General features: G+C 36.3%; 52 protein-coding genes and 1 pseudogene (1 of these 53 only partly in view). 20 read left to right on the top strand and 33 right to left on the bottom strand.

Annotated elements, in window-relative coordinates:
• The 4 genes from B5V89_RS09420 to B5V89_RS09435 all read left to right on the top strand — a co-directional run.
• A protein-coding gene (locus B5V89_RS09420) for a Cof-type HAD-IIB family hydrolase (RefSeq protein WP_108071637.1) crosses the window boundary here: on the top strand, positions 1-787 show its 3' portion. The gene continues 8 nt to the left of window position 1, outside the view; the window shows 787 of its 795 coding nt (coding positions 9-795); the start codon falls outside the window, past its left edge; it ends in the stop codon at positions 785-787.
• A gap of 37 nt (positions 788-824) precedes the next feature.
• Positions 825-1,943 carry an NAD(P)/FAD-dependent oxidoreductase gene (locus B5V89_RS09425; RefSeq protein ID WP_108071639.1) on the top strand — a complete coding sequence of 373 codons (1,119 nt, stop codon included), beginning with the start codon at positions 825-827 and terminating at the stop codon, positions 1,941-1,943.
• A gap of 88 nt (positions 1,944-2,031) precedes the next feature.
• A complete protein-coding gene (locus tag B5V89_RS09430) occupies positions 2,032-3,381 on the top strand; it encodes a sodium-dependent transporter (protein ID WP_108071641.1) in 1,350 nt (449 codons plus the stop codon).
• Positions 3,382-3,492: 111 nt separating this feature from the next.
• Positions 3,493-3,714 (top strand): hypothetical protein, encoded by a 222-nt coding sequence (locus B5V89_RS09435; RefSeq protein ID WP_108071643.1) that lies wholly within the window; start codon positions 3,493-3,495, stop codon positions 3,712-3,714.
• Between the two features lie 84 nt (positions 3,715-3,798).
• Here the strand turns inward: B5V89_RS09435 and B5V89_RS09440 are convergent, their stop codons facing one another.
• Positions 3,799-4,665, bottom strand: a complete 867-nt coding sequence (locus B5V89_RS09440) for a polysaccharide deacetylase family protein (protein WP_373454627.1) — start codon at positions 4,663-4,665, stop codon at positions 3,799-3,801.
• Positions 4,666-4,952: 287 nt separating this feature from the next.
• Here B5V89_RS09440 and B5V89_RS09445 point away from each other — a divergent pair, with 287 nt between their 5' ends.
• The 4 genes from B5V89_RS09445 to desA all read left to right on the top strand — a co-directional run bounded on the left by B5V89_RS09445 (position 4,953) and on the right by desA (position 7,408).
• Entirely contained in the window at positions 4,953-5,291 is a 339-nt protein-coding gene (locus tag B5V89_RS09445) for a PadR family transcriptional regulator (RefSeq protein ID WP_066229535.1), read from the top strand.
• Positions 5,279-5,677 (top strand): permease prefix domain 1-containing protein, encoded by a 399-nt coding sequence (locus tag B5V89_RS09450; RefSeq protein WP_066229538.1) that lies wholly within the window; start codon positions 5,279-5,281, stop codon positions 5,675-5,677. The genes B5V89_RS09445 and B5V89_RS09450 overlap by 13 nt, the downstream gene beginning before the upstream one ends.
• A 13-nt stretch (positions 5,678-5,690) precedes the next feature.
• Positions 5,691-6,170, top strand: coding sequence for a hypothetical protein (locus tag B5V89_RS09455; protein WP_244913477.1), 480 nt, complete (start codon positions 5,691-5,693; stop codon positions 6,168-6,170).
• A gap of 227 nt (positions 6,171-6,397) precedes the next feature.
• The gene (gene desA, locus B5V89_RS09460) at positions 6,398-7,408 is read left to right on the top strand and encodes a Delta(5) desaturase DesA (RefSeq protein WP_107920260.1); all 1,011 of its coding nucleotides are present in this window, start codon (positions 6,398-6,400) and stop codon (positions 7,406-7,408) included.
• A gap of 152 nt (positions 7,409-7,560) precedes the next feature.
• Here the strand turns inward: desA and ilvA are convergent, their stop codons facing one another.
• Positions 7,561-8,829: a threonine ammonia-lyase IlvA gene (ilvA, locus tag B5V89_RS09465; RefSeq protein ID WP_066229547.1), complete on the bottom strand. Its 1,269-nt coding sequence runs from the start codon at positions 8,827-8,829 to the stop codon at positions 7,561-7,563.
• Positions 8,830-9,162: 333 nt separating this feature from the next.
• On the opposite strand from ilvA, the gene B5V89_RS09470 reads away from it, so the two are divergent.
• Together B5V89_RS09470 and B5V89_RS09475 are read left to right on the top strand one after the other, a co-directional pair.
• The gene (locus B5V89_RS09470) at positions 9,163-9,246 is read left to right on the top strand and encodes a YjcZ family sporulation protein (protein ID WP_162492896.1); all 84 of its coding nucleotides are present in this window, start codon (positions 9,163-9,165) and stop codon (positions 9,244-9,246) included.
• A gap of 175 nt (positions 9,247-9,421) precedes the next feature.
• Complete coding sequence (locus tag B5V89_RS09475; RefSeq protein WP_084347529.1) at positions 9,422-9,622, top strand: hypothetical protein; 201 nt, start codon at positions 9,422-9,424, stop codon at positions 9,620-9,622.
• 212 nt (positions 9,623-9,834) lie between these two features.
• Here B5V89_RS09475 and B5V89_RS09480 read toward each other — a convergent pair whose 3' ends face one another.
• From B5V89_RS09480 to B5V89_RS09515, 8 genes and pseudogenes are all read right to left on the bottom strand, one after another.
• Complete coding sequence (locus tag B5V89_RS09480; RefSeq protein ID WP_108071647.1) at positions 9,835-10,209, bottom strand: nucleotide excision repair endonuclease; 375 nt, start codon at positions 10,207-10,209, stop codon at positions 9,835-9,837.
• Between the two features lie 96 nt (positions 10,210-10,305).
• Positions 10,306-10,440: pseudogene (locus B5V89_RS09485) on the bottom strand (D-ribose ABC transporter substrate-binding protein); the annotation flags it as partial.
• Complete coding sequence (rbsK, locus tag B5V89_RS09490; protein WP_108071648.1) at positions 10,440-11,324, bottom strand: ribokinase; 885 nt, start codon at positions 11,322-11,324, stop codon at positions 10,440-10,442. The pseudogene B5V89_RS09485 and the gene rbsK, both read right to left, overlap by 1 nt.
• Positions 11,317-12,306, bottom strand: coding sequence for a LacI family DNA-binding transcriptional regulator (locus B5V89_RS09495; protein WP_108071650.1), 990 nt, complete (start codon positions 12,304-12,306; stop codon positions 11,317-11,319). Before B5V89_RS09495 ends, rbsK begins: the two co-directional genes overlap by 8 nt.
• Positions 12,307-12,479: 173 nt before the next feature.
• Entirely contained in the window at positions 12,480-13,175 is a 696-nt protein-coding gene (locus B5V89_RS09500; RefSeq protein WP_108071652.1) for a copper homeostasis protein CutC, read from the bottom strand.
• Positions 13,176-13,550: 375 nt separating this feature from the next.
• Positions 13,551-13,649, bottom strand: a complete 99-nt coding sequence (locus tag B5V89_RS09505) for a putative holin-like toxin (RefSeq protein WP_084347531.1) — start codon at positions 13,647-13,649, stop codon at positions 13,551-13,553.
• 294 nt (positions 13,650-13,943) lie between these two features.
• On the bottom strand, positions 13,944-14,534 hold the full coding sequence (locus tag B5V89_RS09510; RefSeq protein WP_108071654.1) for a TetR/AcrR family transcriptional regulator: 591 nt from the start codon (positions 14,532-14,534) through the stop codon (positions 13,944-13,946).
• 27 nt (positions 14,535-14,561) lie between these two features.
• Entirely contained in the window at positions 14,562-15,476 is a 915-nt protein-coding gene (locus tag B5V89_RS09515) for an SDR family oxidoreductase (protein WP_108071656.1), read from the bottom strand.
• Between the two features lie 294 nt (positions 15,477-15,770).
• Between B5V89_RS09515 and B5V89_RS09520 the strand changes: the two genes are divergently transcribed.
• Positions 15,771-16,325, top strand: coding sequence for a sigma-70 family RNA polymerase sigma factor (locus B5V89_RS09520; protein ID WP_108071658.1), 555 nt, complete (start codon positions 15,771-15,773; stop codon positions 16,323-16,325).
• Complete coding sequence (locus tag B5V89_RS09525; protein ID WP_108071660.1) at positions 16,295-17,662, top strand: DUF4179 domain-containing protein; 1,368 nt, start codon at positions 16,295-16,297, stop codon at positions 17,660-17,662. The genes B5V89_RS09520 and B5V89_RS09525 overlap by 31 nt, the downstream gene beginning before the upstream one ends.
• 57 nt (positions 17,663-17,719) lie before the next feature.
• Here the strand turns inward: B5V89_RS09525 and B5V89_RS09530 are convergent, their stop codons facing one another.
• The 4 genes from B5V89_RS09530 to B5V89_RS09545 all read right to left on the bottom strand — a co-directional run bounded on the left by B5V89_RS09530 (position 17,720) and on the right by B5V89_RS09545 (position 23,019).
• Entirely contained in the window at positions 17,720-18,991 is a 1,272-nt protein-coding gene (locus B5V89_RS09530) for an MFS transporter (RefSeq protein ID WP_108071662.1), read from the bottom strand.
• A gap of 227 nt (positions 18,992-19,218) precedes the next feature.
• Positions 19,219-19,692 (bottom strand): hypothetical protein, encoded by a 474-nt coding sequence (locus tag B5V89_RS09535; protein WP_066229567.1) that lies wholly within the window; start codon positions 19,690-19,692, stop codon positions 19,219-19,221.
• Positions 19,693-19,827: 135 nt separating this feature from the next.
• Positions 19,828-21,738, bottom strand: coding sequence for an outer membrane protein assembly factor BamB family protein (locus B5V89_RS09540; RefSeq protein ID WP_066229569.1), 1,911 nt, complete (start codon positions 21,736-21,738; stop codon positions 19,828-19,830).
• Between the two features lie 360 nt (positions 21,739-22,098).
• Positions 22,099-23,019: an MBL fold metallo-hydrolase gene (locus B5V89_RS09545; protein WP_108071664.1), complete on the bottom strand. Its 921-nt coding sequence runs from the start codon at positions 23,017-23,019 to the stop codon at positions 22,099-22,101.
• Between the two features lie 248 nt (positions 23,020-23,267).
• Here B5V89_RS09545 and B5V89_RS09550 point away from each other — a divergent pair, with 248 nt between their 5' ends.
• From B5V89_RS09550 to B5V89_RS09565, 4 genes are all read left to right on the top strand, one after another.
• The gene (locus B5V89_RS09550; RefSeq protein WP_108071666.1) at positions 23,268-23,729 is read left to right on the top strand and encodes a flavodoxin; all 462 of its coding nucleotides are present in this window, start codon (positions 23,268-23,270) and stop codon (positions 23,727-23,729) included.
• Positions 23,730-23,756: 27 nt separating this feature from the next.
• Positions 23,757-24,197, top strand: coding sequence for a YtoQ family protein (locus tag B5V89_RS09555; RefSeq protein ID WP_066229580.1), 441 nt, complete (start codon positions 23,757-23,759; stop codon positions 24,195-24,197).
• A gap of 47 nt (positions 24,198-24,244) precedes the next feature.
• Positions 24,245-25,411 carry a pyridoxal phosphate-dependent aminotransferase gene (locus B5V89_RS09560; RefSeq protein ID WP_108071668.1) on the top strand — a complete coding sequence of 389 codons (1,167 nt, stop codon included), beginning with the start codon at positions 24,245-24,247 and terminating at the stop codon, positions 25,409-25,411.
• Between the two features lie 137 nt (positions 25,412-25,548).
• A complete protein-coding gene (locus B5V89_RS09565) occupies positions 25,549-25,839 on the top strand; it encodes a hypothetical protein (RefSeq protein ID WP_066229585.1) in 291 nt (96 codons plus the stop codon).
• A 431-nt stretch (positions 25,840-26,270) separates the two neighbouring features.
• Here the strand turns inward: B5V89_RS09565 and B5V89_RS09570 are convergent, their stop codons facing one another.
• Both B5V89_RS09570 and B5V89_RS09575 read right to left on the bottom strand, forming a co-directional pair.
• Positions 26,271-26,819, bottom strand: coding sequence for a GNAT family N-acetyltransferase (locus B5V89_RS09570; RefSeq protein WP_108071670.1), 549 nt, complete (start codon positions 26,817-26,819; stop codon positions 26,271-26,273).
• A 121-nt stretch (positions 26,820-26,940) separates the two neighbouring features.
• Positions 26,941-27,189, bottom strand: coding sequence for a hypothetical protein (locus B5V89_RS09575; protein WP_066229591.1), 249 nt, complete (start codon positions 27,187-27,189; stop codon positions 26,941-26,943).
• A gap of 172 nt (positions 27,190-27,361) precedes the next feature.
• Between B5V89_RS09575 and B5V89_RS09580 the strand changes: the two genes are divergently transcribed.
• The gene (locus B5V89_RS09580) at positions 27,362-28,186 is read left to right on the top strand and encodes an aldo/keto reductase (RefSeq protein ID WP_066229594.1); all 825 of its coding nucleotides are present in this window, start codon (positions 27,362-27,364) and stop codon (positions 28,184-28,186) included.
• 109 nt (positions 28,187-28,295) lie between these two features.
• Here the strand turns inward: B5V89_RS09580 and B5V89_RS09585 are convergent, their stop codons facing one another.
• The 8 genes from B5V89_RS09585 to B5V89_RS09620 all read right to left on the bottom strand — a co-directional run bounded on the left by B5V89_RS09585 (position 28,296) and on the right by B5V89_RS09620 (position 36,901).
• Positions 28,296-29,264 (bottom strand): sugar phosphate isomerase/epimerase family protein, encoded by a 969-nt coding sequence (locus B5V89_RS09585; RefSeq protein WP_108071671.1) that lies wholly within the window; start codon positions 29,262-29,264, stop codon positions 28,296-28,298.
• A 21-nt stretch (positions 29,265-29,285) separates the two neighbouring features.
• A complete protein-coding gene (locus B5V89_RS09590) occupies positions 29,286-30,323 on the bottom strand; it encodes a Gfo/Idh/MocA family protein (RefSeq protein ID WP_108071673.1) in 1,038 nt (345 codons plus the stop codon).
• Positions 30,324-30,398: 75 nt separating this feature from the next.
• The gene (locus B5V89_RS09595; RefSeq protein WP_108071675.1) at positions 30,399-31,430 is read right to left on the bottom strand and encodes a Gfo/Idh/MocA family protein; all 1,032 of its coding nucleotides are present in this window, start codon (positions 31,428-31,430) and stop codon (positions 30,399-30,401) included.
• Positions 31,431-31,471: 41 nt separating this feature from the next.
• On the bottom strand, positions 31,472-32,194 hold the full coding sequence (locus B5V89_RS09600; protein ID WP_108071677.1) for a ThuA domain-containing protein: 723 nt from the start codon (positions 32,192-32,194) through the stop codon (positions 31,472-31,474).
• Positions 32,195-32,249: 55 nt separating this feature from the next.
• Positions 32,250-33,077, bottom strand: a complete 828-nt coding sequence (locus B5V89_RS09605; RefSeq protein ID WP_107921260.1) for a carbohydrate ABC transporter permease — start codon at positions 33,075-33,077, stop codon at positions 32,250-32,252.
• Positions 33,078-33,104: 27 nt separating this feature from the next.
• Positions 33,105-34,370 carry a carbohydrate ABC transporter permease gene (locus tag B5V89_RS09610; protein WP_425319828.1) on the bottom strand — a complete coding sequence of 422 codons (1,266 nt, stop codon included), beginning with the start codon at positions 34,368-34,370 and terminating at the stop codon, positions 33,105-33,107.
• 193 nt (positions 34,371-34,563) lie between these two features.
• A complete protein-coding gene (locus tag B5V89_RS09615; RefSeq protein WP_108071681.1) occupies positions 34,564-35,868 on the bottom strand; it encodes an ABC transporter substrate-binding protein in 1,305 nt (434 codons plus the stop codon).
• 34 nt (positions 35,869-35,902) lie between these two features.
• Entirely contained in the window at positions 35,903-36,901 is a 999-nt protein-coding gene (locus B5V89_RS09620; RefSeq protein ID WP_108071683.1) for a LacI family DNA-binding transcriptional regulator, read from the bottom strand.
• Positions 36,902-37,195: 294 nt separating this feature from the next.
• Here B5V89_RS09620 and B5V89_RS09625 point away from each other — a divergent pair, with 294 nt between their 5' ends.
• On the top strand, positions 37,196-38,314 hold the full coding sequence (locus tag B5V89_RS09625; protein ID WP_108071685.1) for a CAP domain-containing protein: 1,119 nt from the start codon (positions 37,196-37,198) through the stop codon (positions 38,312-38,314).
• Between the two features lie 53 nt (positions 38,315-38,367).
• Here the strand turns inward: B5V89_RS09625 and cydS are convergent, their stop codons facing one another.
• Genes cydS through B5V89_RS09635 form a run of 3 tightly spaced genes read right to left on the bottom strand, consistent with a single transcriptional unit; the run spans position 38,368 to position 40,871 of the window.
• Positions 38,368-38,490: a cytochrome bd oxidase small subunit CydS family protein gene (gene cydS, locus B5V89_RS20605; protein WP_258223506.1), complete on the bottom strand. Its 123-nt coding sequence runs from the start codon at positions 38,488-38,490 to the stop codon at positions 38,368-38,370.
• A gap of 12 nt (positions 38,491-38,502) precedes the next feature.
• Positions 38,503-39,528, bottom strand: a complete 1,026-nt coding sequence (locus B5V89_RS09630) for a cytochrome d ubiquinol oxidase subunit II (protein WP_066229200.1) — start codon at positions 39,526-39,528, stop codon at positions 38,503-38,505.
• The gene (locus B5V89_RS09635) at positions 39,525-40,871 is read right to left on the bottom strand and encodes a cytochrome ubiquinol oxidase subunit I (protein WP_066229199.1); all 1,347 of its coding nucleotides are present in this window, start codon (positions 40,869-40,871) and stop codon (positions 39,525-39,527) included. Before B5V89_RS09635 ends, B5V89_RS09630 begins: the two co-directional genes overlap by 4 nt.
• Positions 40,872-41,350: 479 nt before the next feature.
• Here B5V89_RS09635 and rlmD point away from each other — a divergent pair, with 479 nt between their 5' ends.
• Positions 41,351-42,748 (top strand): 23S rRNA (uracil(1939)-C(5))-methyltransferase RlmD, encoded by a 1,398-nt coding sequence (gene rlmD / locus B5V89_RS09640; protein ID WP_066229197.1) that lies wholly within the window; start codon positions 41,351-41,353, stop codon positions 42,746-42,748.
• 47 nt (positions 42,749-42,795) lie between these two features.
• Here the strand turns inward: rlmD and B5V89_RS09645 are convergent, their stop codons facing one another.
• The 3 genes from B5V89_RS09645 to B5V89_RS09655 all read right to left on the bottom strand — a co-directional run bounded on the left by B5V89_RS09645 (position 42,796) and on the right by B5V89_RS09655 (position 44,377).
• Positions 42,796-43,353, bottom strand: a complete 558-nt coding sequence (locus tag B5V89_RS09645) for a nitroreductase family protein (protein WP_108071687.1) — start codon at positions 43,351-43,353, stop codon at positions 42,796-42,798.
• Between the two features lie 262 nt (positions 43,354-43,615).
• On the bottom strand, positions 43,616-44,098 hold the full coding sequence (locus B5V89_RS09650; protein WP_084347507.1) for a glutathione peroxidase: 483 nt from the start codon (positions 44,096-44,098) through the stop codon (positions 43,616-43,618).
• 90 nt (positions 44,099-44,188) lie between these two features.
• Positions 44,189-44,377, bottom strand: a complete 189-nt coding sequence (locus B5V89_RS09655; RefSeq protein ID WP_108071689.1) for a hypothetical protein — start codon at positions 44,375-44,377, stop codon at positions 44,189-44,191.
• Positions 44,378-44,548: 171 nt separating this feature from the next.
• Here B5V89_RS09655 and B5V89_RS09660 point away from each other — a divergent pair, with 171 nt between their 5' ends.
• Complete coding sequence (locus tag B5V89_RS09660) at positions 44,549-45,040, top strand: NUDIX hydrolase (protein ID WP_107919787.1); 492 nt, start codon at positions 44,549-44,551, stop codon at positions 45,038-45,040.
• A 71-nt stretch (positions 45,041-45,111) separates the two neighbouring features.
• On the opposite strand, the gene B5V89_RS09665 is transcribed toward B5V89_RS09660, so the two are convergent.
• The 3 genes from B5V89_RS09665 to B5V89_RS09675 form a co-directional block, all read right to left on the bottom strand.
• Positions 45,112-45,906 carry an SDR family NAD(P)-dependent oxidoreductase gene (locus tag B5V89_RS09665; RefSeq protein ID WP_108071691.1) on the bottom strand — a complete coding sequence of 265 codons (795 nt, stop codon included), beginning with the start codon at positions 45,904-45,906 and terminating at the stop codon, positions 45,112-45,114.
• Between the two features lie 20 nt (positions 45,907-45,926).
• Complete coding sequence (locus B5V89_RS09670) at positions 45,927-46,940, bottom strand: AraC family transcriptional regulator (RefSeq protein WP_108071693.1); 1,014 nt, start codon at positions 46,938-46,940, stop codon at positions 45,927-45,929.
• A 366-nt stretch (positions 46,941-47,306) separates the two neighbouring features.
• Positions 47,307-47,888, bottom strand: coding sequence for an LOG family protein (locus B5V89_RS09675; RefSeq protein WP_108071695.1), 582 nt, complete (start codon positions 47,886-47,888; stop codon positions 47,307-47,309).
• Positions 47,889-48,009: the final 121 nt, after the last annotated feature.

A 48,009-nucleotide genomic window follows, 5' to 3' on the forward strand; every position in this document is an offset into this window, starting at 1 on the left:
TTACAAAATTATTTTTTTAGATATTGATGGAACAGTGTTAAGACCAGATGATCAAATTGAGGACTCAACGAAAACAGCGATTGCCAAAGCTCAACAAAAGGGTATCGAGGTATTTCTTGCAACTGGGCGTCCGTTACATGAGATTTCGGATATTGCAAAAGAATTACATATTGATTCGTACATTGGTTATAACGGCGCATATGCAATACATAAAGGAAAAGACGTATTGATAGAACCAATGAAAACGAGTACCGTTAAACGCTTTTTATCGATTGCCAATGAACAAGGAAACGAAATGGTTATGTATACGAATAAAAAAAATCTTTTCACTTCAATGGAAGATCCTGAAGTAAAGAAGTTTATGAAAATCTTTCATATGAGTAAAAACGAGCTATATTCTTCAGAAAATCTTGATCCAATACTTGGAATCACATTAATAAAGTTGAATGAAAATGATCCCCCTTTTTATGAAAAAGTAGATAATTTACATTTGTCACGTGTAAATGTAAATGGATTAAATAATTGTTTTGATGTCATTCAAGATACGGTTAATAAAGGATTTGCTGTTACTCAAATACTGGAATATTTGAATATAGACAAGAAATATGCGATCGCCTTTGGTGATGGAATGAATGATAAAGAAATGTTATCGGTTGTTGGTGAAGGTTTTGCAATGGGAAATGCTGATCCGAATCTTTTTGCCTATGCAAAACATAGAACGACTGAAGTGACTAATTCGGGAATATACAATGGGTTAAAAACACTTGGTTTACTAAGTGAAAAATAATTAAAAGCGAAAAGTTTAAAAGAAAAGGAATAGTAAAATGGAGAAAATTGTCGTAGTTGGCGCAGGAATTTTAGGTGCTTCAACCGCTTACCACTTAGCTAAAGCGGGCGCTGAAGTAGTTGTCATTGATAACAACGATGAAGGTCAGGCAACAGATGCTGCCGCTGGCATAGTTTGTCCTTGGCTTTCCCAGCGGAGAAATAAGGCATGGTATAAGCTTGCTAAAGGTGGAGCAAAATACTATCCTACCTTAATTGCGAGTTTAGAGAGAGATGGAGAAACTAATACTGGTTATGCACGAGTTGGGGCTATTAGTATCCACACAGACACAGAAAAATTATCTGCGATGGAAAAGCGTGCGATAAAAAGAAAAGTAGATGCTCCAGAAATCGGTGAAATAACAGTACTTAATCATGAGCAAACAAAAGCATTATTCCCTCCTCTTGCTGACGGCTACAGTTCCGTTCATGTTAGTGGCGCTGCAAGGGTCAATGGACGAGCATTACGTTCAGCATTGCTAAGAGGGGCCACTAAACATAGGGCAGTAATTATATCCGGCAATGCTAGTTTACTATGTAAAGAGAAAGAAGTTACGGGAGTTATTGTCGATAAAAAAGAAATTACTGCAAATAAAGTGATCGTCACAGCAGGAGCATGGGCAAATCAAATCATCGAAACACTTGGTATACAGTTTCAAGTTACTTCACAAAAAGCACAAATCATGCATCTACAAATTCCTAATGAAAGTACAAGTAATTGGCCGGTCGTGATCCCTCCTTCTGATCAATACATACTTTCTTTCGAAGATCAACGAATTGTTATCGGGGCAACCCATGAAAATAATGTAGGGTTTGATACACGTGTTACTGCCGGAGGGTGTTATGAGATTTTAAATAAAGCATTACAAATTGCACCTGGGCTTGCAGATTGTTCAATACTGGAAACACGGGTCGGTTTTCGACCATTCACCCCCGACTTTTTACCTGTCATTGGACCTCTTCCTGGGTTTTCCGGAATTCTCGTTGCCAACGGTCTCGGTGCATCCGGTTTAACGATGGGTCCTTTTATTGGTTTGCAATTAGCTAAGCTAGCACTTAGTAAGGAACTAGATATTGAACTTAGTGATTATGATGTGGCAAGTGCGGTTTGCAAATAGCCTATCCTATCTTAAGGATAACTAGTAAACGTTTTTCATATATATTTCAAGGGATGGTATTGCATATTCAATAAGAAAGGAGTTTCAAATGACTCAAGAAAAACAACAATGGTCTTCAAAACTTGGTTTTATTTTATCCTCTGCTGGTGCTGCGATAGGATTAGGTGCGATATGGAAATTTCCTTATGTAACTGGAATGAGTGGGGGCGGAGCTTTTTTTCTTATCTTTGTTATTTTTACATTAATTATTGGACTCCCCCTTCTTATTTCTGAATTCATCATTGGACGTGGATCAGGTAAAGAAGCAATTAGTGCGTATAAAGTGCTGGCACCTGGAAGCCCATGGAAATGGGTTGGCAGAATCGGTGTCCTTGGCTGTTTCTTATTATTATCGTTTTATAGTGTTGTCGGTGGCTGGATCATCATTTATAGTGGATTATCTATTCCGGGGAAGATTATTGAAGAAGGAACGAAGTACCCAGATCTCTTTGGATTGATTACAAGTAGTCCACTAATTTCTATTGGTGGATTAGCTCTCTTTATTTTAATTAATGTTTTCGTCATTTCGAACGGAATCCAGAATGGAATAGAGAGAGCAAATAAATATATGATGCCTATCCTTTTTATCTTTTTTATTGTCCTTGTCGTTCGATCAGTCACATTAGACGGGGCATTGGAAGGAATTCGCTTTTTTTTAAATCCTGATTTTTCAAAAATAACAGGTGAAGCTGTTCTATATGCACTTGGTCAATCTTTTTTCTCATTAGCTGTTGGATTCTCCTGTATGGTCACATATAGCTCATATTTAAAAAAGGATGTAAGTATACCAGCATCAGCTACTTCCGTTGTATGGATGAATATTTTTGTCTCTTTACTTGCTGGTCTAGCCATTTTTCCGGTTGTTTTCGCTTTTGGATTAGAGCCGACTGAAGGACCGGGCCTACTATTCATCGTATTGCCAACAGTGTTTTCACAAATGCCATTCGGCCAACTATTTTTATGTTTGTTTTTAATTTTATTTTTATTTGCAACCTTAACGTCATCATTTAGCTTATTAGAAATCATTGTTGCAGCCTTTACTTCAAATGGAAAACATTCAAGGAATAAAGTTTCATGGATTTCCGGTTTAATTGTATTCCTTGCTGGCATACCTGCCGCACTATCTTTCGGTCCATTGAAGAATAGTAAATTATTCGATAAAACCGTCTTCGATGCTACTGATTATCTTGTAAGTAATATTTTGCTACCGATTGGTAGTATGCTCATTGCTTTATTTATCATTTATCGAATGGATCGCTCGCTTGTTAAACAAGAATTTTCATTAGGTAATTCTCTTTCTTCAAGATGGTACGAATCATGGAGAATACTGATGAAATGGGTTGTTCCTATAACCATTATTCTTGTATTTTTAAGTTTAATTGGCTTTTTTGGAGATTAATTTAATGACAATTGTAACTGGACTTTCTGTTAGGAAGTCCGTTTTTTTTGTATATTTAAAAAGGAAACTTAACTCCGATGGCGAATATAATTTGTTAAGGGGGTTGATGTGATGCATACAAATAAAGTATTAGAAATACGTTGTACCAATCCAAATTGTAAAACTTGGTTTCCTTCACCATTCACACATGGGAATTTAAACGGATTTAATGTAAACGTTTTCAAAAGGTTGAAAGCTCAATGCCTAATTTGTGGAAAAATGGTGTCAGGCACCATTAAAAATGTCCGCATTCGAACTGTTAGTGATAATCTTCGATTCGATAAAACCTCATAAATGAAACGAGGCAGTCTCTCATTAAGTAGTTTTGAGAGGCTGCCTTTTTTGTTTTTATCATTATCAAATTCTATAGATTTAATTTTAATGGTTGCCGTTCTCCACTAATTGACCAAACCATTGAGTGGACATCCCAGGCGTAATACGAATACGATGAAGTGTATACATCCCCTGCTCACTAGACGCCGCTCCCGGTTCAGTTGTCACCCCCATTTTATACCCTGACTGTTCTGCATACGTTTTTGTTACTTCATTATAGCGACCTACAGGATAACAGATAATACTTGTTTCTTGGTCCAATAATTGATCAAATAATTGTTTCGAACGAGTTAGATCATCTAATTGTTGTGAGTCTGATAAACGAGGTAATTCTAAGTGATTAAATGTATGGCTTTCGATCGATATACCATTTTGATTCATTTCTTTCATTTGCGCTTCAGTTAAGTGATTTTTTTTATCAATGTATTTTCCAATCATAAAAATTGTTGCTTTGAATCCATATTCTTTTAAGATCGGATATGCATCTATGTAGTTGTCCTCGTATCCATCATCAAACGTAATAAAAACCGTTTTTTCGCTTGGTTTTTTATTTTCGGTTAATACGATGTATGCCTCTTCCGGTGTCAGTGTGTAGTATCCATTATCATGTAGCCACTTCATATGTTTTCTAAATTCATCCGGCGGCACACGTAAACTATTTCCTGAAGAAATACTATGATACATAAGGATAGGGATACGTGCTGGTGCATCAACATCAATCCATGTCGATGTATCAATTTCTTGAGAATTAATCGTTTCAGGAATTTCCATTTCCTCGACTTCCGGCTTTTCACTTGTTACCGGTGTTGGCTTGTCAACCCTCTTTGGTTTTTCCGCTTCCGCCTTCATTGTACAACCAGATAAAACGACAATTAGTAACATAAAGACAAATAACATGCTATATTTCTTCATAATTCTCCTACTTTCTCACTATCTACCAATCTATTATACATGAAAGTGATTTTTGTGGAATAAAAAGTGAGCAGAAATTACTAACCATTCTAAAATATTAAGTTTTAATAGACATAGTTTTTCAAGAATTAGCCTCAATTATTCCTAATGTCAACAGTTATAAATTAACAGTATTTAATATTTAAAATTTTATTTTCAATTTTTTTATATTTTACTTTGACAGATAGAGTAATTTACTGTAGTATTACTCTATCAGGTAGAATAATCGTTGTTACGGAAGGTGAATTATGATTAGAAGTGACATTATCCGTGGACATTTAGATTCGATCATCCTCTGTTTGATTTTAGAAAAAGATCAATACGGTTATGAAATATCTAAACAAATCAGTCTACGTACCGAAAATCGATTTCAAATTAAAGAAGCGACCCTTTACGCGGTATTTCAAAGATTAGAGAAGAGAGAACTAATTGAATCGTACACAGGTACGATTACTCATGGAGGAAAAAGGAAATATTACCGAATTACGACGTTAGGAAAAGCATTTTTAAAGGAAACAGTAAAAGAGTGGCAGGAAACAAAGGAAATTGTCGATCTATTTTTGGAGGGATTACAGTGCGAAAAATAAAAGACCATGTGGATGAGTTATTCAAAAAAATTCCTGATAGTGAACAAAAAGAACTCGTCAAACAGGAAATTTTGGATAACCTCGAAGAAAAGGTATACGATCTTATGGCACAAGGTAAAGAAGAGGAGGATGCGGTTAATAAAGCCATTATTGAGTTTGGCGATATTGATGAAATTGAAAAGGAACTAGGCATCAATAAACCAGTAAAGAAAAATATGTCCAAATTAGACCTTGGTTTTTCGATTTGGGGAAGCATCCTGATCATTGCTTTATTTATTTTTATCAATTTTTACTATACTCCAAATACGATTTGGTTTGTCTATCCTACATTCGGTGTCCTTTGGTGGCCGTTAAGTATGTTCTATAGATGGTTACGTCAAAAATAAGGGAGACAAAAACATGCGCAAACAGGATGTGATTTTTGCTTGGTTAGGAAGTATCATTAGTATTTTATTTTTCATCATTGTTAATTTCTTAACCAGTCCTAATTACCTTTGGTTCATTTATCCTTCTTTCTTTCTATTGCTTTGGCCGTTAAGTTTGCAATCTTTTAAATATGGAAACTATAAAGTCCACTCAGTAATTGTAAGCACTATAATTATTTTGTTTTTACTGGCAATAAATGTTTTTCACAGTCCTGAACATCCGTGGATATTATATGTATGGTATCCAATTATTTGGTGGCCGCTTCTTATGTTTTTAGAAAAGAAAAGAACTACAGTCTCATTAGGAATTGTGGCAAGTATCGTTACAATTGTTTACTATTCATTTTTAAACATAATAATATCGCATGGTTACCCGTGGGCTATTTATCCAATCTTTGCCGTCTTTTGGTGGCCTATGGCATTATACTACACAAAAAAAGAAAGACTATTTTAAATTTTCTATCTCCGGGAGTGTATTAATCATTTTATTTTTTGTAATAGTAAATATGGTTTCCTCCCCGCATGAAATATGGGCTGTTTATCCGATATTTGTAACATTATGGTGGCCATTAAGTATGTATTATTACTATTATCGTTATCGCTTAAAGTAAAAGTTAAATTATTGTCTGATAAAAAGTGAAGCAAAGAACCTAAAATCATTTTATTAAGGAAGGTGTTTCTATGGGAAAGCATTCAAAAAATAGTCTACGTGATTGGAAGAAAAAATTAGCGTCATTTGAACGGCCGAGATTATCGACCAGTGTTGGGCAGGTTGTTACATCGGTTGGTCCGTTCCTTATTTTGTGGGTGCTAGCATATTTTAGTCTAAATATATCCTTTTGGCTGACACTTTTATGTGCTATTCCAGCGGCTGGATTTTTAGTTCGGACATTTATCATTTTTCATGATTGCACACATTATTCCTTTTTCAAAAATCGCAGAGCGAATGAAATTGTTGGAATAATTACAGGTTTGTTTACATTTTGTTCATACGAACAATGGAAACATAGTCATTCCCTCCATCATGCAACAAATGGACATTTGGATAAACGTGGTGACGGAGATGTATGGACAATGACATTACAGGAATATGCGGGAGCTTCAGTTCTTAAACGGGTATGGTATCGCATCTATAGAAATCCATTCATTATGTTCATCATTGGACCGTTATATCTCTTTTTAATCTCGTATCGATTTAATAGAAAAAAAGCTACGAAAAAAGAAAAAAGACATGTGTGGATGACAAATATTGTTTTACTTTTTGTTGTGCTAGTTCTTGGATTTACACTAGGATGGAAAGCTTTTTTATTAGTGGAATTACCTATATTTTATATTGCTTCCTTTGGAGGCGTTTGGTTATTCTATGTACAGCATCAATTTGAGGATGGATACTTCGAAAGTGGTGAAAACTGGGACTATGTTGAAGCAGCCCTTAAAGGAAGCTCCTATTATAAACTTCCGAAACTTTTACAATGGTTCTCAGGGAATATTGGATTTCACCATGTGCACCATCTAAATTCTCGTGTACCAAATTATTATCTTGAAAAAGCCCATAAAAGTGATCCAAGTCTTCAAGATGTACCGACATTAACGTTATGGACAAGTTTGAAGTCCCTTACCTTTAAACTATGGGATGAAAAATCCAAAAGATTCATCGGAAACCGCGAAATCCACCGCTTTATTCGCGGATAACATTTAATATATTAATAAATTAGTAGGCTGACCAATTTGTAAAAAACAAATCGGTCAGCCTACTTTTTTCATAATATTACTTCAAAATCCTCGAAAAAGTCCTTCTGTGGAAGACAAATGTCCAAACTCGGTGCCTGACACCTAAGTAACACCTAAATTAGTAGATGGAAAAGGCTGCTGTCTTTGTTTAGTTCGGTGAATGGGAAGCCTTTTTTCTTCATTCGTTCGATGAGGGATTGGTAGTCTTGGCTTCGTTTTAATTCGATGCCGACGAGTCCTGGGCCGCTTTCTTTATTGTTCTTTTTCGTGTATTCGAATGTTGTTATATCATCGTCCGGTCCTAGAACATTATCTAAAAATTCCCGCAGTGCTCCTGCCCTTTGTGGAAAGTCCACGATAAAGTAATAGAGTAAGCCTTCATGAATGAGCGATTTTTCTTTGATTTCTTGCATTCTGCCAATATCGTTATTTCCTCCACTAATGACACAAACGATGGATTTCCCTTTGATTTGCTCTTTATAATAATCAAGTGCGGCAATTGGCAGTGCCCCTGCTGGTTCGGCTACGATCGCATGTTCATTATATAATTCTAAAATGGATGTACAAACCTTCCCTTCCGGAACAGGAATAATATCATCTACTAATCGATTACAGATTTCAAAGGTTTTTTGACCTACACACTTTACCGCGGCACCATCAACAAATTTATCGATATGGGAAAGTGTATGTACAGACCCATTTTGGATGGATGCCTTCATGCTTGAAGCCCCACTAGGTTCCACTCCAATCAGCTTTGTTAAAGGAGTGACACTTTTTATGTATGTACTAATTCCGGACATTAATCCTCCCCCGCCGATACTGGCGAAAACATAATCAGGTGCTTCTTCCACATCATTTAAAATTTCGACAGCAACCGTTCCTTGACCGGCAATGACATTTTCGTCATCAAAAGGATGAATAAATACCCTTCCTTCTCGATCCGCACATTCATAGGCACTTGCTGATGAATCATCAAATGTATCCCCGGTAAGAACCACTTCAACAAATTCTCGACCAAACATTTTCACTTGGTCAATTTTTTGTTTAGGAGTCGTTTGCGGCATAAAAATTTTTCCATGTATACCTAAATCACGACATGTATAGGCTACTCCTTGGGCATGATTCCCAGCACTTGCGCAAATCACGCCTTTTTCCCGCGCAACATTTTCAATCGATTTGATCTTATAATAGGCACCTCTAAGTTTAAATGAACGAACAAATTGTAAGTCTTCTCTTTTTAAGTACACATTACATTGATACTTTTCTGATAATCGTTCATTTTTTTGTAATGGTGTATGCGCCACAATATCTTTTAGCTGTTGATACGCAATGAGAATGTCTTCCACTTGTACTGTTTTTGCTTTCACCATTTCTTGACTCATCCTTTTACCTTCCTTCTGCAGAATTTTCCTATAATTTTTACATTATAGCACTTTAAATCAAGAAATTAAATAAAAATTATCTAAATATTCAGATGAAAACGTTATCATTTTGTGGGATTTAAATACAGCGTTAAAAAATGCTTGCCTTAATAATTTGTTTACTGATTTACGGGATTCTAGTTAAGGGATAAATCACTTAGACAATTGTTGATTTTCTATTATTTTACACATTTGTCCACTCGAAACTGTTCTAATTTACATAATGTAAAAGTGGATAACTTAAATATGATCCAATTTATTCAGAAGGAGGTGTTAAGTATGGACGGAGCCAGAATGGGATTTGCTTTGATCGTAGTGTTGTTTATTCTTCTTATCATTGTGGGTACTTCTTATATGGGAGGTGGTTATGGTTATTAATAACCGCAGATACCAAAGGTGAGTAATAGAGATAACCCGGATTTTGATAAAGCAGTTTTAGTTATAAGGAATATTTGATATATCGCTTTTATGAAATGTTTTTTTGTTAAATATTTTTTATCTATTTAAGTATTATAGTTGTCATAAATATTTTATTTACATCGGAGGTGATTACATGTCTTTTCATGGTAGACCCATTCATTGTCCTCCAAGATATGTGGTACGAGATTTTTACACTCCAAGGATCGTTCCATATATTCATCCCGTCGTGCATATAAATCGCCAAAATATAGTGAATGTTCCACGTCACATTTATCGACCAGTAACAAGAAATGTAGTTGTTGATCCAGGATACCCTAGACGTTGTTGTTGGTAATTTTAAAGGTTAAAATATTTTATACCTTTTGATAATATTTCCTCATTTGTTAATCTAGAATAACAAATATATTAAGCCTTCCAGGAAAAAATGTTTATTAAGAAGCAAACCTACTAACAAATAAAGCCACTACTTTTAAGGTGGCTTTATTTGTTTACATAATATCTAGAAAGGATTTTAGGTTTTTTTAATATCTCACTATCTTCTCAATATTATTTATAAAAAACTTTATCTATATTATATTTTGCTTGTTCTTTATTAATAATATACGTTTCATATATTTCACGTTCCATTGGATCTTCGACATAGATAACCGCGATTTTTTGTACTTCATCTCGATGTTTTTTAATCGCAGATACATTATCATCAAAATGCTTCGTTACCCTTTGACGGAGCTTTCTAGCTTTTCCAACAAATAAAAGTTCGTCTTTACTATTATAAAAAAGGATAATTCCACCTTTTTCTCTTGAAATTTGTCGAAAGTCTGTAAATCCATATTCACTACTTATTTTATGATCTTTTACATCCTCTAGTGGTTTCTTTTTCGTAATAATTACATCAGGTTTAGGTATATCGATTTTTATCATTAATTTCACTTCCCATTTTAAATTGAATATTCATTATAGCATAAGTAAATATGAAAAACCCCCATGTCGATGGATAAGAGGACATGAGGGCAGATTTTATTTTTTTGTAACTAGCTTCAGTGGGGCCGGAATATTCTTTTCAACTCTCTTCCCTTGCAAAACATCAGCAGCTGCGTTTACGGCAAGTTTGCCGATTAGTTCTTGTTGTTGGGCAACGGTTGCATTTAATTTCATTTCTTAAGACATCCTTCCACTTCAGCTCTTGAAGGCATTCCACCTTGCGCACCAAATTTCGTCACCGAAAGCGAAGCGGCTCGATTAGCAAACCGAACACTTTCTTCAATCGATTGTCCTTCAGCCAATGCAACAGCAAAAGCTGCATTAAATGTATCCCCTGCCCCGGTTGTATCAACGGTTTCAACTTCAAACGTCGGAATGAGCACCTCTTTTTCACCGTTATGATAGCGAACACCTCGGATGCCTTCAGTTATGAATAATTTATTAGGATATTTTTTAAAAACATCCCCAATCTTTAAACCTTTAAATAGTATGGATGCTTCATGCTCATTCGGAGTTAAATAAGCCACTTTTTCGATTACAGATGGACTTATCACCCTTGCCGGTGCCGGATTCAACAAAAGTGGAACATTTAACTCTTTACATATATCAGCAACAAATTCTACTGTTTCTTCGGGAATTTCTTGTTGAATTAACACAATTTTCGCATTTTCAATAATATTTCTGGCTTGATTGACATACTCAGGAGTTACATAATTATTCGCCCCTTTAACAACAATAATGCTGTTATCACCTTCAGCAAGTGTTATATGTGCTGTACCACTCTCAACACCCGTAACCGGTTCCACACAATCGATAATTACTTCATTTTCTTTAAAATTATCAAGTATTACTTTCCCGAAGTTATCATCACCTACACAGCCAATCATATAAACTTGAGCTCCTAAACGACTTGCTGCAACTGCCTGATTCGCCCCTTTTCCACCTGGAACCGTTTTAAATGATTCCCCAATAATCGTTTCACCAGCTTTCGGTCGTCTCTCCGCTGAAACGACCAAATCGATTGATGAACTACCAATAACGACAATTTTAGACATCTTGATCAACCTTTCTCGTTGTACTTCTTTCGATAAACGTAACTGGTAATTGAATATTTTGTTCTTCATCTTTTTTGTTCTTTATCTGTTTAATCAATAGTTTTGCTGCTTCTTTCCCCATTTCATAGGCGGGTTGTCTAATCGTTGATAACGGAGGGAATAACAATGCACTATGCGGAATATCATCAAAACCGATAATTTGTATGTCTTCAGGTATCGATCTTCCTGAACGTAATGATTCATGTAAAACCGCAGTTGCCACAATGTCATTACTAGCAATAACCCCATCGGTATCTCCATATTTTTCAAACATCTCTTTCGCCCACTTTTCGGCGTCATTAAAAGAAAAGGAAGACGTTGACATTACATAAAAGTTCACATCAGAAGAACTTAGCACTTCAAGTGCTCCCTGAAAACGATCTCTGGCAGTCTGCAAATGGGACGGACCTTTAATTAATGTTATTCGTTTGCTACCTCTTTTAATCATTTCCCTTGCAGCGATTCGTCCTCCCTCCATACCATCTGCATATACGGACGGAAGGCTCGTAGATGTTCGATCTAGAAAGACAACCGGAATCGACAAATCATCATATGTCGATTTACTTAAGTTATTTGTCATAGATATTAGACCAATAACATTATTCTGTTGAAATGTTTGGATATAATCTTTTTCTTTTTCGGTATCTTCATCCGTATTTCCAAATATTAGACGAAAATCGTGCAATCTCATTTCATCCTCTACACCACGAGCTAATAACGGAAAAAAAGGATTTGTAATATCAGGTAATAAAAGTCCGATAAGTTTTGATTTTCGTTTAAATAATGAACGTGCTACCTCATTCGGACTGTAATTTAATTTTTCAATCGCTGCATTAACAGCCTTTCTTGTATCCTCACGCACGTAACCGGTTTCATTTAACACTCTAGAAACCGTAGCAACTGATACACCAGCTGCTTTCGCAACTTCACGAATTGTTGCCAGTTCGCTTCACCCCTTTTTATGTAACCGTTTCCACGTACAGAATATCACACTCAAATTTAAATAACAAGGAATTTTTTTCAATTCATACGAACAATTGCTTCAATGAATGTCAGTTAAACTTTTTCTAATAAAACAAAAAACCTACTTTTCAAAAAAGTAGGTTCAACATTCGTTTATTTTCTCTTAGAATATGTTTCAGCAATCTTTATAACTTCGTGAATTTTTTCTGGGTCAATATCTTGATAAAAACTATCTTGAAAACGAACTCCAGTGCCAAAATGAATTTCCGAAACGTGAACATCATCTAAAAGTTGAGTAATATTACTTGGTTTCAACCCTGAACCAGCCAAAATTTCCACTCTATTTGATTTTTCAACTAATTGTTGGAGTTGATTAGTGGCTTCGATCGCTTTAGCTTTCCCACCAGATGTTAATATCCTAGATATTTCCTCGTGTTGATCAATAATACTTAATGCTTCAAATTGATCGTGAACTTCATCAAAAGCTCGATGAAAAGTAATATCTAATCCCTTTGATGCGGAAATTAAATAGTTTAAGGCATGCTCGTCAACATGCTTATCTTCCGTAATAGCTCCAAAAACGACTCCCGCTGCACCCAAGTCTCTACAAATTTTAATATCTTGTGCCATCATTTTCAGTTCATCCTCGGTATAACAAAAGCTTCGGCTATGCGGTCGAATCATAACATTAACGGGAATTGTAACGGACTGACATACACTTTCAATTAACCCATAACTAGGTGTAAGTCCACCTTCTAATACCCCTGTAATTAATTCAATTCGATGAGCTCCTGCTTGTTCAGCAATTATTGAATCATGCTTCGAATCCGTAATTACTTCGATGATCATTTTATAACCTCCTCGGTGTAAGAACTGTCTTCAATTATTTATAAATCTGTTGTTTGTTATGTTTATTGCGTTTTGCTAACTTTACTATTGTAAACATAAAAATAATTATAGTAAACCGTACAAAGACTGTGCTTACCAACGATTGAAAGAGCAAATAACGATAATTTGGTAATTTATATAACAACTTAAATTGGGGATAAATCATAGCAGAATACATTTGATTCACTCGTATAATTTGTATATACTGAAGATAACAGAAAATAATAAAAAGGAACATTGGTTGCACCCAATGTTCCTAACACAGTAAACTGCAAGAAGTGCAGTGGCCCTAGATGGATAACCCACCCCTTGACTCACGGCCTTGAGCAGGGTGGGTTATTTCCGTTTAATAAGAGAAATAACAACTGCAATCACTGCAACGATTAATGATCCGAAAGTGATCATAAGTGAAATGGCTTCGTATACTGTGATCATCAGCAATCACCTCCTTCACGAGGAAGTGACCACTGCCCACCCTGCAAACTATGTCTTCTTTATTATAGCACATACGTTCGTATTTTATATCATTTTTTGATAAATCCTACAATTTTACTAGGAGCCAAAAAGAAAACTGCTTTAATTTAAAAACTCGGTTTCTTAACGTATGTGAATTCGATTTTATATTATTTTTTTGAAATGTTCTTTTTCTTTTTTTGTTTCTAAATAAATTAAGAACCAGATAAAATCTGTCAATCCGTATTTACAAAAAGTATTCATATTTAACAATTTCTATTGTAAAATCTTCATGATGAGTTCAATCGAATGTGGATTATTTAAAGACGATGATGGAATATCTTGAAGCATTAATCCGGTAATAACAGAAAAAAAGAGGTATAAAAGCTCATCAGGATCTCCTTCACAAAATTGACCTATTTGTTGTCCTTTAACGAAAAGAGGGATCAACTCATCGATAATATTTTTGGTAGAATATTTTTTCAAAAGGATCGTAACGTCATTTGGGACATTCGGTGAAATATTTGCCTGTTGGAGAATGAGAAAATAATTTTTATGATTTTCCTCGAGCATTCTTCTAGTTAACAGTCTCATTTGTTCGATTGGCGTACTTGAATATGAATGTATATTCTTGATTGTGGTGTGTGCTTCTTCAACTGCTTCTTGAACAAGTTCAGTCAAAAGGACGTCCTTTGATTGAAAATAGCGGTAAGTTAAGCCTTGACTAATACCTGCTTCTGCAGCAATCATACTCATTTTTGTTCCAGTCAGCCCATGTTGTGCAAATACTTTCAATGCCGCTTTCTTTATTTGAGATTTTCTTTCTTCATGAGCAGGATCTATTTTTTGACCATCTACTAATGACAACCGTATTCACTCTCCAATATAATTAATCTAACTAATCAGTTTAAGAGAATGTTGCACTTGATCCTCGCTTATTTTCCACAATTTCTTAGCAGAATCAATATTTTGCGCTTGAACAGATGGTGTTGCCACTTCCATATCCGCATAATAAAGACCACTATGATCGATTACCTCATCTGAATCGGCGAGCCATACTAATGTTTCAGCACCTTTTTCAGGCGTTCGTAAAAACATCTTCATCACTGCCATCGTACTGCGAGCTAACCATCCATTATTTTGATTAAAATTGGTGGCTACTAATCCGGGATCGAAGCAATAAGAAGAGACGTTGGTTCCCTTAAGTTTTCTTGCTAATTCTAAAGTAAATAAAATATTTGCAAGCTTTGTTTCTCCATAACGCAAAGTTGGACCACCGAAGAATTTCTTTGGAGATTTATAGAGTTGTTCCGCACTTAAATCATCGAAATTTATACCCATTTTGGCCATTTTATGAACATGTGAAGCCGTTGTAATAATACGAGCATGTTCATTTTCTTTCATTCTCTCGATTAATAAGGAAGTTAGTAAAAAAGGAGCTAAATAGTTTACCGCCCAAGTCATTTCAATTCCATCCTCAGTAAGCTGACGTATTTCAAATAATGCTCCGGCATTGTTAATTAGAATATCTATTTTAGGACATTTCGTTAGAATTTCCGCTGCTGCTTTTCGTATCGATTGCTGAGAAGCCATATCTGCAAGAAATACATCAATGTTTTTCTTATGACCGAATGATTGTTTTAATTCGTCCGCCACCTTATTTGCTTTTTCTTGATTACGCGCAATGATTCCTATATTTGCACCACGGGATGCTAGCTCTTTAACAGCCGCCAAACCAATCCCACTCGTAGCTCCAGTAATTAAAACATATTTATCTTTTACAGACCAAGTTGAATTATCCAATATCATTTACCCCTTCCTAAATGAACTTTTGAATGAACGGTTCATTTACCTATTATTTTACTTTGAAAATACCGAAGGGTTTACATATACTTATCATCTTTTTCTTCTCTTTTTTAACAATATTAGTGGAAATCCGACCTCATTAGCTAAGTCAATAAATATTAGTTTAGTTTGTAAGAATTAGTTTTCAACAAGTGCTACACTTAACATACTCCATATTCACCTCATTTAAAAAAATATTTATTTTTTTGCAACCCAATGATCCAAAACACTATCTAATAGGTGAAAGGAGGATGAAGGATGGATGAAATAAAGCGAATTAAAAAGGCGCGTAAAGGTGACAGTAAAGCTTTTGAAGAGCTTATTGGCAAATATGAAGAGCAATTATATCGTACCGCCTACATCTACGTACATAACAAAGAGGATGCACTTGATGTTGTTCAAGAAACCGTTTATAAAGCTTACTTGTCATTAGATAAATTAAAAGAACCGAGCTATTTTAAAACATGGTTAATGCGCATTTTGATCAATAATGCCTATGAATTATTACGTACGAGACAAAAAGTAGTAAAAATCAACGAAGAAAGCAAATTTGCCGCTGAATCCATAACTAAGCCGATACAGTCTGAGCAAAATATCGATTTACAAGTAGCAATTCAACAATTAGAGGTAAATTATCAAAAGGTGATTCTCCTCTATTATTACCACGACCTCCCTATACGGCAAATTGCTTGGCATATGGAGGTACCCGAGGGAACTGTGAAATCGTATTTACACCGTGCCAGGAAATCATTAAAGAAATTATTAGAAGGAAGTGATGATTCATGGATAAACAGTGGATTAATGACGAAATGAAGAAGATTGATGTGCCACATAATGAAGTTCGATCGGTAATCAAGAGTGGAATATTAAAAGCTCAAAGAGAAAAAACCACTAAACCGAAAATGAAACAATTCGTAATTCCATTGATTGCTTCTTCTTTAATAGTTGGTTTTTTCGGTTCAGGATTTGTTTTTCCACAAATGGGACGTGTTCTGGCAGATGTACCAATCATGGGGAAAATTTATTCTTCCTTTCATGATTCAGTTGGTGAAAATCTAACAACTAGTAAACTGGTAACCCAATTAAATCAACAAGCGGTCAGCAATGGTCTAGGTGTAACCGTCAACGGCGTGTATTATGATGGTGGGAGAATTAGTGTAACTTTTAAGGTCGATCACTTTCGACCAAAATCAAATGATTTTTGGTATGATGTAAAAATTGCGGACGGCAGTTATAAGTGGGATCTGGGAGCTCAGTACGGTGGAAAAGTTACATCAGATGGGTGTGTTGGTCAGATCCTTATTGATTATCCAGACAAAGATCTTCCGCAACATATGACGTTGCCGCTCACTTTTACATCCTTTAATGAGGTAAAAGGAAAATGGAGATTTGATATTCCAATTCAACAATTGGCTAACAAAAAGGTGAATATTGGGGAGTCTATACAAAGTATTGATAATGAACAAAAAATAAATTTCGAAACAATTACGATCGGAAAAGGATCGGCAGTTTTAGACTATAAAGCCATCTATTCACTTTCCGGCAAAGACGACATGGCGCGGATTGATAAAGTTATAGATGATAAAGGCAATGAAATCCCAGTATTAAGTTCAGGGATCGAATTCGGCAGAAAAAAAGTTAATAACAGGATTGAATCCGAGGAACGCTCGACTATTGGTAAAATAACTGAAAACACAAAGTTTCTAAAAATTTATCCTTATATTAGATTTTCTGAATCTTATACTACCCACCCGCTAAATGAAAACGGGTTTGAAATGAAAAGTAATCGTGGTAATGCAACATTGAAGGTTCATCGAATTCAACAAAATAAAAGAAAATTAACTATGCAATACTCACTAGATCATATAGATACAAAAAAATTAAGTTATGATTTAGAAAATTTCGGTGAAAATATGAAGCTTATTGATTCTTCAGAAATTGGCAAGGATCGACCGGCAATGGGACACTTTGTTAAAGGAAGTACAATCAAAGTGTTGGACAGTGATAATCTACAATTCCAAGCAACATTTAAATTGGATGGAAAATATGGGATAGATAATTTCAACATGGAAAACTATTCATTAGCAGTGCCATTTTCTATGTTATTACCTGAAAAAAGATTACCGCCAATAACAGTGAAATTAAAATAGATAAGCATAATACAAAGATTTAGGAACATAGGCAATCTCCTATGTTCCTTTAATATGTTACACAGTTAATTCTCGAGATTGGTTCACCTCTTGATTCTTTTCCTTAATCATCATCCCACCAACTAGCCCAAAAAGTGAAAAGACAACTGGAATAATAAAGCCATAGTGATATCCTATAGAACCCGCGTGAAAATAATCTAATACTTTTCCAAAAATACTCGGTAATAGGACAGCACTTAAAAATCCTCCGGTATTTGCAAATCCTGAAACGACACCAACCTCCTTGATTGGAAATGATTGGCGAACGACTGCAAAAGTTAAAGCACTTGCACCATTACCATATCCTATGATTAAAAAAAGGATGATAACCAGGTAGTATGGTGGCTTACCTCCACATAAGAAAAAAGTAACCCAACTGCACAACGTAAAAATATGAACGACTAAATATGGTCGCTTTATCATATTCAAACGATTCGTAACCCAGCCTGTTAAAGGGGCACCAATAATCGCACCGATTAATCCAATCATAATTAATTGACTAGCGCCTGATCGTGTCATTCCATACATGTTCATCCCAAATGGAACTGCCCAAGATCCAATAAAACCTACATACGTTCCGACAACACCAAAATGGCATAAAAAGGTTGCCCATGCTTGACGACTGGAAAACAGTCGTCTTAGAATAACAATCGTTTTATCACCTTTTTTACTGGAATGATCAATAGAACGATTCACGTTTATCGGTGTAATATTCATTTGTATCGGTTTTTTTATTAGAACAATATAAAGAAGAATCCCAAAAAGACATAAAAGGCATCCTATGATAAGAAATGGGGCTCTCCAGCCGATGAGATCAATAGAAGCGGAAAATGGAACAGTTGCCATTAAAAATCCTAGGCTCCCACTCATTCCTGCAAATCCTAGTAATTGTACGAATTCATTTGCTTTAAACCATTGACTTAAAATAAGTACTAAATTAACCCAAATCGCTGCATCACCTATACCAACTAACAATCTTGCAAAAAGTAAAAACCCCTCGTTTGGTGCGATACTATATATTAAGGTACCTATACCATTAAGAAGTGTTCCGAAAATAAGAAAATAATTAGGGCCAAAACGATCGGACAAAATTCCAATCGGTATTTGTAGACCTGAGTAAGCTAAAAACTGAATACTCGTTAATAATCCTATAACTGCAGCTGAAACATGAAACTCCTTCATTAATTGCTCTGAAATTAAACCAGGAGCGGTACGTTGACTCACTATAAGAAAATAGGAGAACAATACTACACCAAAAACGACCCATCTATAACTGCTCTGTTTCTTCAATGACCTCTTCTCCTATTTACATTTTTTTATCATTATACTCCTATTTTTAAAGGAAAGAAGAAGAAAATTTTATGAAGGCGTTTACATTATAAAAAGGAAAGAGATTCTCTAGTAATCCATACAGATACAAGGAAAAATACGTAAAACAGCCCTTCCTAGCCAAGAAGCGCTGTTTTACATAAAATTTCTACTATGCTTTTAGGGCATTCAAACCAATGTTAGCTATTTTAGTATTCAGCATTATTCAAAATAAAGTCAATCGCCCATTCACCATTTTGATTAAAAATCCCATCAGTCTTAAATGTTACATGAGGTTTTTCCGGTCTGTATTGATGAAGTTGGGCTTCTATCGTCCCTTTATATTCGTTTTTACCTACTTTTTTAAAAGTATCGGAAGTTTCACGAACTAACGTGTGTGCCACCCATATATGCGGACTTGCCATTAGGCTCTTGGCGTTTGGATTTACTTGAATATCCGATTTTGAATGTATCGTATAATACAGCCTAATGTTTTGACCGTGGTTTACGATGGAATATCCATTGATTGTCAGCTTAATTCCGTTAACTTCTGCCGAACCTAAGCCTTGATTTGACATGGATTCGGCACTAGTCAAGGTTGGAGAAGCAAAGCCAATGAGCAAGCAAATTAATAAGGCGACACCACCACTGAATCGCATGGTATTTTTCGATAGGTTCCTCATTTTACACCATCCTTATTTATCGTTTATAGGTTTCACCACTGAAAATAAAACTATATGAGCCCGAATGAAGAAATCGGGCTCGGATTGCTTCAGAAATTGACCGCTTTTATGAAGAAATTCACTTTCTCCGAAACATTATTTCTTTTTCGATAACCATTCTGCTAGTGCTTCTGCTTCGGCACCTTTAGCCAGTCCTGCTGGCATGCGATCGCCGCCGTTTAAGATTTGATTCAATATTTCTTCTTTTGACATTGTTTTACCTACATGTTGAAGGTTTGGAGCTGTTGCGCCTTGAAGATTATCTCCATGACAGGATATACAACTTTTTTTGTAAACCTCTTCTGGTTTGACAACTACGTCGGCTTGCCCTTGTAATTTTGCATTCTTATTAGTGGTCGCAATTTTTTCCTTACCGCCAAGTCCATAAACGACAACTCTCGTTCCGCCCGTAATCACCGCAACATATTGCTTGCCGTCAACCATATAAATGGAAGGCGCCATTTTAATTGCTTTTCCGCCACTTTTCATGCTCCATAATACTTTACCTTTTTTAATATCGAGAGCATTCACTGCTCCGTCCATTTCCCCGTAAAAAGCGAGACCGGTAGCGGTACTTGTGAATCCGCCATACATCGGATCGTCAGTATTGATTTGATATACTTTTTTCCCGGTATTAACGTCTATAGCAGTAATGTTACCGGATGGAATAATATTTTTTGGTAAAGGGAGTATCTTCGTTCCAGGAAAGGTATTGTTATCTTTGGCAATCTCTTTCCGATCTTTCGCTGATAACATTACATTCGGGCTATTAATACCCGGAATAAGCACATAGTTGGTTTCAGGATCATAAGTCTCAGGAGCGTAACTCTCTCCACCTGGTGTACCCGGCCATTGAAGTTGAACTTTATTCGGGTCACTTGATGGTTTCGAATGTTTAATTTTCACAAACGGTACACCATCGTAAATGGTTTTTCCAGTTTTGGCATCCCATGCATACCATTTTCCATTCTTGCCGCCTTCAACCACAATCTTTTGTTTTTTCCCGCCGACCTTGGCATTGAGAACCATCGGTGTCGCGGCAGCATCGTAGTCCCATACATCGTGATCAACTTGGGAGGATGCCCACTTAAATTTTCCTGTTTTACTATCCAAAGCGACAATGGAATCCGTATATGGATTTTTCCCTTTTCTGTCTTCATCGTAAAAGTCAGGAGCTGGATTTCCTACAGCAAAATACATCATATCTGTATCCGGATCGAATGACATCGGTGTCCATACGGAACCTCCACCAGTATATTTACCTTTCACCCATCCCTTTCCTCTTTCTGGAATGGTCCAAAACGGTTCCTTCCATAGCGGTTCAAGGGTATCTGCTTTAAACGCCCAAACGAAGCCTCGTGTACCATTATCACCGCCGCTGCTTCCAACGTAAACGTTGCCATCATAATACATTGGGGCTGAGGATTCGTAGTATCTATTCTCTAACTTAATGGTAGGTTCATAATCCCAAAAGTTGACCATTTTCTTCAGTTTACCTGTTTTCGCATCAAGTTTGGCCAGCCGATTGTCTATCATTAAGACATATACATTTCCTTCGGCTACAGCGACACCTCTACTTGCGACATTGGATTGCCATGGCAAGCTATTAATATGATCAAGTACCTCCTTAGGAGGTGTCCATGCCCATAGTTTCTTTCCGCTTTTGGCATCGATTGCAAACACATGATTTTTGGCACTAGTCACATACATGACCCCGTTTTGTACGATAGGAAAATCCTCTTGTAAATTCGGAACATCCTTATTCCATTCTAAAATATCCTGTTGCCAAACAATCCCCATTTTTTTTACATTATCTTTTGTAATCTCTTTATAGGGCACATGACGAGTATGTTGAAGGTCATAACCCCAATTAGGGAATCCGGTATCCTTAACTTGATTTGCCTGATTGTTATCGGATTTATTGGTCCCGTTATTATTCGATTGACAGCCGACAAGAACCATTCCGGCCAACAAAACAGAACCTGCTGCCTTTAAATAACGTTTCACGAAAATACCTCCTCATGCTGTGAAATCTTAAAATAGAGTGAATAACTAATGATGAAATATTTCAGTTTGTTCCCTCCTCGTAAAAACAATCTTATTTTGATAAGAACAAAGATATATTGTCCTGAAAATACCTAAATTATACAATCTGTGAAAAATCGACCTCTTCAGCAAAAAAAGTAATCGTATTATCTTGTTTATTACCAGATAATCACCACTGTGGAACCTCCAATATCCAGTACTTTTCATACTTCGACGGATAGTCGTGTCTGTTTTTTTCTTGTACAACAAAAAAAGTGACATGTGAACGTTCACATATCACTTTTTTGTATGAGATTGATAAATGTCTTATTTAATGTTTGTTTAATCCACACGGATGGTTTCACCTAATTTCAATAAAAACAATGAGGATTTGTCTAATTTTTTTCTTTCCCATTCAATCAATAATCGATCGAGAGCTTCTTTCGGTGTATCATCAGCCAATCGAAATGCACCGTAATGCATTGGGATAAAGTAGCGCCCCTTTACATCTATAAATGCTTTCACCGCCTCTTCCGGATTAATATGTTGGGACGACATAAACCATTCAGGCTCGTAGGCACCAATCGGGATTAATGCATAGTCGATTTTGTACTTTCTACCAATTTCTTTAAATCCGTCAAAATAACCGCTATCACCCGCAAAATAGATTGTTTTCTCACTTGCTTCAATAATCCATCCACCCCAATGGGATGTATTTGTATCAGTTAATGACCTTTTCGTCCAATGTTGCGCGGGAACAAAGGTAAACTTTACATCATCTATGAAAGTACTATCCCACCAACTAAATTCCTTTACATTTTGGAACCTTTTTCTTTTTAATAGAGGTTTTAGCCCAATTGGAACGAAATACATTGTGCTTCCTTTTAACTTTTTTAATGAAGGGATGTCAAGATGATCATAATGACTATGGGAAATTAAGACAACATCAATTTCCGGCATTTCATCGGGTTGTATGCCGGGATTCGTTAAACGTATGTCCAGCCCCATCCGATTTGCCCATACGATATCTGTTACAATATTCAATCCATTCATTTGAATAAGAAAGGATGAATGTCCGATCCAAGTAATGGTTGCTTCATGTCTATTCGACTGTAAGTAGTCAATCTTTTTATCGGAAGCTTGAGGAACGATATAGGATAAATCTTTCTTTTTCATTCGACGTTCTCGCTGCCATTTGAGCAAATCATTGAATGAATTAACATTCCTATTTCCGTTTAAATTTGTATATCTTTCTCTTCCCATTAGGATGCCTCCCGTGATTCCTTTTACCTTGTTTTTCCCACAATTTTTATACAGTTTTCGAAAAAAAGCAACTAATAAATAGTCTTCTTTGCGTAAAAAACACTTAAATGATAAACTATTCATAATATTTCAATTAGAGGAGTGGTAGATTTAAAGTAAATTCAATTTTTCTATTAAGTAATGATAAAAACGATATGATAAGATAATCATTGGAAAACATCAATAGAAAAAGTAACAGAGGTCTTGTCATGAAAAATATTTTACTCGTATATGCAAGTATGACCGGTAATACCGAGGTCATTGCGGAAATAATTGAAGAAGCGATAAAAGAAGAAGGAATTGAAATTACCGTACGCGAATCACTTCGTGCGAATCCAAAGGAAATGCTAAAATATGACGGAATTATTCTAGGTTCCTACACATATGAAGGTGGCGTCATTGCTGATGAATTTATGATCTTTTATGAGGAAATGGACGCATATGATTTAACTGGTAAAACCGCCGCGGTATTTGGATCTGGTGATTCTTTTTACGAAAAAACATTTTGTGCAGCGGTAGATTTGATTTCTGAAAAATTAACAGATATTGGTGCAAATGTCGTCTTAGATGGGCTGAAAATTGATTTGATGCCCGAAGACGGAGAAGAAGAGCGTTGCCGTCAATTTGGCAAAGATTTTGCCAAAATAATGCTAGAAACAACAAATAGGTAAAATATTAAACTTTTGGAGGGAAACAAAATGGAACTAACTGTATATCTTGCCGGCCAAATTCATGATGATTGGCGTGAACAACTTATTCAAAAAGCGAAGGAAAAGAAATTGCCACTTCACTTTGTTTCTCCACAAACGAATCACGACAAATCAGATGATATTGGGGAAGAAATTCTTGGTGAACAACCAAATCAATTCTTTAGAGATGATGCCGCATCAAGTATTAATAATCTTCGTACGCAGGTTCTTATGCAAAAATCCGATGTAGTTATTGCTCTCTTCGGTGAAAAATATAAACAATGGAATACAGCAATGGATGCAAGTGCAGCAATAACGATGAATAAACCAACGATTATTGTTCGCCCTGAGTCTTTAATCCACCCTTTAAAAGAACTTTCAAACAAAGCGAATGTAACGGTCGAAACAATCGAGCAAGCATTAGAAGTGTTAGCATACATTTTCGAATAACTGGCAAGCGGTCAAACCCTTATCACATTGTAGGTGAATAATTTAGTATGGAAATATCAGAACGTTTAAAAAATTTACCGGTTCAATTTTTTGCATCACTTGTAGGGAAAGTAACTAAGGCTATTGAGGAAGGTCGGGATATTATTAACTTAGGTCAGGGAAATCCTGACCAACCAACTCCCCTACATATTGTTAAAGCCTTGCAAGCTGCTGCAGAAGACCCTAGTTCACATAGATACTCGCCCTTTCGTGGTCTGAGCGAATTAAAGCAGGCTGCAGCTACCTTTTATAAAAACCAATACAATGTCAGTATTGATCCGGAAACCGAAGTGGCGATTCTGTTTGGTGCCAAGGCAGGATTAGTCGAATTGCCTATGTGTCTATTAAATGAAAATGAAATAATGTTATTGCCGGACCCAGGGTATCCTGATTATCTTTCTGGAACCGTTTTAGCTAATGTTCGGTATGAAACCTTTCCATTAAAGCCCGAAAATCGGTTTCTGCCCGATTACGAATCAATTCCGGATACACAAAAGACTGCTGCAAAATTAATGTATTTAAATTATCCAAACAACCCTACTGGGGCAACAGCGGATCTCAATTTTTTCAATAAAACGGTTGAATTTGCGAAAGAACATCAAATTACGATCCTTCATGATTTTGCCTACGGGGCTATCGGTTTTGACGGTAAGAAGCCGATCAGCTTCCTCCAAGCGGATGGTGCGAAAGATGTTGGTGTTGAAATGTATACACTATCAAAAACATATAATATGGCTGGATGGCGGGTTGGTTTCGCAGTTGGGAATCCAGTAATTATTGAAGCGCTTAACCTCATACAAGACCATTTATATGTCAGTCTTTTCCCTGCTATTCAAAAAGCAGCTGTTGAAGCCTTAACCGGTGATCAACAATGTGTGAATGAATTGGTTTCTTGCTATGAAAGTCGTCGAAATGCATTGCTTCAAGCCTGTCAGAAAATTGGCTGGGATGTTCAAGCGCCTGCGGGATCGTTTTTCGCCTGGCTTCCTATCCCAACTGGCTTCACAAGTGAAGAGTTTGCTGATTTTATCCTCGAACATGCCGATGTAGCTGTAGCGGCCGGCAAGGGATTTGGAGAATATGGCGAAGGATATATCCGAGTTGGTTTGTTAGTATCGGAAGAACGATTAACTGAAGCGATTGAAAGGATTGGAAAGTTAAATCTATTTATTTAGCCCTTTTTTAAAAAACCTCAAGAGTTTGCATAATTTTAACATCAACACTCCCCTTTTATTAATTAATTCCGCTCTAATCTATGTCATGCAAGCATAGTTAATGGTATAATTCACATAAAAAAGGGGATAATAAAAACATGGACTCACTATTACGTTTTTATAAAATCATCATTGGTTTTGTTGAATTGTTTTTCGGAATACCATTTATCGGAGGAGCTATCATCATCGGTCATGCATGGGCACCGCTTGGAGCGTTAATATTTTTTCATTTTATTGGTTTGGTTTTATCATTTATAGCGGTAAAAGCTAAATCTGCTTCTGTTTTTGGGATAATCGGGAATATTATTGCTTTTATTCCAGTTGTCGGAATGATCATGCATATATTAATTGGATTAGTAAATGTATATCAAGGAATTAAGGACAAATAAAAATAACCATATAAAAGCAAAAAAAGCTAACCGACGTGTTAGCTTTTTTGTTTGTAGGAACAAAAGCGGAAGCGCCTTGCTCNNCTTATCGTAGGGAAAAGTCCTGAATTTTTCTAGTCGATGGCTGCTTGCGCTGGACGTAGACATTTTATATAACAAAGTTATCCACAATGCGTAAAATTTATAATTTCCTAAACACCAATGAAATGGTACTTTATTCCCATCTAGTAAGGAAATTTAGAGGAATTACGAAACTGTTCATCTGCTTCAAGCTGATTTATACTTTTCTCGGAACGTTTTGTCCCTTTTTTATAATATATAAACGAAATGATTATAAACAAAATGATAGCTCCCCAAAAAATCCATCCAAATAGCGTCATAGCCCCACCCCGTTCCACATTAAATGTTTGATCATTCATTTTATGCAGGTACTATTCTTGTTGATTCCATTCATGTGCCAGCATTCCATAGACTATGTGATCGACGAAATGATCATACAACCATTCCGCATGCCTGATACATCCTTCATTCATAAAGCCGAGTCTTTCGGGTATCGCCCGGCTTTTATTATTTTCTGCGGCTGCTTTAATTTCGACTTTATTTAGCTTCAGTTCTTTAAATGCATAGTCGGTTAATGCTTTAGCCACTCTTGTCATTATCCCTTTTCCCTGAAAATCCTCGCTTAACCAATATCCTATTTGTCCCGTTTTATTGGACCAATTCAATTGATTGAAGCCAGCGGTTCCGACAATTTCGCCATCGTATAGAATGACTGTAGTTAAACTTTTATTTTCACTATAGCCTTTTAAACAGCTAGAAATAAAATTCTTCGTATCTTCGATCATCGTAGTTGAATCTAGCCACGGTAGCCATTCACGTAAATAACCTCGAGATTGATTCGTTAGCTCAAATACCTTTGCTGTATCATTTAATTCAATTAATTTTAAAGACAGTTCATCATCTATTTTATAAATAAACATGTTCTCCCTCTTTTCTAGGACAAGACCTATCTGAAAAAAGTAGTCGTGGATTTTCACTTCATATGTAAAATGATATGATTGAAAATCCACCTGTTATTTTAGAAAAAAGGTCTAAAATTTGTTACTCTTCATCTTCGAACTCTTCTGGTTCATTGTCAATATAGACCGTTTTAGAATTATAATTGAATCGTAGTTTTAATCCCCATGAAGAACTAGTAGTTTCAAAGGAATCATCATTAATTGCAAATTGGATTAAAATGTCATTATCCCAATCTAGCAAAACATATTCGTTGTCATTTGAATATAATTTACAATTAATATGTGCAACTAGATTCCATCCATCCTTTAACTCATGAAATACTGTTTCCATTGCATTCATTCCTTTACTTTTTGTTTTATATTTTTATCTAATTCAATTATAACAGAAGTCCCAATTCTGCGAGTAAAAATAATATTAGTAATTCGGACTCCATTATTTGAAATCGATACGATAAACTTGTTATTCTTAATATGTAGTGAATAAATTTAGGGAGTGATGCTGAATGAATCATGTTACGTTAAACAATGGTGTAAAAATGCCTCAGCTTGGTTTTGGGGTTTGGCAAGTGAAAGATGATGAAGCTACAGCTGCTGTTACGAAAGCGATTGAAGTGGGATACCGTTCTATTGACACCGCAATGATTTATGAAAATGAAAAAGGTGTTGGAAAAGCACTCAAACAAACATCTGTACCTCGAGAAGAACTTTTTATTACAACGAAAGTTTGGAATAGCGATCAAGGTTACGAAAATACGTTGCGTGCATTCGATGAAAGCTTAGAAAGATTAGGACTTGATTATGTTGATTTATATTTAATCCATTGGCCAACTCCTGAATTTGATCAATATGTCGATACATATAAAGCACTAGAAAAGCTTTATCATGATGGTCGTGTGAAAGCAATTGGTGTTTGTAACTTTGAAATTGAGCATTTAGAACGTCTACTAAAAGAATGTGATGTCAAACCTGTCCTTAACCAAGTTGAATGCCATCCTTTCTTATCTCAAAATGAATTGAAAGAGTTTTGTGCAAAGCATGAGATTTTCGTTGAAGCATGGAGTCCACTTCAACAAGGCGGAGAAGTATTAAATCACGAAACAGTACAACAAATTGCCAAAGCACATGGCAAATCACCAGCACAAGTAGTTTTACGCTGGCACTTGCAAAACAATACAATTGTCATTCCAAAATCAGTTACACCATCTAGAATCGAAGAAAACTTTAACGTATTTGACTTCGAACTTAATACCGATGAAATGGAATCAATTAACAAACTAAACAAAAACGAACGTAAAGGTCCACATCCAAACGAGATGAACAACCGATAATTACGAAACGAGTGGGACAGATCAACTGTCCCACTCTTTTAATAGATTTTGTTTTACTGAATGAACGACTTACAGATTTACTATTACACTTTTCAGAAAAACAGGTGTATTACACCCACCACATATTTGCTGGTTGCTCTACAATAAGTACAGATTGAAGGTTTTTCACCGCTCGTTTGAAGCCCTCATCAATTGACATGATTGGATCCTCGTGTTCAATGCTTACAACATAGTCATAACCATATGTACGCAGAGCACTCATCATGTCGGACCACTCTTGAAGTCCATGACCACAGCCAACAGAGCGGAAGGACCATGCTCTTGATCGAACATCACTATATGGTTGCATGTCAGTTAATCCGTACATATTCACATTGTCTTGATCAATATAGGTATCTTTTGCATGAAAATGATGAATCGCATTTTCTTTAGCTAATATTTTAATCGCACCGACTGGATCAATTCCTTGCCACCAAAGATGGCTCGGATCAAGGTTCGCGCCAATGGCATCACAAGTCGCTTCACGTAATTTTAAAAGTGTATAAGGAGTATGAACTAAGAAACCTCCGTGTAGCTCAAGACCAATCTTTACATTATGATCTTTTGCGAATTGCCCCCATTCCTTCCAATATGGAATGAGTTTTTCTTCCCATTGCCATTTTAAAACTTCCGCATATTCATTTGGCCATGGTGCAACTGGCCAATTGGGGTATTTGGCACCTTCATGATCCCCTGGTGTACCGGAAAAACAATTGACAACGGGTACACCCATTAAGGAAGCTAATTTTACCGTTTTCACAAAGTCATTGTGACATTTATCTGCAAACTCTCTATCAGGTGATAATGGGTTACCATGACAGCTAAAAGCACTAATTTCCAACCCTCTAGAGCTGACCTCATTTAAATATGCTTTTCTTTTAGCTTCACTTTCAAGTAATTCATCAAGTTTACAATGAGCATCACCGGGATATCCACCCGTACCAATTTCAACCGCTGTAAGACCAGCATCTTTAACATAATCAAGCATTTCTGTAAACGTTTTATCTGAAAATAAAACTGTAAAAACACCTAGTTTCATTTGTATTCCCCACTCTTTCGTTTATAATTGAACACTTTTTTGATTTTCGCTGCTTTTATAAATAGCTTCCATAATTTGCGATACTTGTAAAGCCTCTTCCGGCTTCACAATTTGTTCAGCACGATTTAATATCACGTCTACGAAGTTCTTCGCTTGCAAACAGCCGGGATCCTCCGTTTCCGGCATCCATGTCGCATCACTGTTAAATAACATTCCATGCTTAGCATAATTTAATTTCAATGGAAATACTTCAATGCCGCCTTGGTCTCCTGAAATGCTTACACTTTCATTGTCACTTTCAATATTGGCAGACCAAGAAACTTCTAATAGCATCGATGCTCCGTTAGCAAATCGAACATATCCTGTGACATGATCATCCACATTAAAGGTTTCATGATCGAAATTTCCCCATTGATTCACCTGTCCAGGCTGGTTGCTTAAAGCATGATACGTGGTGCCTGTCACCTCTACAGGTTTCGGATTCCCCATTAACCATAAAGAAAGGTCTAATAAATGACATCCGTAATCAATCAGACTTCCGCCCCCCTGTAGATCCTTATTTGTAAACACACCCCAACCTGGAACTTTTCGTCTTCTTAATGCTTGGATTCTAACAACAAGGGGCTGACCAATTTCATTTGCAACCATGATGCGTTTTGCACCTTGTGATTCCTTCATAAAGCGATAATGAAATCCAATGCTTAAGACTTTTTCAGCTTTTTTTGAGGCATCGATCATCGCTTGGCACTCCTCTACTGTCATTGCCATTGGCTTCTCACACAGGACATGTACCCCGGCATTTAGGGAAGCAACAGTGATTACCGAGTGAAATTTATTTGGAGTACATATAACTACGGCATCTACAATTGCAAACATGTCTTGATAATCCTCATAGACATTTGGGATGCCGAAACTTTCAGCTACTTCTTTAGCACGTATACTGTTCACATCACAAACAGCTACGATTGTAACATCATCTTTTAATTTTAAAAAAGCGGGGATATGCCGATCAACAGCAATTCCACCTACACCTACAATTCCCAATCTTATCTTACTCATTTTGCACCTCATCTCAGGAAGGGATTACCTTCCCTTCCCCCCTTTTTAAAACATGAGCTCTTCTATAAATATAATTTAATTATTAACCTGTGTAATTTTCCCCGTTTTACTTGATTCCAATGCAGCAAGTATGACGTTTAACGATTTCATACCTTCGACTCCGTTTATTGGTACTTCACTGTTATCAACAATACTATTAATAAAGTTTTCTATTACATGGGTATTGTTTTGACCACCATCTTCATTAGACTGGATTTTTCCTAATTCATATTTAACGACTTCGCCATTTTTGTATTGAACGACTAATGAATAGTCTGGATGTTCTTCTAGACGAAGAATGGCATTTTCCCCGTAAATAATCGTTGAGTTGTCCTCACTTGAAACATACGACCAACTTGCGGCAAGTGTTCCTATAATTCCACTTTCTGTTTTCAAAATGCAAACAGCATTATCGTCAACGGTCGTTTCCTTTTTAGCAACTGTATCAACAAAAGCAGCAACTTCCACAATTTCTTCGTTTAATAAATATCGAAGTAAATCAGTTTTGTGAACACCTAAATCACCCATTGCCCCTATAAATGCTTCTTCTTTCTTGAAAAACCAACTATTTGAACCATCGGCACTCCATCTTTCAGGTCCGCCATGACCAAATGCTGTCCGGAAACTATAAATTTTCCCAACATCACCTGATTCTATTAATTTACGAGCTTTCATATGAGAGCTGACAAATCGTTGATTATGAGCAATCATTAATTTTTTGTCATTTCTTTTTGCTGCCTCAATCATTGCTTTTGCTTCTTCTTCAGATGTAGCCATCGGTTTTTCACATAGAACATGCTTTCCGGCGTTTAATGCTGCAATAGAAATGGGTGCGTGAAGATAGTTTGGCGTACATACACTAACAGCTTCTATCTCATCATTAGCTAGGAGCTCTTCATAATTCGTATAAAATTTCGTTCCATATTGCTCCGCTCTTTCTTTAGCTCGATCCTCAACGATATCGCAAACTGCAATAATTTCTACATTTTCATTCAATGCATATTCGGGTAAATGACGATGTGTGGCAATACTTCCGCAACCAATAATACCAACTTTGATCTTACACATATTTTTTCCTCCTCTTAAATGATAAATTTTCGCTTAAACAACTATTTTTTTGATATTTCTTCTAAAGGTTTTGCATTTCCGTAAATAGGCCTAGCATGATCCGTCGGTGCTGCCCATTTAACTGCATTTGTAATTACTCGCTGAATTTTTTCATTATGGTATGTTGGATACGTTTCATGTCCTGGCCGGAAATAGAAAATTTTCCCGTTACCCCGACGGTATGTACAACCGCTGCGGAAAACCTCTCCACCTTCGAACCAGCTTAGAAATACAAGCTCATCCGGTGCAGGGATATCAAAATGTTCTCCATACATTTCTTCTTTAACTAGTTCAATGTATTCTCCAATTCCAGCTACAATCGGATGACTTGGATCAACTACCCATAGTCTTTCGCGGTCATCTGCTTCACGCCATTTTAAATCACAAGAAGTCCCCATTAATGTTTTGAATACTTTTGAGAAATGCCCGGAGTGAAGGACGATTAATCCCATTCCATTAAGAACACGTTCGGTTACTTTTTTTACTACCTCATCAGATACTTCGTTATGTGCAATATGTCCCCACCATACAAGAACATCTGTATTTGCCAAAACCTCATCTGTTAGTCCGTGTTCGGGCTCATCCAATGTTGCTGTTCTGACCTCTATACCCTCGTTTTCTAGAAAGCTAGCAATCGCTCCATGTATTCCGTTTGGATAAACTTGCGCAACTACAGGATTTTTCTTTTCATGTCGATGTTCATTCCAGACTGTTACTTTTACCATGTTTAAAACACTCCTTATTTTTTATAAATTGTCCATTGGCTGTTTATCTCTTTTTCTATTCTTTTACCGAACCACTTGTAAGACCGGAAACGATTCGGCGTTGAAATGCTAGGACTAAAATCACCAGTGGGATGGTGACAACGATCGTAGCTGCCGCGATTTCTCCCAATGGAATGGAGAATTGACCTTGAAACATCGCTATTCCGACTGGAACCGTTTTAAATTTTTCATCTGTATTAATCGTTAAAGCAAATAGAAACTCATTCCAAGCTGCGATAAATACGAGAATAGCTGTTGTGAAAATCCCCGGTGCCGCTAATGGGAAAATCACCTTCCAATACGTTTGCATCATCGAAGCACCATCGATTTTCGCGGCTTCTTCCAAATCATAAGGAATCTTCCTAAAAAACGTTACGAGAATCCAAATCGATAATGGAAGAGTAATCGTCGTATAAGGAATGATTAATCCCAAATAAGAATTCGTTAAGCCAAGATTTTTCAAAAAGATGTAAATTGGTGAAATCGTTGCGATTTGTGGGAACATCGAAACAGACAACACGAGACCTAGAATAAATGTTTTCCCTTTAAACTGAAAGCGCGCAATTGCATAAGCTGCAAAGGAAGCAATAAATACGGTATAAATCGTTGTGATCGCAGAGACGACGAAACTATTCCATAAATATCTTACAAAAGGATAATCGAAAAAGACCGACATATAGCTCTTTATCGTTGGATTAGTAGTATAAGGAGTAAATGCTTTATCACCAAAAAGCTCTGTCATTGGCTTAATGGAAGTAATGAGCATCCACAAAAATGGAAACATGACAACAAATACAAACACAAACAATAAAACATAAAATAAAAAACCAGACTTTTTTTGCATTACATTCTCACCCCTTTACGATTAAGTTTATTTCCCTGATCGATCTCCTAATAAATCCCTGCCTAGGAATTTAATATAGATCATGGATATGATGGCAACACAGACAAACACAATAACGGAAATGGCTGAACCATTACCAAAATTTGTTTGTGAAAACATCGTTTTATAAGCTAGGATTGAAATCGTTTCCGTTGAGTTTGCTGGACCTCCACCTGTCATAACCCAAATCAAGTCGAAAACCCTAAATGCGTCGAGAGTACGGAATAATAATGCTACTAGTATGCTTGTTTTTATCAACGGTAGTGTAATAGAAGTGAATTGTTTCCATTTAGTTGCTCCATCAATAGAAGCTGCTTCGTATAATGAACTTGGAATCGTTTGTAATCCCGCAAGCAATAACAAGGCCATATATGGTGTTGTCTTCCAGACGTCTGCAAAAATAACGGAGAACATTGCTCCAGCTTGCGACGTCAATAAATTTGACATACTATCAACCAAACCTAATTTTTCAAAAATCATTGCTATAATACCGTTTTGACCATCGTAGAGATATTTCCACATTAACGCGGAAACAGCTGTCGGAATCGCCCAAGGGATTAAAATAGTAGCACGGATTAACCCGCGACCAACAAATGCTTTGTTAATTAATAGAGCAATAGCAAGGCCTAAAACGAGTTCAAGAAATACGGAAATTACAGTAAATGTAAAAGTATTACCAAGTGCTCGCCACATTCTTTTATCTGTTAAATTATCTTCATAATGCTTGAATCCAATAAAGGTTGGTTCCACTACTACTTGATTCATGGCAGATGATAAGCCGACAATTTTTTTCCCTTGTGAGAGTTTTGTTTTCTTAGAAATCAGTTTTATAGTTTTAGCGATTTTCTCTGATGATTGTTGAAAATTTTTCGCCGTTTTTTTATCAATTTTTAAAATTGCAATACTTGGATCAACTTTCTCCATGTTTAGCAATCTATCATTCACAATGTCATAGTTTTTCGCTATTTCAGAATTTTTCTGAATCTCTTTATCTAATGCTTGCAGGTCAGATTTTACACGCTGCAAATCTTCTTTTGCATGACCATTTCTAATTTCGTTATCAATACCACCCACTAAAAATGGGTAATTATCTAAGTATCGTTCTAGATCAAAACTGTAGGATAAATGGGTTTCCGATTTCGTAGGGCTGTTTAACTTGAGATCAAACATACTGAAATAAAATGATTGCAGTACAGGCCACACTGAAATGACTAATATTAAGATTAATGCCGGCGCGATTAATGAATAGGCCATGATTTTTTCTGTCGACTTTTTCTTTACCTTCCCCTTTTTTAAGTCACTTTTATGGGTTTCGTCCTTCCTCATCTTTTCACTCCCTTATTTGAAAAGCGTAAGTGCGTTGCTTCCATCTACTAAACAATTCTTTTTTCGATTTTCTATAATGTATTAGCCTTCGATCAGAAGGCTAATACATAAAATTGCGAAGTTATTTTACCAACTTTTCATTCATTTCTTTCTCCATATTTTTCACAGCTTCTTCAACCGTTTGTTTACCTGCAATTGCTTTAGAAACCTGAATTTGAATGATTTCAGAAATTTCTTGGTAATTTGGTGCAACAGGACGTGCAACTGCAGCGTTTAAGCCAGCTTGGAAGTTTTTATCTGCAAAAGTAGGGTTTGCATCAAGTATTTCTTTGTCTTCAAACAGTTTAGTAATTGTAGGTGCGTGACCTCCGTAAATTGCATCAATTTTTTGTCCTTCAGCCCCAGCCATGAACTTCAAGAATTCCCAAGCTTCTTTCGGATGTTTGCTGTACTTGTTAATACCAGCCATCCAACCGCCAAGAGCTGCTGCAGATCCCGCATCCCCGGCCGGAAGTGGAGCAATCGCTACTTTACCCGCAATTTTAGACTTTTCAGCATCATTTGCACTTGCATATTCATATGGCCAGTTACGAAGGTAAGGAGTTTGACCTTCGATAAATGCTTGGTCAGATTCAATCTCAGTAAACGTAGTTACATTTCCCGGAACAACTTTAGATGTTGCCACTTCTACTAGCTTTTTCAAGCCTTTGATGGCTTCTGGGCTATTGATGACCACTTCATTTTTTTCATTAATGAATTTACCGCCGTAAGCAGCGACAAATTCAATCGCGTTACAAACTAAGCCTTCATACTGTTTTGCTTGCATAATGTAACCAAATTTTGTTCCACCTTTGCCTTTCTTTTCTTTCGCACTTGCTAGAAGTTCATCCCATGTTTTAGGCACTTCATCTTTTTTCACTAAATCAGTACGGTAGAAAAGGAGTCCTGCATCAATAAATTTAGGTAATGCCCATTGCTTTCCGTTAAATTGAGCAGCAGAAAGAGCACCTTGATTGTATTCATTTAAATCAATGCCATCTTGTTGGATAAAACGGTCAAGTGGCAATACATAATCTGCTTGAGCAAATTCGGCTGGCCAAACAACATCCATATCAAAAACATCAATTTCTGAAGATTTTCCATTGAATGCTGTAATATAAGCATCATGCTGTTGTCCGGAATCTGCTGGCTTTTCATCAAATTTAACTTTGATGTTTGGATGTGCTTTTTCAAAAGCTTCAACGATTTTAGTCGTACCTTTTGTAACGTCCTTCCCTCTGGCATAAACGATGGTTACCTTTTCATCTTTTTCTTTGCTTTTCCCATCTGTTTTACCAGTAGATGCATCCTTACTAGAACATGCACCAAGTGCTAGGGATAATGACATTGCTACAGCTAGAAACTTCATTTTCTTCGCTTTTTTCATACTGCTCCTCCTCTTTTTAAATACGTATTGTACCTCACGTGGAAGCCCTTACAATTAATTGTAAAGATAGTAAACTATCAAATTCATCTTGTCCGTCTTTCTTTTCAATAATATCCATCATAAGTTTACTTGCTTTCTGCCCAATTTCTAGTATTGGCTGTTTAATCGTTGTAATTTTCGGCTCAATCATTTCAGCTATTGGTTGATCATCAAAACCAATCACAGCAATATCTTCCGGGATACGTAATCCACTTGCTTTTGCTTCAGTAATTACACCCGCAGCAACCATATCACTTCCTGTAAAAATAGCTGTAGGACGATCCTTAAGACTAAGCATTTTTCTTAATGTAATTTTACCGCCTTCAATATCCGTTACTTCTCTAAAAATAAAATCTTCTCTGATTGGTATGTCATATTCTGCAAGTGCCATTTTATAACCTAATTCCCTCTCCATCGTTAGCTTGCTGAAATGTTTTCCGTATTTTCCTTTGCAATAGGCTATTTTTGTATGTCCTTTTTCGATTAAGTGTCGGGTCCCGATATAACCACCGTAAACTTGATCTAACCGGACAGTTGGGACATTCGCTCGCTCGTCGAATTCATTGCACAGTACAATTGGACCAAATTCGCTAAAATCTTCAATTTTATTCCAGTCGTTTTCGATAGAGGTTAAAATAATTCCATCCACTTGCTTTGTTTTTAACAGATTTAAAAAATATATTTCTTTTTCTTGGCTGTACCGTGTTTGACAAACGAGTAAATGATACCCGCGTTCATTTGCCACCGTGTCTATTCCTTCTAATAAATAGGCAAAAAAAGGATTTGTTAAAATTGGAACTAAAACAGCAATCGTTTCTGTTTTCTGGCTTCTAAGCTTTTGTGCGGTTGAGTTTGGGTAATAATGCAATGCCTCCATTGCTTCTTTTACTAATTTCTTTTTCTCATCGGAAACATAAGGATGATTGTTAATTACCCTAGAAACTGTAGCACGCGATAAGCCAGCAAGTTTTGCTACATCGGCAATTGTTGCCAACTACTATCCCCCCTATTCTCTCCCTCCTTCGACATATGATAAATACACAAAGGACTGAAAACGATTTCATGAAATCGTTTTCATAAATTAATTTTAATAATTCTTATGCAATATTTCAACAATTATTTTTAAATTTTTAAAAATTTATTTTTTAGATTGTTGGACTAAACTTTTACGATCATTTCCAACTTTTCCTAACCTCTAATTTTCCCCGAACAAAGCAATTTTTATGTATAATTGTTATAACTTCTCCCTATATTGGCGAAAATTTTATTAAAATAGGAGGAAAAAATGATGATTCGTTTTATTATTTTAGTAGCTTGTATTTGTTTATTCATTTTTTCCTGGCCTACGATTGATAAAAAGCTAGAAAAAACCGAATATCATGAGACGATTGATTTGATTGAATCTAAAATTGAGAATTTTGATATAAAACCTATCATTGATAAGTTTCAACATGTATTAAATGATTTTGGGATTGAAAAAAATGAACAATTGCCTATACAACAGAAATCGGAAGAAAAACGGATTGAGAAGGTTTCATTGAAAACACCAAATTCCCACATGTTTTCAATTCATAACATTGAGATCGGTGACAGAAAAAAAGATGTAGAGAAACAGACAGGAATGGCAAAGCGTGCATCAATGAATGAATACGGAACGAAATGGTTTGCTTACCATGAAAACTACCATCATTTTTTCATGACAATGTACGATAAAGATAATCGAGTAATCGGGTTATACTCAAATCAAAATTTAATAACTTCCACGAATGGCATTAAATTAGGTGTGCCTAAAAAAACCGTTCGAACAAAGCTTGGTGAACCATTATCAGGGATCCGCAAAGGATTGATCATATATCAATTTCAAAAAAATAGTGAATATGATGTATATCTAATTGATGATATGTATGTAACGATTTTTTATGATAAGCATTCAAACAATACAGTTACAGCAATCCAATTGATTAGTAAAAATGTTGAACAGCAGAAAAAAGACTATTATCCGAATCCGAATCAAAAGTTAGTGCTTGGATTTGAATATCAGTTATTCGATTTAACCAATTCATCGCGGGTTAATCATCATCTGCCGATTTTATCATGGGATCAACATGTTCAAATGACAGCACGTAATCATAGTAAAGATATGGCAGAACATCAATTCTTTGATCATACGAATCTTAAAGGCCAATCACCATTTGACCGTATGAGTCAAGATCATATACGCTTTCTTTTAGCAGGAGAAAATATTGCTTATGGCCAGCTTAGTAGTATTTTTGCTCATGAAGGATTAATGAATTCACTTGGTCACCGCAAAAATATTCTGCTTCGGGATTATAAATACTTAGGTACTGGTGTCGCGTTTAATGAGGAATCCCAACCTTTTTATACGCAAGATTTTTATGCGAAGTAAGTAAAATAATTCAATTACCATAAAAGGGTGTTCAAATTGAACACCCTTTTAAATTATGATTCCTGTTCTTTATCCCACTTTTTCACTGGACCGTCCTTTAACCCTGCGAAAAATCCCACACCAATTGAAAGGGCAACAATGATAAAAGGTCCATAGAAAATTAAAAAGTTCTCCAAAAATAACCCTCCTTACACATGACCGTTTTCTTTTCCACGTACATAATCCTTATCAAATAAAAATAATTTTAATACTAAATATAAGGATGGAATTAATAGACAAAGCCCAGCGATAAAGGCAATTACTAATGATAAAGCCATCGCTTCGTTTGTAAAGGAATCGTATAAAGTTAAATATGGATACAACAAATACGGATAATGGGACACACCATAGGCATAAAATGCAAAGGCGAATTGACCTATTAATAATGCGAGTGCAATACCATAATTTCTACGTTGCCAAATAAACCATACAGTAACGAAAAACATTAATCCTGAAATTGCGAACATATACCACAAATCGACCATACGGGAATAATGTTCCGGATTATGATTTTTCAATTCTACCATTATTCCGATTACGGTAATTGCTAATGGTACCGCCCAAATCAACGCATATTTTCGTAGGATGCGGGTTGCTTCCACATCTTTTGCTTTATTGGCATACCATGTAAGAAACACCGCTGAAATATAAAGCACAGCAGCTATTGCTAAAACGACAATACTCCAAGTTAAAGGACTAGTAAATAAACGCCAATAATCTAGTGCTGGCTGGCCATTCGTAATGGATACAAATCCTCCTTCGGAAATGGTTAAAACAACAGATAAGGAAGCTGGGATTAGCAAACCTGCAATTCCATACATAAATGAGTATCCTTTATGTCCCCGCGAACCATATGATTCGAAGGCATAATAGCTTCCACGGATAGCCAATAAAATAATTCCAATGCTTGCTGGTACGAGTAAGGTTGTTCCATAATAAAAAGCTGTTTTCGGAAAAAAACCAACCATCCCAACGAAAAAGAAAACTAAAAACACATTCGTAATTTCCCATACTGGCGATAAATATCGTTGGATAATATGTGTCAATATATGCTGACGACCGGTTAAGACGCTGTATGCGTTAAAAAACCCCGCACCAAAGTCGATGGAAGCAATAATTACATAGCCGAACAGAAACAACCACAAAACCGATATTCCAAGAACCTCCAAATTCATATTAAATCACCGCCCTTTTCAGCCTGACGATCAGCAATTTCTTGTTCGATTGGATTGTTGCGGAACATCCGACGAAGAACGACAATACTACCAATTCCAAGAATCAAATACAAAATACAGAAAAGCATGAGCATGAGATCAACATGTTCGCTACTTGTTGCTGCGTCAGTTACCTTCATATACTTATAAAGTATCCATGGTTGACGTCCTACTTCTGCCAGCCACCAACCTGCTTCTAAGGCAATGATGGATAATGGACCACCTGCAACAATGATACATCGGAACCATCGCGAGGTGATAAATGTCCAGCCTTTGATTTTTCCAAATACATAGATGGCGGAGAAAATAATCATAAATGTTCCAATAAGGACCATCGTATCAAATAAATAATGAATATAAAGAGGAGGAACTTCATCCTTTGGAAATTCATTCAATCCTGTCACTTCCGCATTTAGATTACTATGCGCTAGAACACTTAATGCATAAGGGACTTTTATCGCATACTTTACCTCTTCGCCATCAGTTACACCGAATAATACGAGAGGTGCCCCTTTACCTGTTTCAAAATGCCATTCGGCGGCAGCTAATTTTTCCGGTTGATATTTCACTAAATATTTAGCAGAGAAATCTCCAATAATTAATGAAGCAATGGAAAAAATCAAGCCCAATTTCATGAATAAAAATAAAGATTTTTTATGATATACGTGCTTGGATCCTTTTAACATTCTAAATGCTGCGATTGCTGCCAGTACAAATGCAGATGTCATATAAGCAGTAACTAGTACATGGCCTACCTTCGTTGGCATCGCAGGATTTAACATAGCAAGTATCGGCTTAATATTAACTAATTGACCATTCACCACATCAAAACCTTGTGGTGCGTTCATAAACGCATTCACAATTGTAATGAAAACAGCTGACATCGAAGCACCGATAGCTACCGGTATTAGCAACAGCATATGCTTGCGCTGATTTTCAAAGCGATCCCATGTATATAAATAGATCCCTAAGAAAATTGCTTCAAAGAAAAAGGCGAAGGTTTCCATAAATAACGGTAAGGCAATAACATTTCCCGCCAGTTCCATAAAATTCGGCCATAATAATGACAATTGCAGCCCGATGGCTGTCCCAGTTACGACTCCGACAGCAACCGTAATCACAAAACCACGTGCAAGTCGTCTGGCAAGTAAAATATAATGCTCGTCATTTTTCTTAATCCCAATCCATTGTGCAATCATGATCATCAATGGGACACCGACACCGATCGTCGCGTAAATAATATGAAATGATAATGTAAGTTCTGTTAGTACACGACTGTAAAATACTGAATTTCCCCCATCCATTTATATCACTCCTTAGCTTGCGAAAATACGTCCTAAAATAGACAACAACATTATTCCTGCCACTATAAAACTAATCCAAATGAGTTTCTTTTCCTGTTTTTTATACATGGCTTCATCTCTCCTTACCGACTATTTTACCCTGTTACCATTCATTTCTAACGTCCATTAATGACAGAATTACAACGTATTGTTGAGGAATATGTGAAATTTAGTTGTTTAAATTGTGAACAAATTACCATTTAGAGAGTTTATTTGAATCCATTTTTTACTATCTGCAATAATTCAATCTTTATTATCAAAAGAAATCGAAAACACAAAATTTATTCGTTAGTAAAAACTACTATGTATGAAATATTTTCAATTAGGTCTTGATTCGTTATAATAAGTAGATATGTTACAAATTCATAAATGAATCAACGAATCGTCATGGGACGGTCTGTTTTTTTATCATATAGATAATGTAGGAGGAGGAACATCGATTGACTGTTACTAAAGGAGAAACATTGGTTACTGAAATTCGCCAATTAGATGCAAAAGGTTCCGGACAAGCAGTTGTTTGGCGTGAAAACGAACTTGGAAATCCGAAGAAATTAAGGCTTACTATTCCCCAAACCCTTCCAGGTGAAAAAGTACGTGTAATTGTGGATCAGCCAGAGAAAAGAAGAAGAAAAGCGCTGACTGAAGAAATTTTAGAAGCGCACCCAGAACGCGTAACACCCCCATGTCCGCATTTTAGTCTTTGTGGAGGCTGTGTTTGGCAGCATTGGGATTATGCAGGACAATTAAAACAAAAAACGGCACATGTCAAACAGGCAATCGAAGCACAGGGATTTGACCCAACACTTGTTCAAGATACAATTGGAATGGATGACCCATGGCGTTATCGTAATAAAATGGAATTTACATTTGCGAAAGACGGCTCTCTTGGGCTCCATGAGGCAGGTAATTTTAGAAAAATCATCTCCCTTGAAACATGCTTAATTGCAGGTAAAGAAATGGTTGAAGCGGCAATGGAAGTAGCAAATTGGACGAAGGAACATCAACTTAAAGGCTATGATAAAGATACCCATGAAGGATTGTTACGCCATTTAATGGTTCGACAATCATTTGCGACAGGTGAAATGATGCTCGCCCTTTTTGCGACTGAGTCACCAACAGGTCACCTTGAATCTGCTGCAGGCGATTTGATTCAACGTGTCGGAGAAAAATTCCCTCAAGTAAAAAGCTTATTATGGCTTGAAAATACAGATTGGGCGGATCGTACGCAATCGGAAAAGACACATGTATTAGCTGGACGTGATTTCATCTATGATGAAATGGCAGGTTATCGCTACCGTCTATGGTTTGATACGTTTTTCCAAACGAATCCAACACAAGCACAAAAATTAGTTGAACTAGCGCTAGAGATGGGACAACCAAAGGAAACTGAAAAAATGATTGACCTTTTCTGTGGGGTTGGTACGTTCTCCCTTCCGTTCGCAAGTCGGGTAGAAAAGCTTGCAGGTATTGAAATTGTGGAAACGTCCATTGAATCTGCAAAGCGCAATGCTCAAGATAATGGAATCGCGAACACATACTTTTTAGCCAAAGATGCACGCAAAGGAATTGATGAAGTACTTGAAAGTTTTGGTCATCCCGAATTATTAATGCTTGATCCGCCGCGTTCAGGTGCAGGTGGAAAAGTAATGAGAAGAATCGGACGTTCCAAGCCAGAACGGATTGTATATGTTTCATGTAATCCGGATACATTTGCAACGGATATCAAGGAACTGGTTCCTTTCGGATATACGTTAAAAATGGTGCAGCCAGTTGATTTATTTCCACATACAGTACATGTTGAATGTTGTGCATTACTTGTGAGAAATGAAGAGGAATAATAAAATTTTCGCCTTTCCGAATTTGGAAAGGCGTTTTTTTAACGAAACTAAATTGTCTTATCTTCTGCCGGAATCCGTTTGGCGGCAATGTTAAAGCCCTTTTTCGGATAACCAATATAGATAAGGCCGGCTATTTTATCGTTTTCGTCTAATTGAAGATATTTATTTAATTCCGGTTCGAAGGCAATGTCCCCTGTTCTGACAATTGTCGCTAAACCTTTTTCCGTTGCGAGCAACAGCAAGTTTTGCATCGCGCAACCCGTTGCAACGATTTCCTCTATTTCTGGTACTACTCCGGAAGGGCTTGTTGCCATAATTATAATGGCTGGTGCTCTTAAAGGACCTTTCTTTGCTTTTTCAATCTTTTTTTGTGCTTCTTCTTCACTTAATCCTTTTGTGCTTGCCTCCACAATTCGCGCCATTTCTATTCCTAATTTTTCACGGCCTTCCCCTTTTACAACACGAAACTTCCAAGGTTCCGTTTTTTTATGATTAGGTGCCCACGTCGCTGCTTCAAGTAATTCATTAATGATCTCATCAGGTACATCTCTTTCATCAACTGCGCCAATCGAACGGCGAGATTTAATTAAATCCATTATTTCCATATTTAATCGACTCCTTCACATAACTACTTACTAATAAAGTATAGAAGAGAAGATAATTTTCTTCAAATATAAATAAATTAAAAAGTCAAAGTAATAGAAAAAGAGTGAAAAAGGGAGGATATTTTGGGAAGGAAAACTAATTAAGAATTGGTACGACTTATTGGAAATATGTTTGATATGTAGAGCGAAATCAAACCCACTTTATATGGAGAAATATATATAAAATTGATTAAAAAGGACAACGAATAATTGTCCTTTTTAACTAATAATTTAGCAGTCTTTTAATATCATTTTCGATTTTCTCTGGTTCTGTTGCTGAGCCAAATCTACTTACTACCTTCCCTTGTCGATCAATTAAAAATTTAGTGAAATTCCATTTTATTTTTTTCGTACCTAGCATGCCTGGTGCTTGAGAAGTTAAATATTGAAAGATTGGGTGTGCGTGTTCCCCATTCACATCCACTTTTTCAAACATTGGAAAGGATACATTGTAATTTAAAGAGCAGAATTCAGCAATCTCCTGATTACTCCCCGGATCTTGATTTCGAAATTGATTACATGGAAACCCAAGAATTACGAGTCCTTCCTTTTCGTATTTCTGATATAAGTCCTGTAATTGTGAAAATTGCTTTGTGAAACCGCATTTACTAGCTGTATTAACAATTAAAAGGACCTTTCCCTTATAATCCGACATCTTTTTTTCCTCACCATTGATTAATTGAGCAGAAAATTGATATATTTCCACTTGTACTCCCCCTTTAATGAAACCTGATTAATATATATCTTACATCAAAAAGCGGAGAGCTTAATACTTATACAGATTTTCACTTTCCCCTTATTCATCGTACGGATATGAAATATGGTTCCCGAATATCGTACCGGGCACGTTTTCATCTTCTAAATTGGCCATGTATCTTTCAAACTCTTCTTGCATTTCTTTAGGTGAACCAGGTTTTAAATGCCAATTTCCTGGTTCATCAACAAAAAAAGGACTATCCATAAAATCCGGTTTCATTTTCGTCATTGACAGCACTCCTATCTTTTCCTTTTATTTTCACTCAGATATCCATTTTTACACTTATATTGATGAAATTTAATTGAAATGTCATATTTCCGAGAAATTTTCGAAAGGTCTTAACGTGATTTTTCTAGAATTTAGATAAGAACTAAGACTTATTTTCATGGAGGAACGTATATGAATTCAAAATATGTAAATTGGTATGGTCAAAATATAAAATTAACTTGGATGAAGAATTATGAACCGCCAATAAATTTAGTAACAAGTGTCCACGGATGGTGTTTTTTGGAAGGAAAGGTATTGCTGGTACTGATAAAAAACCGAGGATTTAATATGCCTGGTGGTCATGTTGAACATGGTGAAACCCCAAAACAAACTTTTTGTCGGGAGGCATTTGAGGAAGGTTATGTAAAAGGTACTATTCACTATTTAGGTGCGTTGGAAGTCAATCACCATGATAATCCGTTATTTGATCCAAATGGAAAATATCCGAGCGTTGGTTATCAGCTATTCTACCGAATGGATATCACGGAATGTTTACCTTTCCTGCGACAGCATGAATCGATTACACGCATTTGGGTAGAACCTGATCAAGTGCCGTATATTATGGAAGATCATGAACTCGCATTACAAATACTTTCTGATGCTTTGAAGGTTGTGGTCCAATAAATTTTATTCATTAAAGAGCCTTACTAAACATCTCTGTATAGGAAGGCTCTTTATTTCAATATGTTATTTGTCTAAAAAATAGTTGGTACCATGCCTCCATCCATACGGATAGGAGAACCTTTAAATGCCGATGCATAAGGACTACAAACAAATGCTGCTAGTCTTCCTATTTCAATTGGCCTGATAAATCGCTGTATTTCAGATTGTGGTAGATTAGAAGTCATAAATTTCTTCTCTTTTTCTGAAAAAGTCAAATCTTCTTTAGGGTACATCCCCTCAATAATTTGATGCACATTTTCTGATAGTGTTGGTCCTGGCATGATCGTGTTAACCGTAACTTCTGTTCCTTTAGTTAATATAGATAAGCTTTTAGACAATGATAACAACATTGATTTTGTCATACAATACTGAGGCATTTGTCCTGAAGGCATAATTGCTTCTTCACTCGCGATAAAGATAATCCGTCCAAAATCATTTTTCAACATTTTTGGTAAATAAATTTTAGATAATCCATTAGCCGCAAGAACATTCGTACGGAAATACCTTTCCCATACTTCATCGTCAACGTCTTCATATTGCATAATTTCATAAATACCCATATTGTTAACTAAAATATCAATACTGGGGTATTTATGAAATAATGCTTCTCTTTGTTCTTTATCTACAATATCGGCTGTAGCGTTTTGGGGTGAAGTAAGCGGAAACTCTGACTTTATTTCATTTACTGTTCGTTCCACCTCTTCATAATTTCTCCCATTAATTAGTACATTCACGCCTTCTTTAGCAAGTTCTATGGCAATTGCTTTACCTATACCTTTTGTTGATCCAGTAACTAATGCTGTTTTATTTTTTAACCACATATCCATAACATTTTTCTCCTAGTTAATTAATTTATCAAGTTCATCCCTACGTGCTCAGTACGCCAATTTGAAGGAGTATCCCCCTCCCAAATGCGGAAGGCACGATAAAACGAGTTTTGGTCTTCATAGCCAACCAGAAAGGCAACTTCTTTAATATCGAGCGAGGGGTCTGTCAAGTATTCAAGTGCCTGTTCGTGACGCGATTGTTTCAATAAATGATTGAAGCTCGCGCCTTCATCAGTAAGTCGGCGCTGTAAGGTACGATTGCTCATCCCCAACTCACTCGCAACATTTTTAATGTAGGGACGTCCACCTGTTAGACTACGTTTCATGATCCACTTGACCTTTTCTGTGATTGATAGGCTTCGTTGCTGCTCATTTAAAGATTTGTCCAGAACGGGTGTCAGAATCTCAAGCAACTCTGCGTTGTAAGAGATAAATGGGCGGTCCAGATCATTTCGATGTAGTGTCAATCGGTTGCAATTTTCACCACCCCTGATGGTGCAGCCGAAGTAATCTTCAAGTATTTGTACGTCACCCATCGAGTGTGAAAATTCGACGAGACTCGCCGTCAAATGTTGACCTGTTCCCCTCCGTCCTAGTTCCAGAAGAAATGCGAGCGTAGTACCAACTAGTATCGGAGGAACGAGTTTATCTGAATCTAGCCATTTCAGTTCGATCGTACAGTGCTCGTCTTCTTCAGTGATATGTAAGCTTTCGGGTGGACACAATCGTTTGTACCTTGCCATTCGGTAAAGAGCTTCGCGGTAGTCACGAGCATGGTAAGTTGCTAAAACGGCCGGCGGGTACTGTGCTGTTTCAAAGACAGTCGGAAGCTTGGTAATACCTTTAGCAGTGTCACCAATGATATCTGAATAGGCTTGCCAAATTGCGAAATATTGGGCAGTGCTGACAACTGGTTTATTAATAATAGTAAGAGGCAGTCGTGCTTGTCGAATCACTTCATGCGCGGCAATCCCTAATTGACTTAATCCTGTCCAAAATCCTGCAGGCATTTTAATGCGTGTATCAGAAGTCATACTTAATAGCTCTCCTTTAGCAATCTACACATTCACTATTTTTGGTCTTACGTGAGTTCTGCCTTTTTGATAGGACAGTTATTACATTATATCTACCCATTGTCTCTATGTAACTAGTAAAGTGTGACATTTTACTTGCGATTTACGCCAATTTTAGGCAACATCATGATAATCGCCAAACGTTAATTCTTATTAATCAGGTGAATAATATATATTAAATAAAAAAATTGGGTAGTCGAATGATCGTGTAGAATACACTCCACCAAAAATAAAAATTATATATAATGGAAATTCCAAATGAAAAAGTTTAGCTGAAATAACAACAGACCAAGAACTTTTGTCCTTGGTCTGATTTTTGCTTTAGTTTTAAATCTGTTTCTCATTAATGTAGGTTTTTATAGTTGGTGGTTCATATTTTTTAAATTTTTCTAGCAACTGATTCGGTTCAATATCTACAAGTGCCATTGTACGGTATTTTTCCTGTAAAAATTGTTCCTTTGTCATATGATTAAACAGTTCAACAAGAGGATCAAAGTAATGATTGATATTTAGAAGGCCACAAGGTTTTTGATGAAGTCCTAATTGAGCCCACGTAAAAATCTCAAAGAATTCTTCTAATGTTCCAGGTCCTCCTGGTAACGCGATAAACCCATCTGCAAGTTCTGCCATTTTAGCCTTTCTTTCATGCATTGAATCAACTACTATCAGTTCTGATAATCCTTTATGGGATATTTCCCTCTGTTCTAAAAAACTAGGCATAATTCCAATGACTTGTCCACCTTCGTCTAATACAGCATCCGCAACTGCTCCCATAACACCAACACTTGCGCCACCATAAACAAGCGAAATGTTCCGTTTTGCTAGTTCTTTACCAAGCTTTTTGGCACTGTCGATATAAGTATTTGACGCTCCATTACTTGAACCGCAAAATACTGCTATTTTTTTCATTATTCCATCCCCCAAACAAATTCCGTTTTGTCAAAACTTTTATATAAAATAGGCTATAAACTACCTTAATAGAGGGATTTTTGAGCAAAAAAATTGCCACCCCCCTAAATCTAAGGATAAT

Origin of the sequence: Heyndrickxia sporothermodurans (genome assembly GCF_003055045.1) — a bacterium.
Classification (GTDB): domain Bacteria; phylum Bacillota; class Bacilli; order Bacillales; family Bacillaceae_C; genus Heyndrickxia; species Heyndrickxia sporothermodurans.

Bases quoted from the DNA above. Each gene is read 5' to 3' on its own strand.
- B5V89_RS09425 (WP_108071639.1), top strand. From the start codon at position 825: ATGGAGAAAATTGTCGTAGTTGGCGCAGGAATTTTAGGTGCTTCAACC.
- B5V89_RS09430 (WP_108071641.1), top strand. From the start codon at position 2,032: ATGACTCAAGAAAAACAACAATGGTCTTCAAAACTTGGTTTTATTTTA.
- B5V89_RS09435 (WP_108071643.1), top strand. From the start codon at position 3,493: ATGCATACAAATAAAGTATTAGAAATACGTTGTACCAATCCAAATTGT.
- B5V89_RS09440 (WP_373454627.1), bottom strand. From the start codon at position 4,665: ATGAAGAAATATAGCATGTTATTTGTCTTTATGTTACTAATTGTCGTT.
- B5V89_RS09445 (WP_066229535.1), top strand. From the start codon at position 4,953: ATGATTAGAAGTGACATTATCCGTGGACATTTAGATTCGATCATCCTC.
- B5V89_RS09455 (WP_244913477.1), top strand. From the start codon at position 5,691: ATGCGCAAACAGGATGTGATTTTTGCTTGGTTAGGAAGTATCATTAGT.
- desA (WP_107920260.1), top strand. From the start codon at position 6,398: ATGGGAAAGCATTCAAAAAATAGTCTACGTGATTGGAAGAAAAAATTA.
- ilvA (WP_066229547.1), bottom strand. From the start codon at position 8,829: ATGAGTCAAGAAATGGTGAAAGCAAAAACAGTACAAGTGGAAGACATT.
- B5V89_RS09470 (WP_162492896.1), top strand. From the start codon at position 9,163: ATGGGATTTGCTTTGATCGTAGTGTTGTTTATTCTTCTTATCATTGTG.
- B5V89_RS09475 (WP_084347529.1), top strand. From the start codon at position 9,422: ATGTCTTTTCATGGTAGACCCATTCATTGTCCTCCAAGATATGTGGTA.
- B5V89_RS09480 (WP_108071647.1), bottom strand. From the start codon at position 10,209: ATGATAAAAATCGATATACCTAAACCTGATGTAATTATTACGAAAAAG.
- rbsK (WP_108071648.1), bottom strand. From the start codon at position 11,324: ATGTCTAAAATTGTCGTTATTGGTAGTTCATCAATCGATTTGGTCGTT.
- B5V89_RS09500 (WP_108071652.1), bottom strand. From the start codon at position 13,175: ATGATCATCGAAGTAATTACGGATTCGAAGCATGATTCAATAATTGCT.
- B5V89_RS09505 (WP_084347531.1), bottom strand. From the start codon at position 13,649: ATGATCACAGTATACGAAGCCATTTCACTTATGATCACTTTCGGATCA.
- B5V89_RS09515 (WP_108071656.1), bottom strand. From the start codon at position 15,476: ATGATATTGGATAATTCAACTTGGTCTGTAAAAGATAAATATGTTTTA.
- B5V89_RS09520 (WP_108071658.1), top strand. From the start codon at position 15,771: ATGGATGAAATAAAGCGAATTAAAAAGGCGCGTAAAGGTGACAGTAAA.
- B5V89_RS09525 (WP_108071660.1), top strand. From the start codon at position 16,295: ATGGATAAACAGTGGATTAATGACGAAATGAAGAAGATTGATGTGCCA.
- B5V89_RS09535 (WP_066229567.1), bottom strand. From the start codon at position 19,692: ATGAGGAACCTATCGAAAAATACCATGCGATTCAGTGGTGGTGTCGCC.
- B5V89_RS09545 (WP_108071664.1), bottom strand. From the start codon at position 23,019: ATGGGAAGAGAAAGATATACAAATTTAAACGGAAATAGGAATGTTAAT.
- B5V89_RS09550 (WP_108071666.1), top strand. From the start codon at position 23,268: ATGAAAAATATTTTACTCGTATATGCAAGTATGACCGGTAATACCGAG.
- B5V89_RS09555 (WP_066229580.1), top strand. From the start codon at position 23,757: ATGGAACTAACTGTATATCTTGCCGGCCAAATTCATGATGATTGGCGT.
- B5V89_RS09560 (WP_108071668.1), top strand. From the start codon at position 24,245: ATGGAAATATCAGAACGTTTAAAAAATTTACCGGTTCAATTTTTTGCA.
- B5V89_RS09565 (WP_066229585.1), top strand. From the start codon at position 25,549: ATGGACTCACTATTACGTTTTTATAAAATCATCATTGGTTTTGTTGAA.
- B5V89_RS09570 (WP_108071670.1), bottom strand. From the start codon at position 26,819: ATGTTTATTTATAAAATAGATGATGAACTGTCTTTAAAATTAATTGAA.
- B5V89_RS09575 (WP_066229591.1), bottom strand. From the start codon at position 27,189: ATGGAAACAGTATTTCATGAGTTAAAGGATGGATGGAATCTAGTTGCA.
- B5V89_RS09580 (WP_066229594.1), top strand. From the start codon at position 27,362: ATGAATCATGTTACGTTAAACAATGGTGTAAAAATGCCTCAGCTTGGT.
- B5V89_RS09585 (WP_108071671.1), bottom strand. From the start codon at position 29,264: ATGAAACTAGGTGTTTTTACAGTTTTATTTTCAGATAAAACGTTTACA.
- B5V89_RS09590 (WP_108071673.1), bottom strand. From the start codon at position 30,323: ATGAGTAAGATAAGATTGGGAATTGTAGGTGTAGGTGGAATTGCTGTT.
- B5V89_RS09595 (WP_108071675.1), bottom strand. From the start codon at position 31,430: ATGTGTAAGATCAAAGTTGGTATTATTGGTTGCGGAAGTATTGCCACA.
- B5V89_RS09600 (WP_108071677.1), bottom strand. From the start codon at position 32,194: ATGGTAAAAGTAACAGTCTGGAATGAACATCGACATGAAAAGAAAAAT.
- B5V89_RS09605 (WP_107921260.1), bottom strand. From the start codon at position 33,077: ATGCAAAAAAAGTCTGGTTTTTTATTTTATGTTTTATTGTTTGTGTTT.
- B5V89_RS09610 (WP_425319828.1), bottom strand. From the start codon at position 34,370: ATGGCCTATTCATTAATCGCGCCGGCATTAATCTTAATATTAGTCATT.
- B5V89_RS09615 (WP_108071681.1), bottom strand. From the start codon at position 35,868: ATGAAAAAAGCGAAGAAAATGAAGTTTCTAGCTGTAGCAATGTCATTA.
- B5V89_RS09625 (WP_108071685.1), top strand. From the start codon at position 37,196: ATGATTCGTTTTATTATTTTAGTAGCTTGTATTTGTTTATTCATTTTT.
- B5V89_RS09630 (WP_066229200.1), bottom strand. From the start codon at position 39,528: ATGAATTTGGAGGTTCTTGGAATATCGGTTTTGTGGTTGTTTCTGTTC.
- B5V89_RS09635 (WP_066229199.1), bottom strand. From the start codon at position 40,871: ATGGATGGGGGAAATTCAGTATTTTACAGTCGTGTACTAACAGAACTT.
- B5V89_RS09645 (WP_108071687.1), bottom strand. From the start codon at position 43,353: ATGGAAATAATGGATTTAATTAAATCTCGCCGTTCGATTGGCGCAGTT.
- B5V89_RS09655 (WP_108071689.1), bottom strand. From the start codon at position 44,377: ATGACGAAAATGAAACCGGATTTTATGGATAGTCCTTTTTTTGTTGAT.
- B5V89_RS09660 (WP_107919787.1), top strand. From the start codon at position 44,549: ATGAATTCAAAATATGTAAATTGGTATGGTCAAAATATAAAATTAACT.
- B5V89_RS09665 (WP_108071691.1), bottom strand. From the start codon at position 45,906: ATGGATATGTGGTTAAAAAATAAAACAGCATTAGTTACTGGATCAACA.
- B5V89_RS09670 (WP_108071693.1), bottom strand. From the start codon at position 46,940: ATGACTTCTGATACACGCATTAAAATGCCTGCAGGATTTTGGACAGGA.
- B5V89_RS09675 (WP_108071695.1), bottom strand. From the start codon at position 47,888: ATGAAAAAAATAGCAGTATTTTGCGGTTCAAGTAATGGAGCGTCAAAT.